This is a genomic window from Bacillus spizizenii TU-B-10 (assembly GCF_000227465.1).
GTDB lineage: Bacteria > Bacillota > Bacilli > Bacillales > Bacillaceae > Bacillus > Bacillus spizizenii.
On the sequence record NC_016047.1, the window covers coordinates 3,062,866 to 3,120,536 of the forward strand.

General features: G+C 45.6%; 49 protein-coding genes, 21 tRNA genes, 3 rRNA genes and 2 riboswitches (1 of these 75 running past the window's edge). Of the genes, 16 read left to right on the forward strand and 57 right to left on the reverse strand.

Translation table 11 applies throughout. The features are described 5' to 3' along the window. Positions 1-216: 216 nt before the first annotated feature. The 3 genes from alaP to metK all read right to left on the reverse strand — a co-directional run bounded on the left by alaP (position 217) and on the right by metK (position 4,994). Positions 217-1,608 carry an alanine permease AlaP gene (alaP, locus tag GYO_RS37300; RefSeq protein ID WP_014114870.1) on the reverse strand — a complete coding sequence of 464 codons (1,392 nt, stop codon included), beginning with the start codon at positions 1,606-1,608 and terminating at the stop codon, positions 217-219. Positions 1,609-1,744: 136 nt separating this feature from the next. Continuing rightward, positions 1,745-3,643: an asparagine synthase (glutamine-hydrolyzing) gene (gene asnB / locus GYO_RS37305; RefSeq protein ID WP_014114871.1), complete on the reverse strand. Its 1,899-nt coding sequence runs from the start codon at positions 3,641-3,643 to the stop codon at positions 1,745-1,747. A gap of 148 nt (positions 3,644-3,791) precedes the next feature. Further along, positions 3,792-4,994: a methionine adenosyltransferase gene (gene metK / locus GYO_RS37310; protein WP_003229102.1), complete on the reverse strand. Its 1,203-nt coding sequence runs from the start codon at positions 4,992-4,994 to the stop codon at positions 3,792-3,794. 167 nt (positions 4,995-5,161) lie between these two features. Further along, positions 5,162-5,300: riboswitch (SAM riboswitch) on the reverse strand. Positions 5,301-5,497: 197 nt separating this feature from the next. Here metK and pckA point away from each other — a divergent pair. Beyond that, positions 5,498-7,081 carry a phosphoenolpyruvate carboxykinase (ATP) gene (gene pckA / locus GYO_RS37315; RefSeq protein WP_014114872.1) on the forward strand — a complete coding sequence of 528 codons (1,584 nt, stop codon included), beginning with the start codon at positions 5,498-5,500 and terminating at the stop codon, positions 7,079-7,081. Between the two features lie 38 nt (positions 7,082-7,119). Here pckA and GYO_RS37320 read toward each other — a convergent pair whose 3' ends face one another. Then, positions 7,120-7,362 carry a DUF2584 domain-containing protein gene (locus GYO_RS37320; RefSeq protein ID WP_014114873.1) on the reverse strand — a complete coding sequence of 81 codons (243 nt, stop codon included), beginning with the start codon at positions 7,360-7,362 and terminating at the stop codon, positions 7,120-7,122. 51 nt (positions 7,363-7,413) lie between these two features. Then, complete coding sequence (locus tag GYO_RS37325) at positions 7,414-8,187, reverse strand: alpha/beta hydrolase family protein (RefSeq protein WP_014114874.1); 774 nt, start codon at positions 8,185-8,187, stop codon at positions 7,414-7,416. Between the two features lie 149 nt (positions 8,188-8,336). On the opposite strand from GYO_RS37325, the gene GYO_RS37330 reads away from it, so the two are divergent. Genes GYO_RS37330 through GYO_RS37340 form a run of 3 tightly spaced genes read left to right on the forward strand, consistent with a single transcriptional unit; the run spans position 8,337 to position 10,923 of the window. Further along, a complete protein-coding gene (locus tag GYO_RS37330) occupies positions 8,337-9,341 on the forward strand; it encodes an ABC transporter substrate-binding protein (RefSeq protein ID WP_014114875.1) in 1,005 nt (334 codons plus the stop codon). Between the two features lie 12 nt (positions 9,342-9,353). Continuing rightward, on the forward strand, positions 9,354-10,136 hold the full coding sequence (locus tag GYO_RS37335; protein ID WP_014114876.1) for an ABC transporter ATP-binding protein: 783 nt from the start codon (positions 9,354-9,356) through the stop codon (positions 10,134-10,136). Then, positions 10,111-10,923 carry an ABC transporter permease gene (locus GYO_RS37340; protein ID WP_014114877.1) on the forward strand — a complete coding sequence of 271 codons (813 nt, stop codon included), beginning with the start codon at positions 10,111-10,113 and terminating at the stop codon, positions 10,921-10,923. The genes GYO_RS37335 and GYO_RS37340 overlap by 26 nt, the downstream gene beginning before the upstream one ends. Positions 10,924-10,950: 27 nt before the next feature. Here GYO_RS37340 and ytkD read toward each other — a convergent pair whose 3' ends face one another. The 3 genes from ytkD to GYO_RS37355 all read right to left on the reverse strand — a co-directional run bounded on the left by ytkD (position 10,951) and on the right by GYO_RS37355 (position 12,651). Continuing rightward, a complete protein-coding gene (ytkD, locus tag GYO_RS37345) occupies positions 10,951-11,427 on the reverse strand; it encodes an RNA deprotection pyrophosphohydrolase (RefSeq protein ID WP_014114878.1) in 477 nt (158 codons plus the stop codon). A 211-nt stretch (positions 11,428-11,638) separates the two neighbouring features. After that, on the reverse strand, positions 11,639-12,043 hold the full coding sequence (locus GYO_RS37350) for a phage holin family protein (RefSeq protein WP_014114879.1): 405 nt from the start codon (positions 12,041-12,043) through the stop codon (positions 11,639-11,641). 170 nt (positions 12,044-12,213) lie between these two features. After that, positions 12,214-12,651: a Dps family protein gene (locus GYO_RS37355; RefSeq protein ID WP_003219364.1), complete on the reverse strand. Its 438-nt coding sequence runs from the start codon at positions 12,649-12,651 to the stop codon at positions 12,214-12,216. Between the two features lie 130 nt (positions 12,652-12,781). Here GYO_RS37355 and ytzI point away from each other — a divergent pair, with 130 nt between their 5' ends. After that, a complete protein-coding gene (gene ytzI, locus GYO_RS37360) occupies positions 12,782-12,922 on the forward strand; it encodes a YtzI protein (protein ID WP_003219363.1) in 141 nt (46 codons plus the stop codon). Here the strand turns inward: ytzI and GYO_RS37365 are convergent. Both GYO_RS37365 and GYO_RS37370 read right to left on the reverse strand, forming a co-directional pair. After that, complete coding sequence (locus GYO_RS37365; protein ID WP_014114881.1) at positions 12,916-13,356, reverse strand: FixH family protein; 441 nt, start codon at positions 13,354-13,356, stop codon at positions 12,916-12,918. The genes ytzI and GYO_RS37365 overlap by 7 nt on opposite strands. Before the next feature lie 120 nt (positions 13,357-13,476). Continuing rightward, positions 13,477-13,950: an S-ribosylhomocysteine lyase gene (locus GYO_RS37370; RefSeq protein WP_014114882.1), complete on the reverse strand. Its 474-nt coding sequence runs from the start codon at positions 13,948-13,950 to the stop codon at positions 13,477-13,479. Positions 13,951-14,077: 127 nt separating this feature from the next. Between GYO_RS37370 and yidD the strand changes: the two genes are divergently transcribed. Further along, positions 14,078-14,305: a membrane protein insertion efficiency factor YidD gene (gene yidD / locus GYO_RS37375; protein WP_014114883.1), complete on the forward strand. Its 228-nt coding sequence runs from the start codon at positions 14,078-14,080 to the stop codon at positions 14,303-14,305. Here the strand turns inward: yidD and GYO_RS37380 are convergent. Together GYO_RS37380 and GYO_RS37385 are read right to left on the reverse strand one after the other, a co-directional pair. After that, on the reverse strand, positions 14,302-14,865 hold the full coding sequence (locus GYO_RS37380) for a beta-class carbonic anhydrase (protein WP_014114884.1): 564 nt from the start codon (positions 14,863-14,865) through the stop codon (positions 14,302-14,304). The two genes, yidD and GYO_RS37380, sit on opposite strands and share 4 nt — an antisense overlap. A gap of 118 nt (positions 14,866-14,983) precedes the next feature. Continuing rightward, positions 14,984-15,232: a type B 50S ribosomal protein L31 gene (locus GYO_RS37385; protein ID WP_003219346.1), complete on the reverse strand. Its 249-nt coding sequence runs from the start codon at positions 15,230-15,232 to the stop codon at positions 14,984-14,986. 205 nt (positions 15,233-15,437) lie between these two features. Here GYO_RS37385 and GYO_RS37390 point away from each other — a divergent pair, with 205 nt between their 5' ends. Genes GYO_RS37390 through GYO_RS37400 form a run of 3 tightly spaced genes read left to right on the forward strand, consistent with a single transcriptional unit; the run spans position 15,438 to position 18,064 of the window. Then, the gene (locus tag GYO_RS37390; RefSeq protein ID WP_014114886.1) at positions 15,438-16,769 is read left to right on the forward strand and encodes a cytochrome ubiquinol oxidase subunit I; all 1,332 of its coding nucleotides are present in this window, start codon (positions 15,438-15,440) and stop codon (positions 16,767-16,769) included. Between the two features lie 42 nt (positions 16,770-16,811). Next, positions 16,812-17,852: a cytochrome d ubiquinol oxidase subunit II gene (locus GYO_RS37395; RefSeq protein ID WP_014114887.1), complete on the forward strand. Its 1,041-nt coding sequence runs from the start codon at positions 16,812-16,814 to the stop codon at positions 17,850-17,852. A gap of 53 nt (positions 17,853-17,905) precedes the next feature. Next, complete coding sequence (locus GYO_RS37400) at positions 17,906-18,064, forward strand: DUF1540 domain-containing protein (RefSeq protein ID WP_003219337.1); 159 nt, start codon at positions 17,906-17,908, stop codon at positions 18,062-18,064. A gap of 18 nt (positions 18,065-18,082) precedes the next feature. On the opposite strand, the gene mntD is transcribed toward GYO_RS37400, so the two are convergent. The 10 genes from mntD to GYO_RS37450 form a co-directional block, all read right to left on the reverse strand. Beyond that, positions 18,083-18,970, reverse strand: coding sequence for a manganese ABC transporter permease MntD (gene mntD, locus GYO_RS37405; RefSeq protein WP_014114888.1), 888 nt, complete (start codon positions 18,968-18,970; stop codon positions 18,083-18,085). Further along, positions 18,960-20,267, reverse strand: coding sequence for a metal ABC transporter permease (gene mntC / locus GYO_RS37410; RefSeq protein ID WP_014114889.1), 1,308 nt, complete (start codon positions 20,265-20,267; stop codon positions 18,960-18,962). The genes mntD and mntC overlap by 11 nt, the downstream gene beginning before the upstream one ends. 5 nt (positions 20,268-20,272) lie before the next feature. Next, on the reverse strand, positions 20,273-21,025 hold the full coding sequence (gene mntB / locus GYO_RS37415) for a manganese ABC transporter ATP-binding protein MntB (RefSeq protein WP_014114890.1): 753 nt from the start codon (positions 21,023-21,025) through the stop codon (positions 20,273-20,275). Between the two features lie 18 nt (positions 21,026-21,043). Then, positions 21,044-21,964 (reverse strand): manganese ABC transporter substrate-binding protein/adhesin MntA, encoded by a 921-nt coding sequence (gene mntA / locus GYO_RS37420; protein ID WP_014114891.1) that lies wholly within the window; start codon positions 21,962-21,964, stop codon positions 21,044-21,046. A 280-nt stretch (positions 21,965-22,244) separates the two neighbouring features. Then, entirely contained in the window at positions 22,245-23,360 is a 1,116-nt protein-coding gene (gene menC / locus GYO_RS37425) for an o-succinylbenzoate synthase (protein WP_014114892.1), read from the reverse strand. Next, entirely contained in the window at positions 23,357-24,817 is a 1,461-nt protein-coding gene (locus tag GYO_RS37430) for an o-succinylbenzoate--CoA ligase (RefSeq protein WP_014114893.1), read from the reverse strand. The genes menC and GYO_RS37430 overlap by 4 nt, the downstream gene beginning before the upstream one ends. A gap of 90 nt (positions 24,818-24,907) precedes the next feature. Next, positions 24,908-25,726 carry a 1,4-dihydroxy-2-naphthoyl-CoA synthase gene (menB, locus tag GYO_RS37435; protein ID WP_010329489.1) on the reverse strand — a complete coding sequence of 273 codons (819 nt, stop codon included), beginning with the start codon at positions 25,724-25,726 and terminating at the stop codon, positions 24,908-24,910. A gap of 31 nt (positions 25,727-25,757) precedes the next feature. Further along, complete coding sequence (menH, locus tag GYO_RS37440) at positions 25,758-26,582, reverse strand: 2-succinyl-6-hydroxy-2,4-cyclohexadiene-1-carboxylate synthase (RefSeq protein ID WP_014114894.1); 825 nt, start codon at positions 26,580-26,582, stop codon at positions 25,758-25,760. Beyond that, positions 26,570-28,312, reverse strand: coding sequence for a 2-succinyl-5-enolpyruvyl-6-hydroxy-3-cyclohexene-1-carboxylic-acid synthase (gene menD / locus GYO_RS37445; RefSeq protein ID WP_014114895.1), 1,743 nt, complete (start codon positions 28,310-28,312; stop codon positions 26,570-26,572). Before menD ends, menH begins: the two co-directional genes overlap by 13 nt. Continuing rightward, positions 28,309-29,724: an isochorismate synthase gene (locus tag GYO_RS37450; RefSeq protein WP_014114896.1), complete on the reverse strand. Its 1,416-nt coding sequence runs from the start codon at positions 29,722-29,724 to the stop codon at positions 28,309-28,311. Before GYO_RS37450 ends, menD begins: the two co-directional genes overlap by 4 nt. 291 nt (positions 29,725-30,015) lie before the next feature. On the opposite strand from GYO_RS37450, the gene GYO_RS37455 reads away from it, so the two are divergent. Beyond that, the gene (locus GYO_RS37455) at positions 30,016-30,735 is read left to right on the forward strand and encodes a yteA family sporulation protein (protein WP_014114898.1); all 720 of its coding nucleotides are present in this window, start codon (positions 30,016-30,018) and stop codon (positions 30,733-30,735) included. A gap of 8 nt (positions 30,736-30,743) precedes the next feature. On the opposite strand, the gene GYO_RS37460 is transcribed toward GYO_RS37455, so the two are convergent. Beyond that, positions 30,744-31,562 (reverse strand): UTP--glucose-1-phosphate uridylyltransferase, encoded by an 819-nt coding sequence (locus tag GYO_RS37460; RefSeq protein ID WP_014114899.1) that lies wholly within the window; start codon positions 31,560-31,562, stop codon positions 30,744-30,746. A 171-nt stretch (positions 31,563-31,733) separates the two neighbouring features. Here GYO_RS37460 and GYO_RS37465 point away from each other — a divergent pair, with 171 nt between their 5' ends. From GYO_RS37465 to GYO_RS37475, 3 genes are read left to right on the forward strand one after another with little or no spacing between them, the layout of a single operon-like run. After that, on the forward strand, positions 31,734-33,020 hold the full coding sequence (locus GYO_RS37465) for a UDP-glucose dehydrogenase family protein (RefSeq protein ID WP_014114900.1): 1,287 nt from the start codon (positions 31,734-31,736) through the stop codon (positions 33,018-33,020). After that, complete coding sequence (locus GYO_RS37470) at positions 33,017-33,967, forward strand: NAD-dependent epimerase/dehydratase family protein (RefSeq protein WP_014114901.1); 951 nt, start codon at positions 33,017-33,019, stop codon at positions 33,965-33,967. The genes GYO_RS37465 and GYO_RS37470 overlap by 4 nt, the downstream gene beginning before the upstream one ends. A gap of 2 nt (positions 33,968-33,969) precedes the next feature. Next, positions 33,970-35,193: a glycosyltransferase family 4 protein gene (locus tag GYO_RS37475; protein ID WP_014114902.1), complete on the forward strand. Its 1,224-nt coding sequence runs from the start codon at positions 33,970-33,972 to the stop codon at positions 35,191-35,193. A 73-nt stretch (positions 35,194-35,266) separates the two neighbouring features. On the opposite strand, the gene GYO_RS37480 is transcribed toward GYO_RS37475, so the two are convergent. The 3 genes from GYO_RS37480 to cotSA are packed head-to-tail and all read right to left on the reverse strand — an operon-like array spanning position 35,267 to position 37,894. Further along, positions 35,267-35,689 (reverse strand): hypothetical protein, encoded by a 423-nt coding sequence (locus GYO_RS37480; RefSeq protein ID WP_014114903.1) that lies wholly within the window; start codon positions 35,687-35,689, stop codon positions 35,267-35,269. A 1-nt stretch (position 35,690) separates the two neighbouring features. Further along, complete coding sequence (gene cotS, locus GYO_RS37485) at positions 35,691-36,746, reverse strand: spore coat putative kinase CotS (RefSeq protein WP_014114904.1); 1,056 nt, start codon at positions 36,744-36,746, stop codon at positions 35,691-35,693. A gap of 14 nt (positions 36,747-36,760) precedes the next feature. Then, positions 36,761-37,894 carry a spore coat protein CotSA gene (gene cotSA, locus GYO_RS37490; RefSeq protein ID WP_014114905.1) on the reverse strand — a complete coding sequence of 378 codons (1,134 nt, stop codon included), beginning with the start codon at positions 37,892-37,894 and terminating at the stop codon, positions 36,761-36,763. Positions 37,895-38,083: 189 nt separating this feature from the next. Here cotSA and cotI point away from each other — a divergent pair, with 189 nt between their 5' ends. Next, positions 38,084-39,157 (forward strand): spore coat kinase CotI, encoded by a 1,074-nt coding sequence (gene cotI, locus GYO_RS37495; protein WP_072181955.1) that lies wholly within the window; start codon positions 38,084-38,086, stop codon positions 39,155-39,157. 90 nt (positions 39,158-39,247) lie between these two features. Then, positions 39,248-39,715: a TspO/MBR family protein gene (locus GYO_RS37500; RefSeq protein ID WP_014114907.1), complete on the forward strand. Its 468-nt coding sequence runs from the start codon at positions 39,248-39,250 to the stop codon at positions 39,713-39,715. A 28-nt stretch (positions 39,716-39,743) separates the two neighbouring features. Here the strand turns inward: GYO_RS37500 and glgP are convergent, their stop codons facing one another. The 29 genes from glgP to GYO_RS37645 all read right to left on the reverse strand — a co-directional run bounded on the left by glgP (position 39,744) and on the right by GYO_RS37645 (position 54,709). Then, positions 39,744-42,140: a glycogen phosphorylase GlgP gene (gene glgP / locus GYO_RS37505; RefSeq protein WP_014114908.1), complete on the reverse strand. Its 2,397-nt coding sequence runs from the start codon at positions 42,138-42,140 to the stop codon at positions 39,744-39,746. Next, on the reverse strand, positions 42,127-43,581 hold the full coding sequence (glgA, locus tag GYO_RS37510; protein WP_014114909.1) for a glycogen synthase GlgA: 1,455 nt from the start codon (positions 43,579-43,581) through the stop codon (positions 42,127-42,129). The genes glgP and glgA overlap by 14 nt, the downstream gene beginning before the upstream one ends. After that, complete coding sequence (gene glgD / locus GYO_RS37515) at positions 43,578-44,609, reverse strand: glucose-1-phosphate adenylyltransferase subunit GlgD (RefSeq protein WP_014114910.1); 1,032 nt, start codon at positions 44,607-44,609, stop codon at positions 43,578-43,580. Before glgD ends, glgA begins: the two co-directional genes overlap by 4 nt. A 22-nt stretch (positions 44,610-44,631) precedes the next feature. After that, positions 44,632-45,774, reverse strand: a complete 1,143-nt coding sequence (locus GYO_RS37520; protein ID WP_014114911.1) for a glucose-1-phosphate adenylyltransferase — start codon at positions 45,772-45,774, stop codon at positions 44,632-44,634. Continuing rightward, positions 45,771-47,654, reverse strand: a complete 1,884-nt coding sequence (glgB, locus tag GYO_RS37525; protein ID WP_014114912.1) for a 1,4-alpha-glucan branching enzyme — start codon at positions 47,652-47,654, stop codon at positions 45,771-45,773. Before glgB ends, GYO_RS37520 begins: the two co-directional genes overlap by 4 nt. 232 nt (positions 47,655-47,886) lie before the next feature. After that, positions 47,887-47,958: transfer RNA gene (locus GYO_RS37530), tRNA-Glu, on the reverse strand. Between the two features lie 30 nt (positions 47,959-47,988). Beyond that, a tRNA-Ser gene (locus tag GYO_RS37535) sits at positions 47,989-48,079 on the reverse strand. 3 nt (positions 48,080-48,082) lie between these two features. Continuing rightward, positions 48,083-48,157 (reverse strand) — tRNA-Asn (locus GYO_RS37540). Positions 48,158-48,169: 12 nt separating this feature from the next. Further along, positions 48,170-48,246, reverse strand: a tRNA-Ile gene (locus GYO_RS37545). 15 nt (positions 48,247-48,261) lie between these two features. After that, positions 48,262-48,335, reverse strand: a tRNA-Gly gene (locus tag GYO_RS37550). 9 nt (positions 48,336-48,344) lie between these two features. Further along, positions 48,345-48,420: transfer RNA gene (locus GYO_RS37555), tRNA-His, on the reverse strand. A gap of 19 nt (positions 48,421-48,439) precedes the next feature. Further along, positions 48,440-48,515, reverse strand: a tRNA-Phe gene (locus GYO_RS37560). A 12-nt stretch (positions 48,516-48,527) separates the two neighbouring features. Beyond that, positions 48,528-48,604, reverse strand: a tRNA-Asp gene (locus GYO_RS37565). Between the two features lie 69 nt (positions 48,605-48,673). After that, positions 48,674-48,750 (reverse strand) — tRNA-Met (locus GYO_RS37570). A 17-nt stretch (positions 48,751-48,767) separates the two neighbouring features. Next, positions 48,768-48,860 (reverse strand) — tRNA-Ser (locus GYO_RS37575). Positions 48,861-48,866: 6 nt separating this feature from the next. Further along, positions 48,867-48,943: transfer RNA gene (locus GYO_RS37580), tRNA-Ile, on the reverse strand. A gap of 2 nt (positions 48,944-48,945) precedes the next feature. After that, positions 48,946-49,022: transfer RNA gene (locus GYO_RS37585), tRNA-Met, on the reverse strand. Between the two features lie 20 nt (positions 49,023-49,042). Then, positions 49,043-49,115, reverse strand: a tRNA-Ala gene (locus tag GYO_RS37590). 5 nt (positions 49,116-49,120) lie between these two features. Next, positions 49,121-49,197: transfer RNA gene (locus GYO_RS37595), tRNA-Pro, on the reverse strand. Between the two features lie 15 nt (positions 49,198-49,212). Then, positions 49,213-49,289, reverse strand: a tRNA-Arg gene (locus tag GYO_RS37600). A 9-nt stretch (positions 49,290-49,298) separates the two neighbouring features. After that, positions 49,299-49,384: transfer RNA gene (locus tag GYO_RS37605), tRNA-Leu, on the reverse strand. 14 nt (positions 49,385-49,398) lie between these two features. Next, a tRNA-Gly gene (locus GYO_RS37610) sits at positions 49,399-49,473 on the reverse strand. A 5-nt stretch (positions 49,474-49,478) separates the two neighbouring features. Continuing rightward, a tRNA-Leu gene (locus GYO_RS37615) sits at positions 49,479-49,565 on the reverse strand. A 10-nt stretch (positions 49,566-49,575) separates the two neighbouring features. Continuing rightward, a tRNA-Lys gene (locus tag GYO_RS37620) sits at positions 49,576-49,651 on the reverse strand. A gap of 35 nt (positions 49,652-49,686) precedes the next feature. Beyond that, positions 49,687-49,762: transfer RNA gene (locus GYO_RS37625), tRNA-Thr, on the reverse strand. A gap of 32 nt (positions 49,763-49,794) precedes the next feature. Continuing rightward, positions 49,795-49,870: transfer RNA gene (locus GYO_RS37630), tRNA-Val, on the reverse strand. A 22-nt stretch (positions 49,871-49,892) separates the two neighbouring features. Then, a 5S ribosomal RNA gene (gene rrf, locus GYO_RS37635) occupies positions 49,893-50,008 on the reverse strand. Between the two features lie 54 nt (positions 50,009-50,062). Continuing rightward, a 23S ribosomal RNA gene (locus tag GYO_RS37640) occupies positions 50,063-52,990 on the reverse strand. A 169-nt stretch (positions 52,991-53,159) separates the two neighbouring features. Next, positions 53,160-54,709 (reverse strand): 16S ribosomal RNA (locus GYO_RS37645). Together the 16S, 23S and 5S rRNA genes with 21 tRNA genes alongside form the textbook arrangement of a ribosomal RNA operon. A 469-nt stretch (positions 54,710-55,178) precedes the next feature. Then, a riboswitch (TPP riboswitch) is annotated at positions 55,179-55,280 on the forward strand. A 100-nt stretch (positions 55,281-55,380) separates the two neighbouring features. Between GYO_RS37645 and thiT the strand changes: the two genes are divergently transcribed. Next, a complete protein-coding gene (gene thiT, locus GYO_RS37655; protein ID WP_014114913.1) occupies positions 55,381-55,959 on the forward strand; it encodes an energy-coupled thiamine transporter ThiT in 579 nt (192 codons plus the stop codon). Positions 55,960-56,000: 41 nt separating this feature from the next. Here thiT and GYO_RS37660 read toward each other — a convergent pair whose 3' ends face one another. Both GYO_RS37660 and floT read right to left on the reverse strand, forming a co-directional pair. Beyond that, positions 56,001-56,522, reverse strand: coding sequence for a GNAT family N-acetyltransferase (locus GYO_RS37660; protein WP_014114914.1), 522 nt, complete (start codon positions 56,520-56,522; stop codon positions 56,001-56,003). A 24-nt stretch (positions 56,523-56,546) separates the two neighbouring features. Next, a protein-coding gene (floT, locus tag GYO_RS37665) for a flotillin lipid rafts scaffold protein FloT (protein WP_014114915.1) crosses the window boundary here: on the reverse strand, positions 56,547-57,671 show its 3' portion. Its footprint extends 405 nt past the window's final position; only the last 1,125 of its 1,530 coding nucleotides appear in the window; the start codon falls outside the window, past its right edge — the gene reads right to left on this strand; its stop codon occupies positions 56,547-56,549.

The following is a 57,671-nucleotide window of genomic DNA, read 5'->3' on the forward strand; positions in this document are numbered from 1 at the left end:
AAGCAATAACCATTGTTTACCCGGACGTCATGACAGTTCGGGTTTTGATTTCTCCATAAAACGTTCACATACGGCATCAAACGTATGGCTTTTATCTTATCATAAAACTTGTTCCGCAACTGTAAGCTACTTCTGCAAAAAAACATATTCCTATTCTTTCCTGTTCTCTATTTTCTATGAGCACACACAAAAAGAGCCCGCTGGGAGCTCTTTTGGTCAGCTGATATTTCGTTCGTTGGCAGCAGCCGCATTTTTCTTATGAAAACCTTTTCCATAATACACGGCAAGTAAGATAAGAAACCAAATCGGCCCGACAATCACGGCTACCCTTGTATCGGGACTGTAAGCCATAAGAATAACGACAAATGCTAAAAATGCCAAAGATACATAAGACGTAAACGGAAAGAAAGGCATTTTGTATTTTAAGTGTTTCTTTTCTTCCGGCCGCAAGCTTTTCCGGTATCTAATTTGAGAAAGCAAAATAATCGCCCACGTCCAAATCGCTCCGAATGTTGCAATGCTTGTGACCCAAGTAAACACCTTTGCAGGTACAACATAGTTTAACAGCACTCCGACTAATAAAGCGCCCGCTGAAGCCAGAACAGCTTTACCCGGGATGCCGCCTTTCGTCAGCTGCCCGTATGCTTGTGGTGCCTCACCCTGCTCCGCTAAGTTAAACAGCATCCGCCCTGTGCTGAAAATGCCGCTGTTGCATGAAGACAGCGCAGCCGTCAAGACGACAAAGTTAATGATGCCTGCTGCCGATGGAATGCCCACTTTTTCAAATGTGAGGACAAACGGGCTTCCTTGTGAGCCAATTTCCTGCCATGGGTAAATAGACATAATGACAAATAAAGCGCCTACATAAAAAATCAAAATACGCCAAAATACCGTATCAATTGCTTTGGCCAACGATTTTTGCGGGTTTTTCACTTCACCAGCCGTCACCCCGATCATTTCAATCCCTAAATAGGCGAACATCACCATTTGAAGTGACAATAAAACCCCTTTTATTCCATGTGGGAAAAATCCTCCGTTGTTCCACAAGTTGCTGATTCCGGTTGCAATGCCTCCATTGCCGACCCCTGCGATGATCATCAATAAACCGACAGCAATCATTGATAAGATTGCAACAATTTTAATCAAAGCGAACCAAAATTCCAGCTCTCCGTAAGCTTTGACAGCCAAGAAATTAACACCCGTCATAATGACCAGCGCCGATAATGCCCAAATCCAGTTTGGCACGTCCGGAAACCAGTACCCCATATAAATCCCGACAGCAGTGATTTCAGCCATACAGGTGACAACCCATAAAAACCAGTAGTTCCACCCTGTTAAATAACCTGCAAGCGGTCCCAAATAATCACGGGCATAGCGGCTGAAGGAGCCAGCGACCGGTTTTTGAATGGCCATTTCTCCAAGCGCTCTCATAATAAAAAACATGACCAGGCCGCTTATGGCATACGCTCCCAAAATACCCGGCCCTGCTAATTGAATAGCTGATGCGGAGCCGAGGAACAATCCCACTCCTATAGCAGCCCCTAAAGACATTAAAGAAATATGCCTTTCTTCGAGTCCGCGGTGCAGCTCTTGTTTTTGTTTTTGCATGCTTTCTTCTCCCCTAGAAAAAAATATCAATAAATTATTTTTCTGAATTTTTCGTGTAGATTGGGTAAATCAATGATGATGGAGAAATAAAAGGATAATAACAAGGCTTTCGACGAATCGAAAGCCTTGTTGTCTGTTACACAAAGATGACTTCTTTAGGCTGATGGCTCAGCTCTTCAGGCATATACCGTTTTTCGATATTGATGCTGTGCCAAATCATAAAGATCAGTACAGTCCAGATTTTACGGCTGTTATCAGCCTTGTCCGCACAATGGTCTTCAAGAAGCTGAAGAACATAATCCTTGTGGATATAAGCATCCGTTTGGCTTTCCTGAATCATGTTCCGCACCCATTCGTTCATTTCGTTTTTCAGCCAATGACGAATCGGTACAGGGAAACCAAGCTTTTTGCGGTTTAATACGTGCTCAGGCACAATTCCTTCAGCGGCTTTGCGAAGAAGATACTTCGTCGTGCCGTTCTTCGTTTTCAGCTCATCAGGAATTTTTGAAGCGACGTCAAATACGACTTTATCCAAGAACGGCACACGCAGTTCCAAAGAATTCGCCATCGTCATTTTATCCGCTTTTAACAAAATATCGCCGCGCATCCAAGTGTGGATATCGACATACTGCATTTTGTTGATATCGCTGTATGAGCTGCTTTCTGTAAAGTAAGTTTTTGTCACATCACGATATGAAAGATTCGGATTATAATGCTTCAGCAGCTGTTTTTTAACAGATTCCTCGAAAATTTTCGCGTTACCGATATAACGATCCTGAAGCGGAGTACAACCGCGCTCAAGCAGGCTCTTTCCTCTCATACCTTCAGGCATAACAGCCGCAACGTGCAGAAGCATCTTTTTCAGGCCTGACGGAATGCGTTCAAACGGTTTAAGCGAAAGCGGCTCACGGTAAATGTTATATCCGCCGAAGAGCTCATCCGCACCTTCACCTGATAAAGCAACCGTTACATGTTTTTTCGCTTCTTTTGCAACAAAGTACAACGGAATCGCTGCAGGATCAGCAAGCGGATCATCAAAATGCCATACGATCTTCGGAAGCTCGTTCATGTATTCCTCAGGCGAAATGACTTTACTGATATTTTCAATGCCAAGTGCCGCTGCAGTTTCTTTCGCTACATCGACTTCACTAAAGCCCTGCTGTTCAAATCCGACAGAGAATGTTTTTAAGCTTGGATGAAATTCCTTCGCAACGGATACAATAAAGGAAGAATCAATTCCGCCAGACAGGAATGAACCGACAGGAACGTCACTTCTCATATGAACGTTTACAGAGTCATAGATCGCGTCTCTGACTTCTTTCACAAGCTTGTCTTCTTCAGTCTGAACTGGCTTAAAGTTCGCTTTGAAATACGTTTTGAATGTGATATCGCCGTCCGGGCGGATTGTGAACTGTGAACCCGGCTCTACTTTTTTCACATTGGCATCAAGCGTGTTTGGTTCAGGAACGAATTGGAAAGACATGTACTGCTGCAATGCCTCTTTATCTATTTCAATATCATTCTGAGCAACCATTAAACTTTTTCTCTCTGAGGCAAAATAAACCTGATCATTGATCGTTGTGTAATACAACGGTTTAATGCCGAATGGATCTCTTGCTCCATAAAGCACATGATCGTTTTTATTCCAAATCAGAAAGGCAAACATACCGCGGAGTTTGGACGCCGCTTCTTCTTTGTAGTGACGGTAAGTCGCAAGAAGAACCTCTGTGTCCGAATCCGTGTTGAATGTATACCCCTTTGCTTCAAGTTCTTCTCTCAGTTCAATATAGTTATAGATTTCTCCGTTAAAGATAATCCAATATGTTTCATCTTCATATGATAAAGGCTGTCCGCCATTTTCTACATCAATAATGCTGAGCCGTCTGAATCCGAATCCAACGTGCTCATCATGGAAATATCCATCACTGTCAGGACCGCGGTGAACGATCATTTGGTTCATTTGTTTGATTAGTTCTTCTTGATCAGCGGTTTGAGCTAACGGATGCTTGTTAAAAACCCCGACAAATCCACACATAGTATTGCCTCCATAATTAAAATTGTCATCATTGAACCCCTATTTATAGACGCTGTGAATAGTATTTGGTTTCACGGTTATGTAAAAAAATAAACATGAATACAACGTGAAAAAGGGAAAGCCGCTTAACCAGTAAGCGGCTATAAAGTTATTCTCCTAACGCTTCTTTACGCAGCTGCTCCGCTTTGTCTGTACGTTCCCACGGAAGATCAACATCGTGGCGTCCAAAGTGGCCGTACGCAGCAGTTTGTTTGTAGATCGGACGGCGTAAATCAAGCATTTTGATAATGCCGGCAGGTCGTAAATCAAAGTTATTGCGAACAACTTCAATCAGTTTTTCCTCAGAAGCTTTACCGGAACCGAATGTGTTGATTGAGATTGATACAGGCTGTGCAACACCAATCGCGTAAGCAAGCTGTACTTCGCAAGAATCAGCAAGCTCAGCCGCAACGATGTTTTTCGCAACGTATCTTGCTGCATAAGCCGCAGAACGGTCTACCTTCGTTGCATCCTTACCTGAGAACGCTCCTCCGCCGTGGCGTGCATAGCCGCCGTAAGTATCAACGATGATTTTGCGTCCTGTAAGTCCCGCATCCCCTTGAGGGCCTCCGATAACGAAACGTCCTGTAGGGTTGATGAAATATTTTGTTTCTTCATCAATCAGCTCTTCAGGAACAACCGGATTGATAACATGTTCTTTAATGTTGCGCTGGATTTGCTCAAGCGTAATTTCAGGGTGGTGCTGAGTTGAAATAACAATCGCGTCAATGCGGACAGGTTTGTTATTTTCATCGTACTCAACCGTTACCTGTGTTTTGCCGTCAGGGCGAAGGTATGGAAGAATATCTTCTTTACGGACTTCACTCAGGCGGCGGGCTAATTTATGAGCAAGTGAAATTGGAAGAGGCATAAGCTCTTTCGTTTCGTTGCACGCGTAACCGAACATTAAACCTTGGTCACCCGCACCGATCGCTTCAATTTCTTCGTCGCTCATTGTGCCTTCACGGGCTTCAAGCGCTTGGTCTACACCCATTGCAATATCAGCAGACTGCTCGTCAATGGATGTTAAAACCGCACAAGTTTCCGCATCAAATCCGTATTTCGCACGTGTGTATCCGATTTCTTTAATGGTTTGGCGAACCGTTTTCGGAATGTCAACATACGTAGATGTTGTGATCTCTCCGCTGACAAGCACCAAACCAGTTGTCACAGACGTCTCACAAGCAACACGCGCGTTAGGGTCTTTCTTTAAAATTTCATCTAAAATGCTGTCAGAAATCTGGTCACAGATTTTATCCGGATGCCCCTCCGTAACAGATTCTGATGTAAATAAACGACGATTTTTACTCATGATTTGCTTCCTCCTGCACAAGGCCTCCCGAAAGACCTTGTATATATGATACGGAACTCGCTCCCTCTTATACAATGTAACGTTATATTAGAGAATGTTAATTGGCATATTTATGAAATAAAAAAACCTTTTCCATCGAGGAAAGGGTTTGGTCTTTGTGCCTTTCACTCTTATCGCTCAAGGAATCATACAACCTTGCAACAGGTTAGCACCTTGGTTGTCTCACACAGTTGAACATAATAAATAACAGAGAAACCGGTTGCTGGGCTTCATAGGGCCTGTCCCTCCGCCAGCTCGGGATAAGAGTATCCGCTCAATGAAATATCTTATCGTAAAAGGGTTTGCAATGTCAATATGATTCAGAAGAAATAGGCACCTATATTGAGGGAAAACATTGGAAAACGCACACACAAAAAACAATAAATAGTATAGACTATTTGAAAATATATGTTATACTAATTCACAATTAGCAAAACACAAAAAACGATAAAGGAAGGTTTCATATGAACTCAGTTGATTTAACCGCTGATTTACAAGCCTTATTAACAAGCCCAAATGTGCGTCATAATTTATCAGCAGCACAGCTTACAGAAAAAGTACTCTCCCGGAACGAAGGCATTTTAACTTCCACGGGTGCTGTTCGGGCGACAACAGGCGCTTATACAGGACGCTCACCTAAAGACAAATTTATCGTGGAGGAAGAAAGCACGAAAAATAAGATCGATTGGGGGACGGTGAATCAGCCGATTTCAGAAGAAGCGTTTGAGCGGCTGTACACGAAGGTTGTCAGCTATCTGAAACAGCGAGATGAGCTGTTTGTTTTCGAAGGATTTGCCGGCGCAGATGAAAAATACAGACTGCCGATCACCGTCGTAAATGAGTTCGCATGGCACAATTTATTCGCAAGACAGCTGTTTATCCGCCCGGAAGGCAATGATAAGAAAACAGTTGAACAGCCGTTTACCATTCTTTCTGCTCCGCATTTCAAAGCGGATCCAAAAACAGACGGCACACATTCCGAAACCTTTATTATTGTCTCTTTCGAAAAGCGGACGATTTTAATCGGCGGAACAGAGTATGCCGGAGAAATGAAGAAGTCCATCTTCTCCATTATGAATTTCCTGCTCCCTGAAAGAGATATTTTATCCATGCATTGCTCTGCCAATGTCGGTGAAAAAGGCGATGTTGCCCTTTTCTTCGGACTGTCTGGAACAGGCAAGACCACCCTTTCAGCCGATGCTGACCGCAAACTGATCGGCGATGATGAACACGGCTGGTCTGACACAGGCGTCTTTAATATTGAAGGCGGATGCTACGCCAAGTGTATTCATTTAAGCGAAGAAAAGGAGCCTCAGATCTTTAACGCGATCCGCTTCGGGTCTGTTCTCGAAAATGTTGTTGTGGATGAAGATACACGTGAAGCCAATTATGATGATTCATTCTATACCGAAAACACGCGTGCGGCTTACCCAATTCATATGATTGACAACATCGTGACACCAAGCATGGCAGGCCACCCTTCAGCAATTGTATTTTTGACGGCTGATGCATTCGGAGTCCTTCCTCCGATCAGCAAACTGACGAAGGAGCAGGCGATGTATCATTTCTTGAGCGGTTATACGAGCAAGCTTGCCGGAACCGAACGCGGTGTGACATCTCCTGAGACGACGTTTTCCACATGCTTCGGCTCACCGTTCCTGCCGCTTCCTGCTCACGTCTATGCTGAAATGCTCGGCAAAAAGATCGATGAACACGGCGCAGACGTTTTCTTGGTCAATACCGGCTGGACCGGCGGCGGCTACGGTACAGGCGAGCGCATGAAGCTTTCTTACACGAGAGCGATGGTCAAAGCAGCGATTGAAGGCAAATTAGAGGATGCAGAAATGATGACTGACGATATTTTTGGCCTGCATATACCGGTCCATGTTCCTGGCGTTCCTGATCATATCCTTCAGCCTGAAAACACGTGGAGCAACAAGGAAGAATACAGAAATAAGGCTGTCTACCTCGCAAATGAATTCAAAGAGAATTTTAAAAAGTTCGCACATACAGATGCCATTGCACAGGCAGGCGGCCCTCTCGTTTAAAAAGCAAAAGCCAAGAGCAATTACGCTCTTGGCTTGTTTTAATTGACAGAATGCAAAGAAGTCAGCTTGTACGTAATGATGGTCCGGCCGTCTTCCCATTGAAGTTTCTGCACTTCAGCTGTGCCTGACTTTTCGCCGAACTTTGTTTTGCGCACATCCATCGGAATCTCCATCGGATACACACGGTATCCGTCTTTCTCTAACGTGAATATATTTTCATCTATTCGAACTTCTTGTCCTTTTGTCACAATCAGTGTATTAAATTCAACAGGCATTCCCAAAGTGAAATCCCCTTTCGTTCTCTTTTTTCTTTATCATAACATATTTCACCGTCAGCGGTTTTTCATCCATTGCGTGAGCTGTCGCACGATACGCCGGTTTTCTTTTGGCGGGAAATAATGTGTGAATGTACTGTAATACCATGTCTCCACTGGCTTATGCAGCTGTTTTAGCTTCTCTTCAAATAAATAGGAATGCTGAATCGAAACATTTTGGTCTTTTTCTCCATGGATTAATAGCACGGGTGCCTGAATTTTGTTTACTTGGTCAAACGGTGTTCTCCATTTGTATTCCTCAGGCACCTTTTTCGGTGTTCCACCGATGACTCTTTTCATCATTCGCCGCAAATCCTGCCGCTCCTCATATGTAAGGATCATATCACTGACGCCTCCCCAGGAAACGAATGAAGCTGCATGCCGGCCCATTTCAATCGCAGTGAGCATTCCCATAATTCCGCCGCGGGAAAAACCGAAGATATGGATTCTGTCCTTCTTAACATTTGGATGCTGCTGAAGCAGGCGAAAAGCGGAAAAAGCATCCTCTCTGTCTTCTCCGGCAAAATCCTCGTTGCCCTCTCCTCCTTGATTTCCTCTGTAAAAAGGAGCAAACACAACAAACCCTTGGGATGCAAACTGGATAATCCGGCCCGGCCGAACCATGCCCACGCTTTTAATCCCGCCGCGCAAATATAAAAATCCGTCATATTGTCCCGGTGCCGCCGGCTCAGCCAAAAGCCCCTTTACCCGTAAGCCATTTGAAAGATAGCAGATCGTATACAGACACACATGCTGGCTTGGCGACGGAAATCTTCTTTTCTCAACAATCAAAGCAGCCGCCTCCTTTTTCTATATGCTTTCCTTACTCCAAAATTACATCCTGAGAACCTGACTAGGCATTCACACATTTTTATACCCATCATACGATATGTAAAGCAAAAAAGGATATAAACTTGATGCTAAATAAGGAGGTTGTCTATGTGAACAAATGGTTAAGGCTGGGCTGCGCCTGTGTCGGCAGTATATTTCTGATGATCGCCCTAGCGGCTTGCAAGCAGGAAGAAACGCTCACCAAAGTCAAAGTAGCTGAAGTGACCCATTCGATTTTTTACGCGCCTTTATATGTTGCTGAGTCTAAAGGATTTTTCAAGGAAGAAGGGCTTGATGTCGATGTAAATACGACCTGGGGCGGCGACAAAACGATGACATCGCTTCTTTCAAACGGCTCAGACATCGCACTTGTCGGGTCAGAAACATCTATTTATGTCGAAGCGCAAGGAGCTAAAGACCCTGTCATTAATTTCGCCCAGCTGACTCAGACAGACGGAACGTTTCTTGTCGCGAGAGAAGATGTTAAACAGTTCGACTGGGATCAGCTGAAAGGAAAAACGTTTCTCGGCCAAAGAAAAGGCGGCATGCCGCAAATGGTCGGTGAGTATGTCCTGAACAACCATAAGATTGACCCGCATAAGGATATTGACCTTATCCAGAACATAGACTTTGCCAATATCGCCAATGCATTTGCTTCTGGAACCGGCGAGTATGTGCAGCTCTTTGAACCGCAAGCTTCTCTCTTTGAGAAAAAAGGCATCGGCCATATCGTGGCTTCGTTCGGAGAAGAATCAGGCCAGGTTCCTTACACGACTTTCATGGCAAAACAAAGCTATCTGAAAAAACATGAAGACACAGCCGTCAAGTTTACAAGAGCTATTTATAAGGCGCAGCAGTGGGTGGAAAATCACTCAGCGAAAGAAATCACAGACGCCATTAAAGATGAATTTGATGATACCGATCCAGAAGTCATCGAAACATCCATTGAACGCTATAAAAAGCAGCATTCGTATTCGCCAGACCCTCTTCTCAACGAAAAAGAATGGGAGCTGCTCCAAACCATTATGGATCAATCGGGAGAACTGCCGAAGCATATTCCATACAATCAGCTTGTAAATAAACAAATTGCCGAAAAAGTCACCTCGGAAAAATAGGAGGCGCCATCTATGTCTTTCTTACATGTCGACCATGTAACCCATACTTATTTTTCTGTTAAAGAAAAAACGACGGCCGTACGGGATATTCATTTCGATGCCGAAAAAGGTGATTTCATCTCATTTCTCGGCCCAAGCGGCTGCGGAAAAACAACACTGCTTTCCATTATTGCCGGCCTGATTGAGCCCTCGGAAGGCAGAGTTCTGATTGAAGGCCGTGAGCCGAATCAAAAAGAACATAACATTGGCTACATGCTTCAGCAGGATTACTTATTTCCATGGAAATCTATCGAGGAAAATGTGCTTCTCGGTTTAAAAATCGCCGACACGTTGACGGAAGAAAGCAAGGCTGCTGCGCTCGGTCTATTGCCGGAGTTCGGCCTCATAGATGTGGAGAAAAAATATCCGAAGGAGCTGTCGGGCGGAATGCGCCAGCGGGCCGCGCTTGCAAGAACTCTTGCGCCAAATCCAAGTCTGCTTTTGCTGGATGAGCCATTTTCCGCGCTTGATTTTCAGACAAAGCTGTCACTTGAAAACCTGGTTTTCCGTACATTAAAGGAGTATCAAAAAACTGCAGTGCTTGTCACACATGATATTGGGGAAGCGATAGCGATGAGCGATACGATCTTTTTATTTTCAAACCAGCCGGGCACCATCCATCAGATTTTTACCATTCCTAAGGAATTGGCCGCGATGATGCCTTTTGACGCCCGCCAGGAGCCATCCTTCCAGACGCTGTTTCAAACGATATGGAAGGAGCTGAATTCTCTTGAGAAACAGCAAAGAAACGATTGATCTGCTTCACGAGCAATATCAATTCAAACAGAAAAAGGAAAAATGGAATGTCCATTCCTTTCAGCTTGCCATATTTATTCTCTTTTTCTCGGGTTGGGAAATCTCCAGCAGGCTCGGCTGGATCGATCCGCTGATCTTCAGCTCTCCGTCAGCTGTTTGGCATTTATTGCTGGAGAAGATCGGTGACGGGTCTTTACTGTCACACATCGGCGTCACTTTATTTGAAACGGTGCTTGGCTTTTTGCTTGGAACGTTTATGGGCACGTGCCTCGCTGCCTTGTTATGGTGGTCCAACCGGCTTGCCAGGATTTTAGATCCGTATCTTGTGATTTTGAATGCAATGCCGAAAGTGGCTCTGGGCCCGATCCTGATTGTCGCGCTCGGTCCCAGTTTTATCAGCATTATTGCGATGGGGGCCATCATCAGCGTTATTATCACAACCATCGTTGTGTACACCGCTTTCCAGGAGGTTGACGAAAACTATATAAAAGTCATGAAAACATTCGGCGCAAAAAAATGGGTCATTTTTAAAGAAGTGATTCTGCCCGCATCCTCCCCCGCTATTATTTCAACACTAAAAGTAAATGTCGGTTTATCATGGGTTGGCGTCATTGTAGGAGAATTCCTTGTTTCTAAGGTCGGATTGGGATATATGATTATTTATGGTTTCCAAGTCTTCAATTTTACACTCGTCTTCTTAAGCCTGCTGATCATCGCCATATTCGCCACTTTGATGTATCAGGGCGTAGAGCTGCTGGAAAAGAAATGGACGAAGGGCAGGACATAAAAAAAACCGGCAAATGTGCCGGTTTTTTTATTCGATCCATCCAGCTTCTTTCAGTTTTTTCAAACTGATTGGAAGAACGGAATCCTTCATAATAAAGCTGAATTTTTTATTGCGGGAAAGGTTCTCCGGAAGCTCATGAAACAAAACCGGGCCTTTCGTTTCAAAGTAATCAGCTTGCTTTTCAAGCTTTTCTATAACTGCAAAATATATATTCTTCACAATCACTTTTTCTTTACCGAGAACTTTATACTGTCCGAGGTACTTGAGGCTTTTCACTCTCGCACCCGTCTCTTCCTTTACTTCCCGGAGCGCCGCCTCTTCTGCGCACTCCATCGGCTCTACTTTCCCGCCCGGAAACTCATAGCCTCTGTCCTCATGTTCTGTTAAAAGCCATTTGCCGCCAAAACGGCAAATCACCCAGACATGCTTCGGGCTATCCGAGAAAGGCTGATCGTCAAAGGAAAGCTGAACAGTATTCTGATAATAATCTTTAAACTCGTACATGTTTATCCCTCAAATCCGTTCCTAGCTATCTTCCATACATCATACCACAGTTATATTTCTTCGGAAGCCTTTAATCAAAAAATAAGGGAAACCCAGCACGCCATCAAGGGCTAAAGCATGCAGACCAGCTCGTACAGTTTTTTGCCGTGCCTTTTGCCAGAATGTGCGACTGACGCTCTGGGCTTTATTATGACCCGTGAACAGGTAAAAGTTACGGTTTGCGTTTGAATTTATTTTTTAACGTTTCTAAAAGATCGACAAGCATCTGAGGAACCGGTATGCCGAGAGAGCTGGCTGTCACTACAATTTGCACAGATTCATAAAGAATATAAAACATAATAGCCAAGTCACGTATTGACCCCTGTGTATTCAGCAGCTGATCAAAAAAGTGGCATACAGAGATCAGAGCCAGCGTGACTAATTTTTTGACAAGCCGGGCAAATACCTTTTTAAACGCCAATTTGTGAATAATCGTTTCCTTCAAGGTCGTACTGATAAATTCAATTGCCATAAGAGAGAGCAAAATCAGAAATGAATACTGAAAACCTCCGAAGAAAAACCCCGCTGCTGAAACGCTGACTGCTAAAAACGAAAAGATGCCAAAGTCTCTATCCATTTATCCCAACATCCTTTCACAGAAACGGCCTTACGATATTCTATGGAAAACAAGCCGAACGGATTGGATTTTTCAGAAAAATGGACTGGTTGTCGCCTATTTTTTTGGGGCGTAAAATCAAAAGCCGGACGTCTTTTATAAGACATCCGGCCTTTCTTTTTTTTTTGGATCTAACCCAAGTAAGCTTTCAGCATCCAGTTGTGTTTTTCAATATTTTGATGGATCGCAAGAAGCATGTCCCCTGTTGTTTCGTCACCGACTTCATCAGCTAAATCCATGCCGTTTTTCAGCTCTTCCGCAATGATTGTGAAATCATCATATACGCTTTGAACCATTTGTTCAGCCGTTTCATTTCCTGCCGCTTCTTTTACAGAAGCCGTTTCCAAGGATTCCTTCATTGTCGCAATCGGTTTTCCGTCCAGCGCCAAAAGGCGCTCTGCTAAGTCATCAATATAAGTTGCCGTTTCGTTATACAGCTCCTCAAACTTTTCATGAAGAGTGAAGAAATCTTTCCCTTTCACATACCAGTGATAATTATGTAGTTTCACATACATGACTGTCCAGTTGGCTACTTGTTTGTTCACTGCTTGAATCAATTGTTCTGACATGATTATCTTCCTCCTTGTTATATGACTATGTATACCCTTTATATCGTACGTTAAAACCTCTTTTTTACCCTTATCTGTCACGATTTCTTTTACTATGCTACAATTGTTAAAAAACGGGAGGTGGAATGTCATGACGCTTCTCATTACGATAAGTATTTTGATTGTGTTGGCTGTTTTACTTGTCACCATTTGGACGACTGTCAAAGCCTATAATGTAAAGCACACCATTGATCCTCCGCAAGAAACTCGTTCTGATTCAAAAAATCAATGATTGTGTGAATGCTCGTCTTCAGACTGATTGCTGGCAGCATCGGCGTCACCGACTTGGACTTTTAAGGTCGGCATGCTATGCTGTTTTTTTGCTGTGACATGGGATTGGACAGTGTAGACACCATCTTCCTTAAACGTTGTTTCCAATCGGTATACGCCCTTTTCTTGTTTCGCTTTAAACATTTGGCTGGCGCCTTTTTCTCCTTCTTTCCACACTTCAAACTCCACTTCATCGGCATCCGTCACCGCTTCGTCACCATATGATACCGCTGCTTCATATGCGGCGCTTTCTCCGGGATTTACTTTTTCAGGGCCGGTCAGCTTGACATCCAATACCTCAGGCGTCTCAGCTGCAGTATTTGCTTTGTTTTCATCAGATCCGCATCCATTAAGCAAAAAAGCAGAAAAAAGCAGAACAGCTAACATCTTTTTCATGCCATCACCCTTTCATCGTTTACCTAAATAGTAGCAAACGCTTACAGCAAATGGTACATAAAAAATGATACGTCACAAAAAAGACCTTTTTTGCATAAGCGCAAAAAGGTCCCTTTCTGTTTAGCCAAATACTTTTAGCAATTCTTCTTTATCCTGTGACAGCCAGAAACGCATTAAACGTTTAGCGCCTTCCAGATCATGAAGTTTCGCTTGGCCGCACTGCTTTTCATTCGCAGCCGGAATTTCGGTAATTTCAACCGCTTCCTTCATTGTGTCTTCAAGCAGATCAACGATTTCCGCTGGTGTCGGCTCTCCGCTCACAACAAGATAATAGCCTGTTTGGCAGCCCATTGGAGAAATATCAATGATATCAAAATGATCGTATTTCTCAGCGTGAGAACGAATCGTAAACGCGAGCAAATGCTCAAGTGTGTGAATGGTGTCAGGCTTCATCGCCTGTTTATTTGGCTGGCAAAAACGGATATCAAATTTATTTACAACGCCGTCTGTTCCTACTTTATGCACGCCGCAATGTCTTACATATGGAGCAACAACCGCATTATGATCAAGCTCAAAACTTTCTACTGAAGGCATAATGGCACTCTCCCTTTTTTAAAAATGTACATTCATTATAACACACCTTTCCGATAAGAATTATCGAATAACTTTTCAATCTGTGTTTTTTTTCTTATACTTGCATCAGAAAGGTTGCTGAAGACATATGAAAACCCTATTTATCGCTCTGATCAGAGGATATCAAAAATTCATCTCGCCCTTGACGCCCCCAACATGCCGCTTTTATCCGACTTGTTCACAATACGGAATCGAAGCGATTAAAACGCATGGCGCTTTAAAAGGCGGCTGGCTGACAATCATACGGATTTTGAAATGCCATCCGTTCCACCCGGGTGGAGTCGACCCTGTTCCTGAAAAGAAACAAAAACATTAATCGTTATAGCCGTTTACGACAAGATCCAGTTTCCCGGTTTTAGGATCAATGACTAAACCATGGACAGGAACATTTTCCGGGAACAGCGGGTGATACTTAATAACGTCTACGCTGTCTTTTACACTTGCTTCAACTGAATCAAAGCTTTTAAACCATTGATCAAAGTCTACACCGGAGTACTTTAATGTTTCGATGCGTTCTTCCGGAATTCCTCTTTCTTTCATTTTATCAAGCATGCTTTCGCTGCTGATTTTGCTCATGCCGCAATCGTGATGCCCGATCACACATACCTCATCTGCGTTCAGCTCGTACACTGCGACGAGCAAACTTCTCATGATGCTTCCGAATGGGTGTGTCACAAGTGCACCGGCACTTTTAATGATTTTCACGTCACCGTTTCGCATATTCATTGCATGCGGCAGCAATTCAACCAAACGAGTGTCCATGCAAGAAAGAATCGCCATTTTTTTATCTGGGAATTTTGATGTTTGATACTTTTCGTACTCCCTTTGTTCAGTAAATGTCTTGTTAAAATCAAGAATATCATTTAATAGGCTCATAGCTAGCTGTATTCCTTTCTTGGTCTTTTTACTCTCCAATATATCACAGCATTTGACTTTTCGTCATCTTATCAAAAATCAAACTGGGCAAAAAAAAGACAAACCCTCAGGGTCTGCCTCATTTCCCCATATTATAACGTTTTTTGAACTGCTCCACTCTTCCGCCTTTTTCATTGAATTTCTGGCGGCCTGTATAAAACGGATGCGTGTCAGAGCTGACCTCTACTTTAATGACCGGATATGTGTTGCCGTCTTCCCACTCTGCTGTTTCATTAGATGTTTTAGTAGAGGTGCTGAGAAAACGGTAGCCGCTGTTGACATCCTGAAATATGACTTTGTGGTTCTTTGGATGAATACCTTCTTTCATGTATATCTCCCTTCCTTAAATCGTAATAATTACGCTTTATTTTATATCCTCACAAACGTTTTGTCAATCTTCTTACATCCTTCCCTGCGTTTTCGCATTGTAAACCTCATCGCATTTAAGAATAGGAAGAATAATCTAACCGAGGAAGCAAATAATAAACCCAAAATACATACAGGACGTCTTTTTAGAAAGGTGGTTTACGATTGTGGATGATTTAGTTTTGGCCAGAAGCCTTTTTGGCACGACAATGGGCTTTCATATCATTTTCGCAACGCTTGGAGTCGGTCTGCCGCTCATGATTTTAGTGGCAGAATTGATCTATCAAAAAACGAAAGATGACCATTATGCGATCATGGCGAAAAGATGGACGAAAGCACAAGCCGTTTTGCTGGGGGTCGCCATACCGACCGGGACGATTGCGGGCACTCAGCTCGCGCTTTTATGGCCGGGATTTATGGAAGTCATCGGCCGGGTCATGTCCCTGCCGTTTCAAATTGAAATCTATGCTTTTTTTGTTGAAGCCCTTTTCATGTCCATTTATGTATACGCCGCAGACCGCTTGTCACCGGCAATGAGGATTGTTGCCGTTTTCTTTGTGTTAGTCGGGGCAGCAGCGTCAGCTGTTCTGATCACGAATGTCCATGCCTTTGAAGGAACGCCGGCCGGTTTTAAAATTTCAAACGGGAAAATTACAGATGTTGATCCGTGGGCTGCATTCTTCAACCCAAGCTTTTTTATCACCGCAGGCCATGTCGTTTTATCTGCATTTATGACGGGCGCGTTTATCGTTGCTTCTGTTGCTGCATATAAAATGATCCGGTCGAGAAAAAAAGAAAAGGTCTATCGCTTTCACCGGAAAGCCCTTTTGCTCGCACTGACGATCGGCGGTATTTTTTCACTGCTGACCGCTTTGAACGGACACGAATCCGCACAGATGCTGTACGAATATCAGCCCGAAAAATTAGCAGGCGCTGAAGGCTTGTTTGAAACAAGATCTCACGCCCCTCTTGCTATCGGCGGTTTTACCGACCCGAATGAAGAAAAAGTAAAGTGGGCCATCGAGATTCCATGGGCGTTAAGCTTTCTGGCAGCGAACCGCTTTGACACTGTTGTAAAAGGATTAAATGCATTTCCGAGAGACGAATGGCCGCCGCTGTTCATTCACACGCTGTTTAATGCGATGGTGGGGGTAGGCATGCTGCTTATTCTTTATTCCATTATCGGTGTGGTCTGGAGAAAGGTGCTCAAGAAAGACCGTTTCCCAACGTGGCTTTTGGTCATTTTCATGACAGCAGGCCCTTTTAGTCTCATCGGCATTGAATTCGGCTGGATTTTCGCCTGTACGGGGAGGCAGCCTTGGGTCATCTATCATCTCCTCAAAACGTCAGATGTCGTGACAACGACTGGCTCGATCGGGGTGCTCTTCTTATTTTTCACATTTGTTTACGCTGTATTAGGCGCAGCTGTCGTCTACGTGCTGCTGTACTATTTCCGCAAGCACCCGGTTGACGAAGATTTAAATACAGCGGAGTCGTAATGGCTCCGCAAACAGGAAACCAAATGGAAGGAAGATCGACAAATGGACATTTCAACTGACGCTCTGATCGCCATCTCAATTATCTGGGGCTTTGTGTTTATTTACGCCGTCATGGCGACAATGGATTTTGGAGCGGGATTTTGGTCTATGATCTATTTAAACAAGGAGCACATGAAGGCCACCGATATTGCGAACCGCTTTCTGTCCCCGACTTGGGAGGTCACAAACGTCTTTATTGTGGCCATCGTCGTGGCGCTTTTCAGCTTTTTTCCTGGCGCGACATTTGTGCTCGGAACCGTTTTATTAATTCCCGGCAGCATGATTTTACTGTTTTTAGCGATTCGAAGCGGATTTCTCGTTTTTTCAAACACAGCAAAGGAGCGGAAAATGCTAAGATATATTTCCGGCATCTCCGGCTTTATCATCCCTGCTATTTTAATATTGGTGCTTCCTGTGACACACGGAGGTTTTATAGAAAAAACGGACGGAATCTATAACTTGAACATGTCCAAAATCTTTTCAAGCCCCAATGCCTACTCATTTATCGGGTTTGCGATTTTAAGCACTTTGTTTTTGTCTTCGCTGCTGCTTGCTGATTTTTCAAATGTGGCGGAGGAACAGGATGCGTACCGCGCCTACAGAAAAAGCGCCTTGATTACTGGCCCGATTTCACTCCTGTTTGCTGTTTGCATTATGCTGACAATGCGGAATGAAGCAAACTGGCTGTACAGCGGAATGATGAATGATTTCTCTTGGATTATTGCATCGTTCATTACATTTGTCATCGCGGGAATCGCTCTTTTTCTGCCTAACAAGAGCTTTGGCCAAAACATCGGAAAGCCGCGGCTTGCACTTGTCGCGATTGCGATCCAGTATTTTCTGGCAAGCTACGCGTACGGGCGGGCGCATCTCCCGTATATGATTTATCCCGATGTGACAGTCATGTCGGGCTTCACAGAGCCAGCAACGTTCAGAGCGCTGTTTGCTACGTATATCGTTGCATTTATTATTCTCTTTCCGGGCTTCTATTTTTTCTGGAAAATGTTTATGCGAGACAAACGGTATATCCGCCAGGAGGAATAGAGGACAATCCCGACGGCTATACTAAGCCAGAACCTTTATAAGGAGGGGATGGCATGGAGCAGAAAATTCTATGCGAAGTCAACAACTGTTCTTATTGGGGCAAAGGAAACAAATGCACCGCTGATGCCATTTATGTTGTCAGCCATACTGGTGAAACGGCTGAAAACAGCCAGGAAACGGACTGCAAAACGTTTAAGCCGCATGATTTGTAATCAAAAGAAAGAGCTGCATCAGCCAGCTCTTTCTTTTTGCATGTTCAATGTTCTCAGCTTTTTTGTCATGACCCCGTTTGCAGGCGAAAACAAAAAGGCGCCAGCATAACATACACCTGTCATGGCCGCCATCGCTCCGGAAATTGAAACATTAAGCCATGTTGCGAAGAAATAGCCCATAACCGCCGACAGCCCGCCAATCAACGCGCTGAGAATCAACATATAAAGCAGCCGGTCTGTCAGCAAATGGGCCGCAGCAGGCGGGACAATCAGCATGGCTACAACCAATACAGCACCAACCGAATCAAAGGAAGCGACGGTCGTCAGCGACAGCATGCCCATTTGCACATAATGAATCAGCAAAACCGGTATTCCCAGAGCTAAAGCCATTTGCGGATCAAACGAAGCAATTTTGAACTCCTTATAGCTCACACTGATCAACAATATATTTAAAACCAGAACAGATGCCAGCATCCAAAACGCTTTCGGCCCGATGTCAACTCCGAATACCGAGATCGTATTCCACGGCACAAAAGCGATTTCTCCCATTAACGAGTGCTCAATATCGAGATGAACATTCGCTCCGTACACAGAAAGCAAAATGACGCCCACCGCAAATAAGGATGTAAAAACCACCCCTATGGCGGCATCAGATTGAACCCCCTTGCTGTGGAGAAGCTGAACCAAAAATGCCGTTAACAGTCCAGATACGGCCGCGCCGATAAACATAGGAATCCCGTCAAGACTTCCTGTCACAAGAAAAGCACCGACAATGCCAAGCAACACTGTATGGCTGATCGCGTCGGCCAGCATCGCCATTTTTCTCAACACGAGAAATGTGCCGATCAATGCGCAGCTTACACCGACTAATACACCGGTAGCTATAATCCATGCTTCAAAACTCATTTGCGATCTGTCCTTTCTCGGCATCAGGAGCCGACTTCTGAAGCTCAGGCATCCGGCCATACAGCTTTAAGAGTGAAAGAAGCCGCTCTCTTGTTTCCCCAGGCAAACGATCCGGGTCAAAATGATCCTGATCAATTTCTAGATTCGCAAGCTCCATTTCGTGCATGAGGTACATTTCATACATCCGATGCTTTAAAGCCATGTGATAGCCTTTTTCTATCCCAGTACGTGTCATTTGCCAAATCCCATTTTCAACATGCACGATGCACCTCTCTTTTTCCAATCCATTCAATACCTTATGGCATAATGAAGGGGATAGCCGCCTTTTCTTTCTTACACTTTCAGCCGTTACATAAAGATCGTTCTTTTCATACTGCTCATAAATCGTCAGCAACACCTGCTCCCTGCTTGTTTTGCGCCGCAGCTTGATCAGCCTTATTGCTTTTGCAGCCAATCCCCGCTTAGGCGCGCAAATCATTGAAAATAGAAAAATCACTGTTGCTGATAAGATCATCAATGGCCCTGTCGCCATCCCCTTCATCGTCGTGCTCAGCAAGGTTCCGGCCACGCCGCTAACCCCGCCTGTGACCCCGGCAATGACCATCATTCCGGTTAATCGTTCGGTCCAATACCTTGCAGCTATGGCAGGCGTAATCAGCATAGCTGCCATTAATATCACACCAACTGTTTGAAGCCCGATGACGACAGCACAGACGATAAGGCAAGCCAAAAGCCCGTTTAAAAAACGCACCGGCAGTCCCAATCCCTTTGCAAACGCGAGATCGAAAGTAATCACCGTAAACTCCTTAAAGAAAACAATACAAAGGAGCAATAGAACAGCGGATATTCCTGCAATCAAAATGATATCCTGTCTGACCAATGAAGCGGCCTGGCCGAATAAAAAAGAATCAAGCCCGCTTTGGCTTCCCGCCCCCTGCTGCTGAATATATGTCAGCAGTATGATCCCGACGCCAAAAAACACTGAGAGAACAATCCCAATCGCTGAGTCCTCTTTTGTTTTTGAAAGCCGCGGAATCAGCTGAATACACCACGTTCCGAGCAGCCCGGCAAGCGCTGCCCCCAGCAAAAAGAAAGGCAGTGATTTTTGCCCGGTGAACAGAAAAGCGAGACACACTCCCGGCAGAGCTGAATGGGCCATTGCATCGCCGATTAAACTTTGCTTTCTCAGCAGCACAAAGCTGCCCAAAACACCGCTTGCCGCTCCCAGCAAAAGCGTACCCGCAAGCACCCACTGTGTATTCGGGTGCTGGAGCTGCAGCCACAAACTTTCAAACAACGCGCTCACCCCTTATGTCCTTCTGCCAGCACTTTATCTTTTAGAAATGTCAGCCTTCCTCCATACGTTTTTTGCAGGTTTTCGATCGTAAAAACGTTTTTCGCAGGTCCGAAAGCGATTTTTCTTAGATGAAGCAGTAGAATCCAATCGAAATAATCCTCGGCAGTCTGCAGATCATGGTGGACGACAAGCACTGTTTTTCCTTTTTCTTTGAGTTCGGCCAAAAGCGTCATAATTGCCCGCTCCGTCGCTGCATCAACGCCGGCAAACGGTTCATCCATAAAATAAATGTCAGCGTCCTGGCATAGTGCCCGGGCAAGAAACACCCGCTGCTGCTGGCCTCCTGACAGCTGGCTGATCTGCCTTTTCGCATAATCAAGCATCCCGACTTTTTCTAAAGCAGCCTTCGCCATATCCACGTCGGCTTTTTTTGGCCTTTTCAATAAGCCAATCCGGCCGTATCTTCCCATTAGCACGACATCGAGCGCGTTTGTGGGAAAATCCCAGTCAACCGAGCCTCGCTGCGGAACGTATCCGATTCTTGTCCGCTGATCCTTATAGTCTTTGCCGTAAATAGAGATGTCTCCTGAAGCTCTGGGCACAAGACCGAGAATGGTTTTGATCAAGGTTGATTTTCCCGCGCCGTTTGGACCGATAATGCCAATCAGTTTTCCTTCAGGCACCTGCAGCGTAATTTCCTGCAGAACAGGCTTTTTATGATAAGCGACCGTTACATTATTGAGCTCAACAGGGAACATTTCCTTCACCTCTTTTCTTTATTTAAGCGCTTTAGTAATTGTGTTAATATTGTGGCGGAACATTCCTTCGTATGTGCCTTCTTTTGTGCCCTTTTCACCCATGGCATCCGAATAGAGCTGACCGCCGATTGTGACTGTATGGCCTTTTTCTTTAGCCCCTTCCACCACTGCATTTATTGATTTTTCAGACACGCTGCTTTCTACAAAAACAGCTTTTATTTGTTTTTCTGTTAGGAGATCGACAAGCTCCTGAACATCCTTCAATCCGTAATCCGAATCTGTGCTGAGTCCCTGCAGGCCTTTCACCTGAAAACCATACTCTTTCCCAAAATACGCAAAGGCATCGTGAGCCGTAACAAGCACACGGCTTTTCTCCGGAATGTGTGCGATCTCCTGCCGCGACCACTTATCTAAATATTGCAAATCTTCTTTGTATTGTTTGGCGTTTTTCTTGAAATCATCTGCGTGCTCAGGCATCGCTTTACTGAATTGCGCTTCGATTTCATCCACCGCATAGATCCATAGCGGAATGCTAAACCAAACGTGGGGATCAAACGTCTTGCCTTCTCCGGCAGAAATAAGCTTGCTTTTCGGTATGGCCTCAGCAATTGCCGCTGCTTGTTTTTGTTCGCCTATTTTTTGGAGAACATCCTCCATTTTCCCTTCCAAATGTAATCCGCTGTACAGCACAACATCGGCTGACATTAATTTTTTCGTATCACCTTGTGAGGCTTTGTAAAGATGCGGATCGACCCCCGGTCCCATTAAAGAGGTGACTTTTACATGCTTTCCTCCAATGTTTTCGGCTGCATCGGCAATTTGGGATGTTGTTGCCGTTACCTGTAACCGCTGATCGGCGCTTTTTCCGGCTGAACCGGTACCGCATCCTGTTAAAGCAAAACAGGCAAAAAGCACTGCTGCCATCAGTCCCTGTTTCATATTTTCCCTCCTCTTTGCCATCAATGTCCGATTGTATTATCTTATGTTTTTATTTCTTAGACATGTGACATTAAATTAGCCAAAAGCATATTTTATTTATATAGGACAAAAAGTTTCCTTGGTGCAAAAATATCGCGTTTGTCCACTTTTGTCAAGCAACAATTGCATAAAAAAACCGGCTGGGTTAGCAGCCGGTCCAAACGAGAAGGGATGTATTCAACGAACGCTTTTACTATAACAGCACACTGACATTCTCTCAAAATGGCAAAATGCTTTTTTCTTATCCATGCTGTGTGAAAACATCCATTTTGGTCACATATTTTCGCATAATGTCCTGATTCACTTCAACCCCTAAACCAGGCTGTTTTGACACAGAAATAAATCCATTATCAATATGGATATCAGGGGTCACAATATCCTCATCCCAATAGCGTGAAGATGATGAAATATCACCGGGTATTGTGAATTGCGGCAGTGAAGCTAGCGCCACGTTTTGCGCTCTGGATATGCCTGTTTCCAGCATACCGCCGCACCAAACCTGCATATGGTGCTCTCTGCACAAATCATGAATTTTTAAGGCTTCTGTTAAACCGCCGACACGGGAAGGCTTAATATTAATGATTTTGCAGCTTCCGAGCTCAATCGCCCGTCTCGCATCATCGGCTGAACAAATGCTTTCATCAAGGCAAATGGCCGTTTTCAAATGTTTCTGCAAGTGGCGGTGGTCAACGATATCGTCAGCTTGGAGCGGCTGCTCAATCATCATTAAATGATAGTCATCAAGCTCCTTTAAACGGCTGATATCCTTCAGCTCATAGGATGAATTGGCATCAGCCATGAGCGGGATGTTCGGAAATCGGCTGCGGATGGCCTTGACCAATTCCACATCCTGCCCAGGCTGAATTTTTATTTTTATTCTTTGATACCCTTCTTTTTGATAACTCTCAATTTCCTTCAGCATATCGTCAAGGGGCGCCAGGCCGACAACCACCCCGGCAGGCACTTTATCTCTTGTCCCGCCCAATGCCTCGGCGAGGGATATGCCCTTCTTTTTCGCATAGATATCCCAGACAGCCGATTCAAGTCCCGCTTTTGCCATCCGATTTCCTTTATAGCGCGCCAGACTGTCCGGCACGTCGGAAGGGTGATTGAATTCACGTCCCACAACATTGGGAATAAAAAAATCCTTTAACATGTGCAAACATGTTCCAATGGTTTCCTCGGTGTACCAAGGCGAAGAGAACGCAGACACTTCTCCCCAGCCTGTGACACCGGATGTATCAATAGCTTCCACGATCAGAAATTTACGCTCTTGAAGCGTTTCAATACTGTTTTTGAACGGTTTCTTTAAATTCATGCTCAAATGGTAAAGCGTAATTTTCTCTATTTCGATCATAGCAGTTCTCCTTTACGCGCATCCTTCAGCTGATTTCGCATGAGCTTATTAGACGCATTGCGCGGCAGGCTGTCCAGTACAAAGAATTTTGCAGGAATTTTATACTTCGCCAAGCGTTCTTTGCAGTAGGCGGTCAATTCTTCTGCACTCACAGGCTTGTGAAGGACAAGATAGGCGTGGGGTACTTTCCCCCATTTTTTGTCCTCTGCCCCTGAAACACCGGCTTCGGCTACAGCGGGGTGTGAAAGCAGCACTGACTCCACTTCAGCCGGATAAATGTTTTCTCCGCCTGATATGATCAGATCTGAACGTCTGTCTAATACATATAAAAAGCCTTCGCTGTCCAAATACCCAAGATCACCTGTTTTCAGCCAGCCATTTTGAAAGGATGATTCGTTTGCGCTCTCCCGGTTAAAATAGCTTTTCATCACATTCGGGCCTTTGACCAAGATTTCACCGTGTTCAAACGGTTCACACGCCTGTCCGTCCCGCTCTATTTTGATTTCGCATGAAAACAGCGGTTTACCCGCAGATCCGAGTTTTTCCATACTGAATTCCGGCGACAGGGTAACAATTTGTGAGCATGTCTCTGTCATTCCGTATGACTGAAAGACAGGGAATCCTTTCTCGCGGCACTCCTCAAGCAATGGCAGCGGTGCAGGGCCTCCGCCGAGCAGAATGCATCTGATGGATTCAGGGCAGCGGCTTGTTTCTTCTAAAAGACTGGCCAGCATTGTCTGCACCGCAGATATCATTGTCACTTGATGCCTGCTGATAGAATCCAGCACATCGCTTACAGAAAAACGCTGGTGAAGCACGACAGTCATTCCATAGATCACAGATTTAAATAACGCGGACAATCCGCTGATGTGAAAGAGTGGCAATGCGATAAGCCAGCGGTCTTGTTCTGTTATACCCAAATTAAGCGCGGACGACACCGCACTGAAATAATGGTTTCCGAACGTTTGCTGAACTCCCTTGGGCTTGCCTGTCGTACCCGAGGTATACATCAGCGTTGCCGTTTCATCCAATTGCATATAAGCCTGGATCTCAATTTCCTTTGCGGCTTCTTTCATCAGTTCGTCCACATCAATCGTTTGAACGGTATGCTCATAATCTTGCTGGTCAAAGTTTGAATCTGTCAGTAAAAAGCGTGCACCGGAATCCTTCAGCTGAAACAGCCTTTCATGTGTTGACAGCTTCGTATTCAGAAGCACCGCCTTCACACCAAGCAAAAAACAAGCGTGAACGGCGTATACCATTTCTGCACGGTTTTGGAGCAAAATAGCCGCAGTATCTCCTTTCCGAACCGAATGAGCACCAAGCTGCGCCGCCATACGCTTAGACGCTGCAAACAATTCTGCAAATGTCACGGTTTGGTCTCCATAGATGAGAGCGATTCTCTCAGGTGTCAGCTGTGCCCGCTGCATGAGCCAATTGGGCTGTTCTGTCAGCATGTCATCATCTCCGAGGTAAAATGTCTGTATTGAAAAGAAAACAGCTTGGACCGCAAAGTCTCAAGCTGTTGGTTTACTAAGTATTGCTGATCACGGGAAACGAGGGAACTGTCCGAAATCAGGTTTGCGTTTTTCCTTAAAGGAATCACGGCCTTCTTTTGCTTCATCTGTTGTGTAGTAAAGAAGGGTAGCATCCCCTGCAAACTGCTGAATTCCAGCAAGTCCGTCTGTGTCCGCGTTAAACGCAGCTTTAAGAAAACGAAGTGCGGTCGGGCTTTTTTCAAGCATTTCTTCACACCATTTAATCGTTTCTTCTTCAAGTTGTTCCAAAGGAACGACTGTGTTGACAAGACCCATGTCAAGCGCTTCCTGTGCGTTGTACTGGCGGCAGAGGTACCAGATTTCACGGGCTTTTTTATGCCCTACAATTCGAGCCAGGTAGCCAGAACCGTAACCAGCGTCAAAGCTTCCCACTTTAGGGCCTGTTTGTCCGAAAATCGCGTTGTCGGCAGCGATTGTCAGATCACATACGATGTGAAGCACATGGCCTCCGCCGATCGCATATCCGGACACCATCGCAACAACCGGTTTCGGGATAACGCGGATTAAACGCTGAAGATCCAGTACGTTTAATCGCGGAATTTGATCGTCTCCTACATAACCGCCGTGACCGCGCACTTTCTGGTCTCCTCCAGAACAAAAGGCTTTGTCTCCGGCACCAGCAAGCACGATAACGCCGACATTTTGATCGTCTCTCGCGCGAGCAAACGCATCAATCATTTCAGCAACCGTTTTAGGGGTAAACGCGTTATGTACCTCAGGGCGGTTGATTGTTATTTTTGCAATACCATTATACGTTTCATACAATATTTCATCGTATGTCCGTTCAGTTTTCCATTCTACAGCCATGATATGACCTCCTCTATTTTTCTATGTGCAGTTATAAGCTTGTCAAAAACTCACTCACTATTTTACCAAAAAAACGCGGCTGTTCCACATGCACCGTATGGCCGGCTTTTGGAACAATCTCTATTCTACTAGATGGAAGCTTCTTATGCACCTCTTGATTGATGGCGCAAAACTTTTTGTCCCACTCCCCGCAGATTAGAAGCACAGGCACGGCTATTTCTTGTACACGGCTCCACAAGGAAGGCTGTGAACCGGTGCCCATGCCCGTTAAACTATTTGCAAGCCCAATCTTATTGTTTCGCAGACGGCCGGACCGTATCCTGTGCCGAATATCTTCAGCCAGCCGCTGCTGGGATGAAAACAAAGGAATGTTCTCCCAATACTCTACAAATGCTTTGATCCCGTCACGCAAAATAAAATCGGCAAGCTTCCGGTCCCGCATGATCCGGTCCCGCCGTTCCTCAAGCGTTTTGAGCCCCGGCGTTGTGCTTTCAAGCACCAGTGCCGATACCCGTTCGGGATATGCCACCGCAAAAGAATAAGCAAGCCTTCCTCCCATAGAATACCCAATCAATTTCACTTTGTGAAGTTTTAATTGATCAAAAATCTCGGCAAGGTCAGAAACTTGCCGGTTCGTGCTGTATCTTCTCCCATTCGGCGGGGCATCGGTTTCACCATGCCCTAGACAATCAATTAAGACCAAACGGGAATCAGGCAGCATCTCATCAAGGAAAGTCCATGATTGTTTGCTGCCGGTAAACCCGTGCAGACAGACGACGGCTTCGGAAGCATTCGGCCGCTCGTCTGTCACAGCATATCGGACACCGTCTGAAACAGTTATGTTTACAGTTGCCATTGTTCTTTCACTTCCCGCACAGCCTCATTCAGCATATCGCGATGGAGCTGAACTCTCGATTGGCGATCCGTTTTGATTTCTATCAAATGGAGTCCGGGCTTGTCTGCCTGCGGCGCGTAAGCTGTTTTGAATTCATCCCACGAGGCAGGACATGAATACGTTCCGCCGTATAGTGCAGCCGCATGCTTGAAATCGAGCCCTGTCGGCGTGCCGAACAAATCTTCAAAGTGTGTCTTTTCAGAAGCCTGCGGCAAAAAGGAGAAAATCCCGCCGCCGTCATTATTCACGAGAATCACAGTAAGAGGAATGCCAAGCTTTTTGGCCGCCAGCAGTCCGTTTAAATCGTGATAAAAAGATAAATCTCCAATCACGAGTGTAACAGGCGCTTTTGTCCCTTCACATACCCCCATCGCAGAGGAGACGACACCGTCTATCCCATTTGCGCCCCGGTTTGAATAAATCCGGAAAGCACGTTCCTGTTTTTCAAAAAACGTATCAACATCCCTGATCGGCATACTGTTACCGACAAACAGCGAGCTGTTTTCAGGCACAAGATGCTGAAGAATTCGATAGAGATTGCCTTCAAACGAAACCTCTTCACTGCTGATTGTTTGCAAATGCGCACGGAACCGTTCATTGACAAACTGCCACTTATTCAGCCATTCTGATGACTTGGTCATATCAGCATGTTCCATTATGATTGCTTCAGCAAAAGCAGATGCGTTGCAGTGAATCATATGCGCGCTTGCCTGTGTCGGGTCTCTCCACCCTCCATCTTCGTCAATCACAATTTGCTGAATTGCCGGATCATCCTTGAGCCATAAGAAAACCGGTTTTGAGACAGGCATCGGCCCAAAACGGATGACGACATCAGGACGCAATTTTGCCTTCAGCTCATCATCTTTTAAAAATGAATCATACGCATCAATGACAGTGCTTTTATCATGAGCGCCGTTCCTCAGATTAGACAGCGGGTCCGCTAAAATCGGATACTGAAGCGCTTTTGACAGTGCAATAATGTGTTCCTTTTCCGTATCACTGTGGAGCTCTCCGCAGACGATCATTCCTTTTTCAGCCTCTGCCAGCATTGCAGCCACATCAGACAGAGATTCGCGGTCAACAGACTGCGTACCCGTTTTCACAGACACGTGACGGCCTGTTCTCATTCTTCCAAACGGCTCATCCGAAAGATCCGGCATCAGCGGTTCACGCAGCGGCACATTCACATGCACAGGTCCCATTGGGCGCTTTTGTGCTTCCCCGGCGGCGCGGCCGGCCAGCGTTCGAATATATCTCAGCATTTGCGGAGACTCTTCTGGAAGAGCAGAGTCTGTGAAAAACTTAACAAAGTTACCGAATAAGAAGTGCTGATTAATAGCCTGCGGTGCGCCTACCTCGCGCAGCTCATGAGGCCGATCAGCAGTTAACACAATAATTGGCACTCTTGAATAATGGGCTTCAATCACAGCCGGATAAAAGTTGGCCGCGGCTGTTCCTGATGTACAGATCAAAAGCACGGGACGCTGCTTCGCTTTTGCCAGCCCTAAAGCAAAAAAACCGGCAGATCTTTCATCAATTTGGACATGGATGCTGATATCGGGATGCGCGGCTGCAAGAATAGCCAGCGGTGTGGATCTTGAGCCCGGACAAACGACGGCATCCGTAATCCCGGAAAGGGCGAATTCATCAATAAAACTTCCGATGTAATGCGTAATTGGGTTGGCTGTCACCGCCTCTCACCTCCTAATGCAGAGATCATCGGCTTCAATTTAATCTGTGTTTCTTCATATTCAGATTGCGGGTCCGAGTCTTCCACAATGCCGCACCCGGCAAACAGCCTTGCTGTGCTGCCTTCGATCAGTCCTGAACGAATGGCCACTGCGAATTCCCCGTTATCCTGGCTGTCAATCCAGCCGATAGGGGCCGCATACCAGCCGCGGGACATCGGTTCGATCTCTCTGATCACTTCAACAGCTTTTTTCTGAGGTGCTCCCCCAAGCGCCGGCGTAGGATGCAGTTTCTCAATTAAATCAAAAAGTGAAGCAGACTCACGAAGCTGCCCGACAATCGGCGTAAATAAGTGCTGAACGCTTTTCGTTTTGTACAATACAGGTCCGTCAGGCTTTTCAACCTCCGAACAGCTTGATGCAAAAGCGTTATGAATCATGCCTACAACAATATCATGCTCCAGCAGATTTTTCTCATCGTTTAATAATTCAAGGCCTATCCGGCGATCTTCTTCTTCGTTCGCGCCGCGTTTAATGGAGCCTGCCAGACAAGAAGACATGACAGTGCTGCCGTCTCTTTTGATCAGTCTCTCTGGAGACGCGCCGACAAAGGTTTTTCCTTCCTGTTCGATTGCAAAAACATAGCTTGTCTGCTGATCGTTCAGAAGCGTTTTAAGCACCGGTTCAATTTGGACCGGACCTTCAAACGTGAGCAGCAGCTCTCGGGCAAGAACCACCTTATCATATTGTTTTTCTTTAATTTGGCTTGTTGCCGTTTCGATTGCTTTCAGCCAATCGTCCTTATCCAGCTCTTGAGATGCTGCAATCACAGCCTGATCTACTTGGTTTAAATCAGGAACCTTACATTCGGCTGCAAAAGACTTTAAGCCTTCCAAAACTGTCTCTGCGTCTTCCTCTCCGCTTACCCATCTGTTGACTGTTAGAAACGGGCCTTCGGCAGTCATCGTCAGCATAAGCGCAGGCACAAAGAAATCCCCTTCCGAGAAATGGTCCCATTGTGTACCTCTTTCTTCGCAAGGGTCAAAAGAAAATCCTCCGAATAACACAGGTCCCACTGCAGAATGCTGCAGCATTTCTTCTTCATAAATATGAAAAGCCGTCTTTTTAAAGCGCTCCCATTGTTCAACAACCTCGCGATACCGCTCGCTGTTTTTCTGATTTGTTTGGAAAACCGCTTCTTTGCCAAGACCGACTATTGTCAATTCACTTTCAGGATCTGACCAAAAAAATCGATTGCCTGTATATTTTTTTGCTCCGTAATTGAAAAATGATAGAGGGTCAAGAGACTCGATTTGTCTCGAATAGCTTATTAAGACAGCATGGTTGACTTCTTTGGCTTTATGTAATGCATGTAGAACTTCCTTTCGGAACGTACGCTGCACCGTTGTCACCATGAGACATTCCTCCATAATCCTTAAAATGCTTTTAATACCATACACCTGTGTCTCCTTTGTGTCAAACACACAGATCATGCAGTCCAAATGGCCTGCCTTACCTATTATAAACCTAATTTCAGAAATGAAAAAGAAACAAACCTTAAATTTCTTTCTCCACTGATAGCAAAGGTTGTATCCGCTTACCATATAAGGAAAATCTCCTATATTCCTCCACTCGTCATTTATGAAAGTTCTCAGGCGATCTGTTCATACTAAAGGTATGCACCACAGAGAAACGAGGGGATCACATTGCTTACAAAAGACCAGCTTCAACACTTGAAACATGAACTGGAACAAACAAAAGAAGATATCTTAAACCGTTTCAAAGACAATGACCATTTCCAGCTTAACTCTGCCTTTCCTTATGATTCATGGGGTGAGCTTTCAGCTTACGACAACCATCCCGGCGATCAGGCGACAGAGCTTTACGAGCGTGAAAAAGACATCGCTCTCGACTTGCATGAGAGAGAGCATCTCCGGGACATTGAGCATTCATTGAAGGCGATAGAAAACGGTACGTACGGTATTTGTGAAGTCAGCGGAAAGGAAATCCCTTACGAACGTCTTGAAGCGCTTCCGACTGCCACAACGCTCGCAGAGTATTCGTCACAGGATGTCGTTTCCAAAGACCGTCCGATCGAAGAAGAAACACCTTTCGGGCAATTTGAATTTGACGACGATGAAGAAATCAGAGCGCCTTATGACAGTGAAGATTCTTACCAGGACGTCGAAAAATACGGAAACTCGCAAACACCGCAGGATATGGAAAACCCTCCGCTCAGCTATGATGATATGACGATGAATGCCGAAGAAAACATCGGTAATACGGAATCGTACGAAAATTTCATCGCTACAGATATCACAGGCAAAGAAATTACAGTTTATCAAAGCAGAGCTCATGAGCGTTATGAGGAAGAACTCGATGAAGAGGGAATCATGACAACATTCGGCGATCTCCACGCTGATTGAACCCCCGGTTATTGGGGGTTCTTTTCCGTTTTCAGCATATCGGTGATCAGCTTCAGATAATCCTTTTGCAGGCCGATGTCATACCGATCGCCCTCCAGCAATTTCCCGTAAACATCGCATGCCCTAAGTGAAGCTTTAATCGCATCCGTTAGCTGCACTTCTCCTCCGGCATCAGCTTCTAATGTCTCCAGCTTCTCAAAAATGCCCGGTGTAAAAATATAACGTCCTGCTGCGGCAAAATGAGAAGGCGGGTTTTGTTTAGGCTTTTCCACAATATCCTGAATGCGATAAAGCCCTTTTTCTACAGGCTTCCCTTTTATCACACCGTAATGGTGCAATTCTTCCGTTTTCGTTTCTTTTAAGCCGATCACACTGCACTGATATTTCGTGTACGCTTCAATCAGCTGCCCCAAAGCCGGCTGTTTAGCGGAAAAGATCAGATCATCAGGCAAAACGACGGCAAAAGGCTCTCCGCCTGAAAATTGCTTTCCAAAAGAAATCGCGTCGCCAAGACCTTTTGCATAAGGCTGCCGCACATAATGAATCCGTATATCCGGAATCGGATGTTCACTGAGTAAATGCAGTTTATGCCGGGAGGCCAGAAAAGCTTCAAGCGCCAAAGAGGAATCAAAATAGTCGACAATCAGATTTTTATGGCTCGATACAACCATCAAAATATCTTCAATGCCTGACTCCTTCAGCTCTTCAACAATATAATGAATCACAGGCTTAGATCCTACCGGAAACATTTCTTTTGGAATCACCTTCGTCACCGGAAGATTCCTCGTTCCGTATCCCCCGGCAGGAATGATCGCTTTTTTTATCATGTTATTTTCCCCTCAGCTCATGTTTATTACATGATATTCCAAGAGCGCACCCCGATGTTTGTACATCTGAAATTAGGCGAAAGAAACTGGGCAGAAAGCGGAATCACGAACCAGCCCTTTTTTAATAGGATATTGATATATGACCAGTAATCTTGTAAAGGAGCTCAGGTGATGAAAATTTGTGTGGTTGGCGCCGGATATGTCGGTTTGACCCTATCAGCGGCACTGGCATCCTTCGGGCATGACATGATATGCACAGACAAAGACCTCAAAAAAATCGAACAGCTGAAAAATGGAGACATTCCCTTTTACGAGCCTGGGCTTTCAGATGCACTAAATCATTGCGGCAATCTCTCGTTTTCTTCTGAAGTGAAATCGAGCATGGAGGAATGTCCCGTCATTTTTATCGCAGTCGGAACCCCTCCGCGTTCGGACGGATCAGCAGATACGAAAGCACTGCAGTCCGTCATCAGCGATTTGAGCGAGGCAATCCGATCGTATAAAACCATTATTACGAAAAGCACTGTTCCGCCCGGGACAAATGAAAACATAGCAAAACAGCTGATTGCCTCCGGAGTGTCTGAAAACTTATTTAACATCGTATCCAATCCGGAGTTCCTGCGGGAAGGCAACGCCTTGTATGACATGCTGCATCCTGATAAAACGGTCATCGGTGTTCAGGAAGGAGATCACGTATCAGCAGCAATCGTCAAATCCATTTATAAACACATTGACACCCCTTATATCATTACAAGCTTAGCAGGAGCAGAGCTGATTAAGTATGCCAATAACTTCTTCTTAGCAGCCAAAATTTCGTTCATTAACGAAATGGCCCGCATATGTGAAACCTATCAATCAGATATCTCAGATATTTCCCGTGCCATCGGACTAGACCCGAGAATCGGTGGACACTTTTTGCAGGCCGGCATCGGATACGGCGGCTCTTGTTTTCCAAAGGATCTGCAGGCGCTGCAATTTGCTGCCCAGGAAAAAAACACGGAGACCTACCTGCTACAAGCCGTGCAGCACATCAATGATACCCAGCTCGGCCTGTATATCCAAAAAATAAAGTCATTCTTTGATACACTTCACGGCAAAAAAGCTGCTGTACTCGGCATTTCCTTCAAACCGCATACCGATGACACCAGGAATTCTCAAGCCGTCAGGTTGATAGAAAGGCTGACAGAGCTGGGATGCCATGTTGATGCATATGATCCTGAGGCTGTTCTTCCAGAACATTTGCGGAAACATGTGACTCAGCAATCTCAAGCTTTTGATGCGATAGCAGAGAGTGATTTTTTATTTTTGGCAACAGAATGGCCTGAATTTTTAGCATTAGATTGGAAAAAGACTGCAAGCATCATGAAAGGGCGACTTGTGATCGACGGGCGCAACACACTGAAAAAAGAACTGCTCGAGGACTTCGGACTAATCTGCACAGGAGTTGGCCGCCCATGAAAATACTCGTCACAGGAGCAGCGGGATTTATCGGCTCCCACCTCTGCGAAGAATTGCTGAAGGATAAGACACATGAAGTTATCGGAATCGACGACTTTATAGGACCCACTTCATTTTCCTTAAAATTCAAAAATCTTGAAGCCCTGCTGCCAGAAAAACGATTTACGTTCATAAAGGAAAATCTGCTGACTGCAGATCTTTCTCCCTTACTGGAGGGAGTGGATATCATCTTTCATTTGGCGGCCATACCGGGTGTCCGTTCAAGCTGGGGCGATCATTTTCATCCATATGCCGCACATAATATACAAGCGCTCCAAAGGCTCCTTGAGGCCTGCCGGGAACATCCGCTTCAAACGTTCGTCTTTGCTTCCACCTCTTCCGTCTATGGCGAAAAACAAGGGAAAGTCAGTGAAAACGCGGCGCTTTCCCCATTATCTCCGTACGGCGTAACAAAGCTTACGGGAGAAAAGCTTTGCCATGTGTATCAACAAAGCTTTGGCATTCCGATTGTGATTCTCCGTTTCTTTACCGTATACGGACCGAGACAGCGGCCGGACATGGCTTTTCACCGGCTCATCAAACAGCACCTTCAGCAAAAGCCACTCACCATCTTCGGTAACGGGCAGCAGTCAAGAGATTTTACCTATATCGGCGACTGTGTCAAAGCCATCTACGCTGTTCTTGGGAAACCCCATCTTATTGGTGAAACGGTGAATATCGGCGGCGCAGAGCGTGCCTCAGTCTTAAAGGTTGTCTCCCTCATTGAAGACATTTCCGGTAAAAAAGCAACACTGCACTTTTCGGACAAAATAGCAGGGGAACCAAGCAAAACGTGGGCGGATATTTCAAAAGCAAAACAGCTCTTACATTACGATCCCGCGACATCCTTAAAGGATGGTTTGGCCAACGAATTCGCATATTTATCGTCGCTGTATCAGGGGGAATGAAAATGAAGCTTGCTTTTATCTGTACAGAAAAGCTGCCGGCGCCCGCGGTACGCGGCGGCGCAATTCAAATGATGATTGACGGTGTCACGCCCTATTTCAGCAGCCGGTACGATCTGACCATTTTTTCAATAGAAGATCCATCACTTCCAAAAAGAGAAACAAAAGACGGCGTACAGTATATCCATCTGCCAAAAGAGCATTACCGCGAGGCGGTAGCCGAGGAGCTGCGAGCCTCTTCCTTTGACCTTATTCATGTGTTCAATAGGCCTTTAAATGTCTCTCTATATAAAAAAGCCTCACCAAACAGCAAGATTGTTCTGAGCCTGCATAACGAAATGTTTTCTGAAAAAAAGATGACCTTCGCGCAAGGAAAAGAAGTACTCGACAATGTCTCCATGATCACAACCGTCAGCGAATTTATTAAACAAACCGTCATTGAACGGTTCCCTGAAGCAGAGGACATCACACAAGTCGTATACTCCGGTGTTGACATCCGCTCTTATCCGCCTGTCTGGACGATGAAAGGTTCGGCTATCAGAGAAACATACCGAAAAAAATATGGCATTGGGGATAAGAAAGTCATTTTATTTGCCGGCCGTTTAAGCCCCACAAAAGGGCCTCACCTTCTCATTCACAGCATGAAACGGATTTTGCAGCAGCATCCCGACACTGTGCTCGTCATAGCAGGCGGGAAGTGGTTCAGCGATGACGGTGAAAACCAATATGTAACCTATCTGCGCAAGCTGGCGCTGCCATACAGGGACCATGTGATCTTCACGAAATTCATCCCCGCAGACGACATTCCAAACCTCTTTCTGATGGCAGATGTATTTGTGTGCAGCTCTCAGTGGAATGAACCCCTCGCCCGTGTGAATTATGAAGCAATGGCGGCCGGAACGCCCTTAATTACCACAAACCGGGGCGGAAACGGAGAAGTTGTAAAACACGAAGTCAACGGTCTTGTCATCGACAGCTACAACAAACCTTCTTCATTTGCGAAAGCAATTGACAGAGCCTTTACAGACCAAGAATTAATGAACAAAATCACAAAAAACGGCCGGCACAATGTAGAATCTTCGTTTACCTTTACCCATGCTGCCAAAAGGCTCAATGCTGTTTACCAATCCGTTCTGACACCGGAAAACAAACAATTTCCGCCGCCTCTTCTATCGCAGAATCTTGATTTATCATCTATCAATCAGCTTTTTGTGAAAGCAAAATCATAAAACCTACAGCTCGTGTTGCAATACGGGCTGTTTTTTTGCTGCATAGAACATAAAAAAAGGCATAAATGTGATTTTATGCCTTGCGCTTTACAGTTTGAGAAAACCATGGAGCTGGTGCGGATTCACTCGGAAGAACGATAATTTCCACTCTAGCTTCCTCCACTAATTCTGGTTCTTCATCCTCCTCTTCAATTGGCGGCTCTGAACGTTTGGAATCATGCTCCTCCTCAGGCTCTCGAATGGTTTCGAATTTCGTTTCTTCGTCATCCATAACTTTGTGATCTGTTTCCTTTTCCTTCGTTTCTTCTTGAAATTCTTTCGGTGCATTGATGTTAGGGAGCTCTCGAATGCTGCCCACAGCCAAGTGTTTCTCCTCTTCTTCCTTCTCAGCTGAGCTTGTGTCATGAGCCTGCCACCCCATCGATCCAGGCGGTGTAAATACGAATTGGTCGAGATCGAGTTTAGAAATGGAGGCTTTTTGTCTCGATGACCTCATGTCAATTCGCCTCCCGATACGCTTTTATTTTTTTATACAGTTCCGGCATTTTATCCAAAAACGCATCTTTAGATTCTTCAACAGAAATCATATTTTGCAGCGCCCAGTTGTACTTCTCATCTGACCATGTTTTCTTTTGCTTCAAATAATATTTATGGCCGATTGCACAGAACAAATGCGGAAACGCGAGATCAATCCATAGCACCTCGTACTGTTTTTCTGTGAGCGGATACACTGCATCATAGGCTGCAAGCAGTGCAACCATGAAATCGGTATCCCATACAGAAAGCTTAACCATAACTTTATTCAGCAGAATGCGCAGATCTCTTGATGGCAAATCGTAGGTAATCGAGTGAAGCTCTTTTAAAAAAGGCTCCCCGTCGATCTCAGTCAAACGCGCCAATGTAAAATCCTGAAAACAGAATCCTCCATGTTCAAGCGTTTCTTTTGTCCAATTTTCATACTCTGACTCATCAAGCGCTTGCAGAGCTTCTTTTCCTCTTGCCAGCATTTTATCAGCGTGTTTTAAGAAAGTTTGCGAAAATAAGTCATCAGGATAAGATGCCGCGATCTGCATATTCCCTTCTAATTCCTGCAGCTTCCACCGGTATAATTTATGCCATTTGCCGAGCCTGCTTCTTTTCTTGCTTTCATCTCTGCAAACATATCCTTTTGACGCATGATGAAAATGGCCGGCAAATGACATGACTTTTTTCATCTGCTCTGCATCATAGTAAATCATTTCTTTTCCTGTCACTTTGTCATATAAACTGTAGGAGACCCGATCAGTACCTAAGCAGCTCCCGCCATTTTTTGTTTGATGTATCGGCGCTACCGGCAGCCCTTTCTCTTGTAAATGGGCATGTGCCTGAGTGATAAAAAGCATTCGCTCCGGTTTCATCTGCGCTTCTTTTAATAGCTTTAGGCCTTGATCAGTTTGTATTTCCCAGATTTTGCGCCCGCTTTTGTTTGATTTCAACGCCACATGTTCGACATGGAACGGATAATAGCTGAGAATATCGGACACAATCTGTTCTTCATGCTCTTTTTGGTACACTCTGTTCACCCCTTCTATCTGTTCTTCTCATACACGCTGAGCAGATTTTCCGCCACCCTCTGCCAGCCGAATTGGCTTTCTGCCTCACGACGGCTGTATTTCCCAAGCCGTTCCCGTTTTTCAGAGCTGCTGAGCAAATCATTGATATATCCAGCATATTGTTTAGGATTTTCAAAGTCATGAATGATGTAGCCGTTTTTCCCTTCCTCTATGACCTCTGGATTGCCTCCCCGATTGCTTGTAATAATAGGCAGTCCCGCAGCCATCGCTTCATAATGCACCCTCGCTAAAGGCTCCTGCCACTGCGAAGAGCATACAAATACATCTGACATGGTATAAAGGCGAGGAATGTCCTTTGGCTTCACAAATTGAATAAATGTGACATGATCCTTTTGCATCGCACCGAGGGTATGAAGATGTTTGACATAGTTATTTAATTCATTATCTCCGAACCATTTTGACCCGATAAACACCATCATGACATCAGGATGCTCCTCGATTATGTCCGGCAACGCCTGCAATAAAATGTGCGGGCCTTTTACTTTGCTGAGCCGGCCAACAAAAAGGACAATTTTTTTACCGTGAAGTTCCAGCTCGCTTCGCATATCTTCGCGAGCCCGCTGCCCTTCTTTTGTCCAGCGTGGGTGGTACGCTTTCAAATCCACACCGGAATACACCGTTTTTGTTTTTGATCGTGCTGACGGAAAACGGCTTGTGATCGTCTGGCCAATATAATCGCTGACCGTAACAATCTGCGCTACAGAATCGATGCATATCTCACCTTCTGCCTGGCTGATCTTATCGTAAGCGAACATTTCATTGTGAACGCTTAAAATAAAAACTGCATCTGGCGCCTGTTTCTTCAGTTTCGACACCCAGCTTGGGCGATTACAGACATGCACAAGATCAAAACGGCTCTTTTTCAGCTCTTCTCCAACAGCATCTTCATAACGGTCTTCATCCAAATGCACATAATGGACTCCGTCTGCTGTCTCTCGATCAGCGAGATTTGGATCTTTAATAGAAAATACAGTCACCTCATGTTTTTTGGCAATCAAAGGGGCAACTGCTTCGAGGTAGATTTGAATGGCGCCTCCTCGAACCGAGGGGACAGGAAGCTTCTCTGTGGCGATCAGTGCTATTTTCATACATAGCCTCCATTCCTGCATGATTTTTAACTAGTTAGAATCATGATACGGCTGAACAACCAACTTGTGCGGAATGGGACTGCCCCAAAAACAAAACGGGTAAACAACCAGATTCTTCTATCAAATATAGTCAAATATCTCAATCATTTTTTTCTTTCGATTCATAAGGTAGGAGTAAAACAGGTAAGGATGTGTCCTTTAATGGCAGAAAACCAAGAAGTCATTGAGGAGGGGAATTCATCAGAGCTTCCTTTATCAGCAGAAGATGAAAGAAAATTAACCGAGCTGGCTGAAAATGTGCTTCAAGGATGGGATGTGCAGACTGAAAAAATAGACGTCATTCAAGGAAACCAGATGGCGCTTGTGTGGAAGGTTCACACAGGCTCCGGTGCGGTTTGTCTGAAACGAATACACAGGCCCGAAAAGAAAGCCTTGTTTTCCATTTTCGCACAGGATTATTTAGCAAAAAAAGGAATGAACGTTCCCGGCATAATCCCAAATAAAAAAGGCAGCCTATATTCCAAGCACGGCTCCTTTCTATTTGTCGTATATGACTGGATCGAAGGAAGGCCGTTTGAGCTGACTGTAAAGCAGGATTTGGAGTTTATCATGAAAGGCCTTGCTGATTTCCATACAGCTTCCGTCGGATATCAGCCGCCTAATGGCGTTCCCGTATTTACGAAATTAGGGCGCTGGCCGAATCACTATACGAAACGATGCAAACAGATGGAAACGTGGAAGCTGATGGCGCAGATGGAAAAAGAAGATCCTTTCTCACAGCTTTATCTTCAAGAGATAGACAGCTTTATTGAAGACGGACTGCGCATCAAAGACCGGCTTTTGCAGTCGTCCTATGTGCCATGGACTGAACAGCTGAAAAAAAGCCCTAATCTTTGCCACCAGGATTATGGAACCGGAAATACCCTCTTGGGGGAAAACGAACAGATTTGGGTCATCGACCTAGATACCGTATCATTTGATCTTCCTATTCGAGATTTGCGCAAAATGATTATTCCGCTTTTAGATACGACGGGCGTTTGGGATGAAGAAACATTTCATGTGATGCTGAACGCATATGAATCCAGTGCCCCATTAACTGACGAACAAAAACAAGTAATGTTTATTGATATGCTGTTTCCTTATGAGCTTTACGATGTCATTCGCGAAAAATACGTCCGCAAGTCTGCTTTACCGAAGGAAGAATTAGAGTCAGCTTTTGAATATGAACGCATTAAAGCAAACGCATTAAAGCAGCTGATTTAAGACATCATCTCCCCCGTATATCGGGGGGATGATCTTTATAAGATAAGGGTAAGAATAAATGTAACATTAATACATACGGGGGTTACAAACATGAAGAAGATGGTCGGTGCCATAGCGGTTTTTGTGATTACATATGCGCTGTTTTCAGCCGCAGACTACCTGTTTCCAATTGACCAAGAATGGTACAATTCACTGAAAAAACCGGACTGGACGCCACCCGGATCTGCGATCGGCATCATTTGGGCCATCCTATTTGCCCTGATCTCCCTTTCAGCTGCCATTGTGTATGCCGCGTTTTCATTTAAAGATGCGAAAAGCTTTTGGCTTACGCTTTTGATTAATTATGTGCTCAATCAGGCATTCAGCTATTTTCAATTTACCCAAAAGAATCTGCTGGCTGCATCGATTGACAGCCTGCTTGTCGCCATCACTGCAATCGTTTTAATGATCATAGCGAAAAAATACAGCAGGACCGCAAGCTATCTTCTTTTGCCTTATTTTTTATGGAGTGCATTTGCGACATTCTTATCCTTTACAATCTATTCCATGAATCTGTGAACAAAAAAGCCGCTTATACAGCGGCTTTTCACATCATCGGCTGGATTCCCCAAATGTTTTTCGCATATTCCCGGATCGTGCGGTCGCTTGAGAAATATCCAGAATGGGCAATATTCACAATCGAACGCTCAGACCATTTCCTCCGATCGAGATAATCAGCTTGAATACGCCCCTGCGCATCTGCATATGAGCTGAAATCCTTCAGCACAAAATACTCATCATTATGCGGAAGCAGCGAGTCATAGATCGATTCAAATTCATCTGCTTCCCCTTCAAAAAAACCGTTGATCAGCTGATCCGCTACCTGTCTGATTCTGCGGTCATGCTGATAATATTCCCTCGATCTATAGCCGCCGTTTTCCTGATACGATAGAACTTCATCCGCCTTTAAACCGAATGTGTAAATACAATCAGGCCCCACCCGCTCAAGTATCTCAATATTTGCGCCGTCATGTGTGCCAATCGTCAAAGCGCCGTTCATCATGAACTTCATATTTCCTGTACCAGACGCTTCCTTGCTTGCGGTTGAAATTTGTTCACTTACATCTGACGCTGGAAAAATCCGCTCAGCCATAGAAACTCTGTAATTTTCCAAAAAAACAATCTTGAGCAGTTGTTTGACTGCCGGATCATAGTTGACCTTTTCCGCGACAGAATGGATCAGCTTAATGATTTTCTTGGCATAATAATAACTTGGTGAAGCCTTTGCCCCAAAAATAAAGGTTTGCGGGTAGATAGAAAAGCCCGAGTCCTCTTTGAGCCGATTATACAAATACATAATATGAAGAACATTCAGCAGCTGCCGTTTGTATGCATGAAGACGTTTCACCTGAACATCAAATATGCTGTCAGGGTTCACAACTACCCCGGCCGTGCAAAAAATCAAATCAGTGAGCTCTTGTTTTTTCCTGCTTTTGTTGTTTTGAAACTGTTCGATAAAAGCAGGATCAGAGGCGTACGGTTCTAAGCGAATCAGTGATTCCGGCTGTTTCACCCATTCATTGCCGATCGCCTCCGTGATGATAGCAGACAAGCCGGGATTCGCTTTCAGCAGCCAGCGCCTGTGGGCAATTCCATTCGTCTTATTGTTAAAACGATTCGGAAACAGCAAATGAAAATCGCGCATCTCCCTTTCCTTTAAAATATCGGAATGAATTTTGGCAACGCCGTTTACACTGTAGCTGCCCACTATAGCCAGATGAGCCATTTTGACAACACCATGCGCCGTAATCGCCATGTCCTCTATCCTTTTCCAGTCTCCGGGATACTTTTCCCACACCGCCCGGCAAAACCTTTCATTGATCTCTTCAATAATCATGTACATTCGCGGGAGCAGCGGCTTAAACAAATGAATCGGCCATTTCTCAAGCGCTTCTGACAATGTCGTATGATTTGTATAAGAAATCGTATGTACGGTAATATGCCAGGCCTCTTCCCAGCTCATGTTCTCTTCATCGAGCAAAATCCGCATCAGCTCAGGCACTGCCAGTGCAGGATGGGTATCATTAATATGAATGCTTACTTTTTTATGCAAGCCGGATAAAGATTTATTTGTTTTTCGGTAATTGTTCACAATGCTTTTTAAGCTTGCGCATACTAAAAAATACTGCTGCTTCAGCCGTAAAATTTTCCCCTCGTCATGAGTGTCATCAGGATATAAAAATTCAGAAACTGCTTCGGTTTCCCGCTTATAAGACAAAATATTGCCGCCATGATAATGCGCATAAGGCTCAGCGTTCCAAAGCCTTAACGTATTGACGGTACCCGTTTCATAGCCGATGATTGGGATGTCATAAGGAACGGCTGTAACAATTGTAGCTTGCTCGTGGCGAAAATGCAGACGTCCGTTCTTTTCTGTCATATGCACCTCGCCCCAAAACGGCACGTCAACTGCCTGATCGGCATTTCTTACTTCCCATACATTCCCGTTTTTCAGCCATTGCTCAGGCAGCTCCACCTGATGCCCGTTTACAATTTTTTGCTCAAACAAGCCATGCTTATAACGAATGCCCATCCCGTGCCCCGGCAAATTCAATGAAGCCAGAGAATCTAAAAAGCAAGCTGCCAAGCGCCCAAGCCCGCCGTTGCCGAGACCTGCATCGCTTTCCATTTGAAGGATCTCCTCTAAATTGATGCCGATTTCCTTTAAGCCTGCTTCTACAACATCACGAACGCCAAGATTCATTAAATTTTGTTCAAGGAGCTGACCGAGCAGAAATTCGATTGACAAATAATATGTCTGCTTCCCGGAATTGGACCTGCTTTTTTCATTCGTCTGGATCCAATCAGCGCTGATATATTCTCTGACCATATTGCCCAACGTTTTATATTGATCCAGCTTGGCAGAGTCTTTGAAGCTTTTTCCGCACGTCATTTCCAGACGCTTTAAAAATAAGGCTGCAAAGCGTTCTTTACTCGAGAACATCCCGTCCACTCCTTGTCACATGCTCGAAAATGCGCTGATACTCTTTTGCTGACTGCTCCCAGCTGTAATCTGCATTCATTGCGGTCTTCATGATGCTCTTCCATACATCCTTTTGGCGATAAAACGACAGCGCCCTCTCGATCGTAAATTTCAGATCATGCGCATTGAAAGCGGAAAACGTAAAGCCATTGCCGGTTCCCTCTTCCTCCTGATAGGAACGGACAGTGTCGTAAAGACCGCCCGTCTCCCTGACAATCGGAATGGCGCCATATTGGAGAGCAATAAGCTGACCCAAGCCGCACGGCTCAAATTTCGACGGCATTAAAAACATATCGGAGCCCGCATAAATTTGATGGGCAAGCGGCTCATCAAACCCAATATACGCTCGGCACTTCTCATGAAAAGCAAATTCTGCATACCGGAAATAATCTTCAAATTCACGTTCCCCTGTACCCAGCACAATTAGCTGTATGTCTTGCTCTTCAAGAAGTTCGTGCATAATTCTGCGGACAAGATCAAGTCCCTTTTGTTTAGTGAGCCTTGTCACCATACTGATCAGCGGAATATCATTTCGCTCTGGAAGCCCCATCCGCCGCTGAAGCTTCGTTTTATTTACTTCCTTGCATGCAAGATGCTCCGAATCGTAATGCGCCTCTATATAGGGATCGCATTTCGGCTGATAGAAAGTATCATCAATGCCATTTAATATGCCGGTTATATCATTTTCCCTATATTGCAAAACCTGCTCAAGCTGTTCACCATAATAAGGCGTCAATATTTCATTTCTGTAAGTGGGGCTCACAGTTGTCACATGATCAGCCGCAATGATGCCTGCCTTCATAAAATTAACAAATCCGTTGCATTCTAACCTTTCATAATGAAAATGATCCATCTCAAGCCCTAGCAAGTCATGTGTGACATCAGGCGGAAATATGCCTTGAAACTGTAGATTGTGGATTGTGAGCACGCTTCTCATCTGCTTATAAAAAGGATGTTTTCTGTATTCCTCTTTCAGCAAATAATTGACCATCGCTGTATGCCAGTCGTGAGTATGAACAATATCGGCTTGAATATTCACAGCTTCGGCGGCCTCCAGCACAGCTCTTGAAAAAAAGGCAAACCGTTCACCGTCATCATAATGCCCATACAACGAATCCCTGTTAAAATAATATTTATTGTCGATGAAATAATAATTCACATCATCTTCAGCAATATGTTCAATTCCGCAATATTGCTGACGCCAGCCGACGGCTACCGTACACTCAGCCGTTTTTTCCATGCGCTTTTTCCATCGCTCAGGTATTTGGCTGTACTTCGGAAGCATTACAGCTACTTCATTGCCTAATCGCGCAAGTGCCTTTGGCAGAGCACCAGCTACATCGGCAAGACCTCCTGATTTAACAAACGGGGTACATTCAGATACAGCAAATAATACCTTCAAGAATTCATCAGCTCTCCTTGTACCAAACCTTTTCTTAATACAAGCGGCTGCTCAGCTGTTCCCGCAGCCTCAGTCGCATTGCCGATTTTAACGTCCTTATCAGAAATGACCTGCTCAATCTGGCAATTCTCGCCAATCTGCGTTTTTTGCATAATAATGCAGTTTTTCAGCTTCGTCCCCTTTCCGACATGAACCGCCCTGAACAAAATGCAGTTTTCAACCTCTCCTTCAAGCACACATCCGTTTGCGACTAAGGAATTTTTAACAGTGCTGTGTTTTCCGTATTTCGTCGGCGGCTCATCCTTCACTTTTGTATAGATCGGCTGCTGCGGCAAAAACACCTGCTGCCAAAAACGAGGCTGAATGAGCTCCATACTGTGGGTATAATACTTTTCCACCGAATCAATGACAGCGGCATAACCTGAATATTCATAAGGGCAAATGGTCAAGGAGGAGGATTCTTTTTCAACAGCCTCCTGAATGGTTTTATAGCCTTTTTCACTATGTCCGTAGATCAAATCCTTTAAAAGCGCTGTAGACATGATATAGATTTGCAGCGACTGGCCATCCTGAAATACCTCGGTGACGTCGCAGCCAACCTCCTGATGGCGTTTCAGCACATATTGAAATTGAATGTTGCATACAGTATGGCTGTTGGAGATGACAGCATACTGCTGTGTGCTTCTGTGAAAATAATCAAGATGGTCGGAAAACTGCCGAAAGGAACCGAACTCATCGTATTCTTGGTGAAGGTGGGGCGACGGGAAAAAAAAGAGGCCATCCTTTTTTCGATGCAAATCCCATTCCTTACCTGCTCCAAGATGATCCATAAGCGAACGATAGCGATACTTCGGAAAAATCGCGACACTCCTAATATCCGCATTCACCATGTTGGAAAGCATAAAATCGATCAGACGGTACCTGCCGGCGAAAGGGATTGCTCCCAGCGACCGCTGTGCCGTTAAATCCTGAAGAGAATGCTTATATGTGGTTTCATCTATAACACCTAACATTTGATTATTGAACACTGACTCAGCCCCCTCTTCAGTATTAGATCAATTCTTTTTCTACAAATTCCTCTGAAACGAGCAGCGCCTCCTGAATGTCTTTTTCGGATCGAATCACTGCGCCATCCGGCAGCACCAGGCCCTTAGGAACGATGGCATTTTCAATCACTACATGCTCGCCGATCGTCACATCCGGCATAATGACCGATGATTTGACAGTCGCATGCTTACCGACAGTAACACCTTGAAAAAGAACGGAATGAGACACATTACCATACACAACACAGCCTTCGTTCACAAGCGAATCATGAACCTGTGCGTCAGATGAAATAAATTGCGGAGGCTGATTCGGATTGACAGAGTAAATTTTCCATTTCCGTTCAAACAGCTTGAGCTCCGAGTCCTCTTTTAACAGATCCATATTGGCTTCCCACAAGCTCTGAACAGTACCGACATCCTTCCAATATCCTTTGAACGGATAAGCGGAAAGATTTTTTTTCTCCTCCAAAAGCAGAGGAATAATGTCTTTGCCAAAGTCGTGGCTTGAATAAGGATTCCGGTCGTCCATCTCAAGATACTGTTTCAAAAGCGGCCAATTGAATATATAAATTCCCATTGAGGCAAGATTGCTCTTAGGGAATTTGGGCTTTTCATCAAAATGTGTAATCGTCCCATCTGCATCGGTCTTCATGATACCGAACCGGCTTGCTTCCTCCCAGCCCACCTCGATGACAGAGATTGTTACATCCGCTTTCTTTTCAATATGAAAATCAAGCATTTTACCGTAGTCCATTTTGTATATGTGATCTCCTGATAATATCAGCACATACTCAGGATCATACTGATTCAAATAATTAAGGTTTTCATAAATAGCGCTTGCCGTCCCTTTATACCATTTGACTTCTGATGACTCGGCATAAGGGGGTAATACCGTCACGCCGCCATTATATCTGTCAAGGTCCCATGCACTGCCGATTCCAATATAGGAATTCAGCTCAAGCGGCTGATATTGTGTTAAAATCCCGACTGTGTCTATGCCTGAATTGGAACAGTTGCTGAGGGTAAAATCAATAATCCTGTATTTTCCCCCGAAAGATACAGCCGGTTTCGCCATATTTTTTGTCAATCCGCTGAGACGGCTGCCCTTCCCGCCGGCAAGGAGCATGGCTACACATTGTTTTTTCATCTTTTTATCTCTCCTCTTTTTTTAACCGCCCGTAAAATCGAAATGCCGTAAGGGGGGATGGTCATCGTGATATAACATGGTTTATGATGAAGAGCTCCCTTTTTGGCCGCTAACGGCTTTTTGTTGATTTGTCCTGAGCCTCCATATGCTTCACTGTCGCTGTTCAGCACTTCGATGTATTGAGTAAGAAAAGGAACCCCAACATCATATTGATGATAGACCGCGGGTGTAAAATTACAAATGATGACAAGCGCCTCACCGTGCCTTTTGCCATAACGAATAAAAGAAAAGATTGATTGTTCGTCATTATGGACATCAATCCATTCAAACGATTGTGCACGATGGTCATGTTCATAAAGGATTTTGCTTTTTTGATAAAAGCGGAGAAGATCTTGCGTAAAAACGCTGGCTTTCTGATGCATGGGGAAGGAGTCCAAAAACCAATCAAGCTGTTCTGTATCTTTCCATTCATCAAATTGGGCAAATTCTGATCCCATAAAGATCAATTTCTTTCCGGGATGAGCCGTCATATAGCCGAGCAAAAGCCGATACTGGGCAAATTTCTGCCAATAGTCGCCAGGCATTTTATTAAGAAGGGATTTTTTTCCGTATACGACTTCATCATGAGAAAACGGCAATACAAAATGTTCACTAAACGCATACAGTAATGAAAACGAAATAAGCTGATGACAATACCGCCTTTCTTCTGGCGGCGTCTCCATGTATTTCAGTACGTCATTCATCCAGCCCATATTCCATTTAAAATGAAAACCAAGCCCTCCTTCCTCAACAGCACCTGTCACTTGAGGCCATTCCGTAGAGTCTTCCGCAATCATCATGACATGAGGATATGCCTCTCTCATGGTTTGATTGAGTTTTTTTAAAAATTCAACAGCATATGGATTCGTATGGCGTTCATCCTGATTTGGCCAATACAGGAGATTAGCCACTGCATCAACCCTAAATCCATCTATATGATAGAGTTCCGCCCAGTACAACGCATTAGAAATTAAAAAACTATGAACTTCCGGTTTTCCCAGGTCAAAGTTTGCCGTGCCCCATAGCCAGTTCTCCCGATCACGTTCTTCTTGATATTCATAAAGTGGCTCTCCATCAAACATATAAAGACCATGTGCGTCTTTACAAAAATGTCCGGGGACCCAATCCAGAATGACTCCGATGTTTTCTTGATGGCATTCATCCACAAACTTCATCAAATCATGCGGCGTGCCAAACCTGCTTGTCGGGCTGTAATAACCCGTTCCTTGGTATCCCCAGGAACGATCATAAGGGTGCTCATGCACCGGAAGCAGTTCGATATGGGTAAACCCATGCTCTTTGATATAAGGAATAAGCGACTGGCTTAATTCTTTATAAGAGTAATGCCTGCCATCAGAATGTTTCTTCCAGGAACCGAGATGAAGTTCATAAATAAAAACAGGTTTCTCATACAGCGTATTAGCCTTCTGTTTCTTTTGCCATTTTTGATCTTTCCAGTTATATCCTGCAAAATCGTAAGTAAGTGACGCTGTATTGGGCCTGATTTCTGAATAAATAGCATATGGATCTGCCTTCAGCCTGATCTCGCCGCTTTTCGTCACGATTTCATACTTATATCTTTCCTTTTCTCCTAAATCTGGAATAAACAACGTCCAAATGCCACCATCGTTCGCTCTGTGCATCACATGCTGTTCTCCTGACCAGCTGTTAAAATCCCCAGCCACTCGTACTTCTGACGCATGAGGCGCCCACACACAGAATTCATATCCTCTTTGGCCATTCAGCTCGCGATAATGCGAGCCAAACAGCTGATAGCTTTTAAACAGACTGCCTTCGTGAAAAAGATAAACATCATGTGCTGTAGGGCTGGCAGCGGCCATGTAATCATCCTTTCTGACATCATAGTTTTCATTTATAGTATTTATTCGAAGAAATAAAAAAAAGCCCTTTCATGAAAGCGCTTATACTTATTGACAATTAACTTCATTTTCCGAAGAAAAACGAAATATATGGAGATTTTTGTTGCCTGTTTATAGAATATAGAATGATTCTAAGGCATGTCAGGATTTATAAAAAATAAAAAAACCTTGCAGGATATGCAAGGTTTCTGAATGACCCGTACGGGATTCGAACCCGTGTTACCGCCGTGAAAGGGCGGTGTCTTAACCGCTTGACCAACGGGCCGATGATTGAGAATTTATATGTGTAATCATATGGCGGAGAAGGAGGGATTTGAACCCTCGCGCCGCTTACACGACCTACACCCTTAGCAGGGGCGCCTCTTCAGCCACTTGAGTACTTCTCCATTTGGCTCCACAGGCAGGATTCGAACCTGCGACCGATCGGTTAACAGCCGATAGCTCTACCACTGAGCTACTGTGGAATATAAAGGTCATGGTGGGCCTGAATGGACTCGAACCATCGACCTCACGCTTATCAGGCGTGCGCTCTAACCAGCTGAGCTACAGGCCCATGACAATATAGAAATGGAGCGGGTGATGGGAATCGAACCCACGACATCAGCTTGGAAGGCTGAGGTTTTACCACTAAACTACACCCGCAATTTTATTTGGGGCGATTGATGGGAATCGAACCCACGAATGCCAGAGCCACAATCTGGTGCGTTAACCACTTCGCCACAACCGCCAAAATATATATTGATAAATGGTGGCTCGGGACGGAATCGAACCGCCGACACACGGATTTTCAGTCCGTTGCTCTACCAACTGAGCTACCGAGCCTAAGTATTTAAATGGCGGTCCGGACGGGACTCGAACCCGCGACCTCCTGCGTGACAGGCAGGCATTCTAACCAACTGAACTACCGGACCATTTTGATATTTACATGTGAATTTTTTAGGTTGTACCCTTTAGGTACCCCTTATTTCATTCATGTATTTTGGTTGCGGGGGCAGGATTTGAACCTGCGACCTTCGGGTTATGAGCCCGACGAGCTACCGAACTGCTCCACCCCGCGATGATTAAGAATATATATGGCGGAGGAAGAGGGATTCGAACCCCCGCGGGCTTTGACACCCCTGTCGGTTTTCAAGACCGATCCCTTCAGCCAGACTTGGGTATTCCTCCGTATAGTGGTGGACCTTGTAGGACTCGAACCTACGACCGGACGGTTATGAGCCGTCTGCTCTAACCAACTGAGCTAAAGGTCCATTGGTAGCGGCGGAGGGGATCGAACCCCCGACCTCACGGGTATGAACCGTACGCTCTAGCCAGCTGAGCTACACCGCCAAATATTTATTGAAACCAAGTGGAGCCTAGCGGGATCGAACCGCTGACCTCCTGCGTGCAAAGCAGGCGCTCTCCCAGCTGAGCTAAGGCCCCAAGAATGGTCGGGAAGACAGGATTCGAACCTGCGACCCCATGGTCCCAAACCATGTGCTCTACCAAGCTGAGCTACTTCCCGATTTCATGTAGATCATGGCGCGCCCGAGAGGAGTCGAACCCCTAACCTTTTGATCCGTAGTCAAACGCTCTATCCAATTGAGCTACGGGCGCAAAACTTAATGCCGAGGGCCGGACTTGAACCGGCACGGTAGTCACCTACCGCAGGATTTTAAGTCCTGTGTGTCTGCCAATTCCACCACCCCGGCGTGGATGGTATAGTTGGAGCGGAAGACGGGATTCGAACCCGCGACCCCCACCTTGGCAAGGTGGTGTTCTACCACTGAACTACTTCCGCAGAAATGGTGCGGATGAAGGGACTTGAACCCCCACGTCTGTAAAGACACTAGAGCCTGATTCTAGCGCGTCTGCCAATTCCGCCACATCCGCAACATGTAAATGGTGAGCCATGAAGGACTCGAACCTTCGACCCTCTGATTAAAAGTCAGATGCTCTACCAACTGAGCTAATGGCTCTTCTTACGAGACTTGAATATTATATCATATAAAAGTGGTGCCGGCAAGAGGACTTGAACCCCCAACCTACTGATTACAAGTCAGTTGCTCTACCAATTGAGCTACACCGGCATATATGTAAAACCGATATGTATAATGAAGAATGGTGGAGGATGACGGGCTCGAACCGCCGACCCTCTGCTTGTAAGGCAGATGCTCTCCCAGCTGAGCTAATCCTCCATAACTGCACTAGCGTGCAATTGCTTGGCGGCGTCCTACTCTCACAGGGGGAAACCCCCGACTACCATCGGCGCTGAAGAGCTTAACTTCCGTGTTCGGTATGGGAACGGGTGTGACCTCTTCGCTATCGCCACCAAACAAATTGAGAGTGTTCTCTCAAAACTAGATAACAGGTGTGACATCATTCAAAATGTGGTTAAGTCCTCGATCGATTAGTATCTGTCAGCTCCATGTGTCGCCACACTTCCACCTCAGACCTATCAACCTGATCATCTTTCAGGGATCTTACTTCCTTGCGGAATGGGAAATCTCATCTTGAGGGGGGCTTCATGCTTAGATGCTTTCAGCACTTATCCCGTCCGCACATAGCTACCCAGCGATGCCCTTGGCAGAACAACTGGTACACCAGCGGTGCGTCCATCCCGGTCCTCTCGTACTAAGGACAGCTCCTCTCAAATTTCCTGCGCCCGCGACGGATAGGGACCGAACTGTCTCACGACGTTCTGAACCCAGCTCGCGTACCGCTTTAATGGGCGAACAGCCCAACCCTTGGGACCGACTACAGCCCCAGGATGCGATGAGCCGACATCGAGGTGCCAAACCTCCCCGTCGATGTGGACTCTTGGGGGAGATAAGCCTGTTATCCCCGGGGTAGCTTTTATCCGTTGAGCGATGGCCCTTCCATGCGGAACCACCGGATCACTAAGCCCGACTTTCGTCCCTGCTCGACTTGTAGGTCTCGCAGTCAAGCTCCCTTGTGCCTTTACACTCTGCGAATGATTTCCAACCATTCTGAGGGAACCTTTGGGCGCCTCCGTTACCTTTTAGGAGGCGACCGCCCCAGTCAAACTGCCCACCTGACACTGTCTCCCCGCCCGATAAGGGCGGCGGGTTAGAAGGTCAATACAGCCAGGGTAGTATCCCACCGATGCCTCCACCGAAGCTAGCGCTCCGGTTTCCAAGGCTCCTACCTATCCTGTACAAGCTGTACCAACATTCAATATCAGGCTGCAGTAAAGCTCCACGGGGTCTTTCCGTCCTGTCGCGGGTAACCTGCATCTTCACAGGTACTATAATTTCACCGAGTCTCTCGTTGAGACAGTGCCCAGATCGTTGCGCCTTTCGTGCGGGTCGGAACTTACCCGACAAGGAATTTCGCTACCTTAGGACCGTTATAGTTACGGCCGCCGTTTACTGGGGCTTCAATTCGCACCTTCGCTTATGCTAAGCGCTCCTCTTAACCTTCCAGCACCGGGCAGGCGTCAGCCCCTATACTTCGCCTTACGGCTTCGCAGAGACCTGTGTTTTTGCTAAACAGTCGCCTGGGCCTATTCACTGCGGCTCTCTCGGGCTTGCACCCTAACAGAGCACCCCTTCTCCCGAAGTTACGGGGTCATTTTGCCGAGTTCCTTAACGAGAGTTCTCTCGATCACCTTAGGATTCTCTCCTCGCCTACCTGTGTCGGTTTGCGGTACGGGCACCTCTCACCTCGCTAGAGGCTTTTCTTGGCAGTGTGGAATCAGGAACTTCGCTACTAAATTTCGCTCGCCATCACAGCTCAGCCTTATGGGAAACGGATTTGCCTATTTCCCAGCCTAACTGCTTGGACGCGGATATCCAATACCGCGCTTACCCTATCCTCCTGCGTCCCCCCATTGCTCAAATGGTGAGGAGGTGGTACAGGAATATCAACCTGTTGTCCATCGCCTACGCCTTTCGGCCTCGGCTTAGGTCCCGACTAACCCTGAGCGGACGAGCCTTCCTCAGGAAACCTTAGGCATTCGGTGGAGGGGATTCTCACCCCTCTTTCGCTACTCATACCGGCATTCTCACTTCTAAGCGCTCCACCAGTCCTTCCGGTCTGGCTTCACAGCCCTTAGAACGCTCTCCTACCACTGTTCGAAGAACAGTCCGCAGCTTCGGTGATACGTTTAGCCCCGGTACATTTTCGGCGCAGAGTCACTCGACCAGTGAGCTATTACGCACTCTTTAAATGGTGGCTGCTTCTAAGCCAACATCCTGGTTGTCTAAGCAACTCCACATCCTTTTCCACTTAACGTATACTTTGGGACCTTAGCTGGCGGTCTGGGCTGTTTCCCTTTCGACTACGGATCTTATCACTCGCAGTCTGACTCCCAAGGATAAGTCATTGGCATTCGGAGTTTGACTGAATTCGGTAACCCGGTAGGGGCCCCTAGTCCAATCAGTGCTCTACCTCCAAGACTCTTACCTTGAGGCTAGCCCTAAAGCTATTTCGGAGAGAACCAGCTATCTCCAGGTTCGATTGGCATTTCACCCCTACCCACACCTCATCCCCGCACTTTTCAACGTGCGTGGGTTCGGGCCTCCATTCAGTGTTACCTGAACTTCACCCTGGACATGGGTAGATCACCTGGTTTCGGGTCTACGACCACGTACTCATGCGCCCTATTCAGACTCGCTTTCGCTGCGGCTCCGCATCTTCTGCTTAACCTTGCACGGGATCGTAACTCGCCGGTTCATTCTACAAAAGGCACGCCATCACCCGTTAACGGGCTCTGACTACTTGTAGGCACACGGTTTCAGGATCTCTTTCACTCCCCTTCCGGGGTGCTTTTCACCTTTCCCTCACGGTACTGGTTCACTATCGGTCACTAGGGAGTATTTAGCCTTGGGAGATGGTCCTCCCGGATTCCGACGGAATTTCACGTGTTCCGCCGTACTCAGGATCCACTCAGGAGAGAACGAAGTTTTGACTACAGGGCTGTTACCTTCTATGGCGGGCCTTTCCAGACCTCTTCATCTACCTCGTTCCTTTGTAACTCCGTACAGAGTGTCCTACAACCCCAAGAGGCAAGCCTCTTGGTTTGGGCTAATCCCGTTTCGCTCGCCGCTACTCAGGGAATCGCATTTGCTTTCTCTTCCTCCGGGTACTTAGATGTTTCAGTTCCCCGGGTCTGCCTTCTCATATCCTATGAATTCAGATATGGATACCACTCCATTACGAGTGGTGGGTTTCCCCATTCGGAAATCTCCGGATCAAAGCTTGCTTACAGCTCCCCGAAGCATATCGGTGTTCGTCCCGTCCTTCATCGGCTCCTAGTGCCAAGGCATCCACCGTGCGCCCTTTCTAACTTAACCGTTAAAAAGAATCACTATGTGATATCTTGTCTTACTAATTGAATGTGATGTCTACTGTTATCTAGTTTTCAAAGAACACGTTTCGAAGGAATGATCCTTCAAAACTAAACAAGACAGGGAACGTTCTGTTTATAAGACCCAAGGTCTTATATTCCGTAAATATCCTTAGAAAGGAGGTGATCCAGCCGCACCTTCCGATACGGCTACCTTGTTACGACTTCACCCCAATCATCTGTCCCACCTTCGGCGGCTGGCTCCTAAAAGGTTACCTCACCGACTTCGGGTGTTACAAACTCTCGTGGTGTGACGGGCGGTGTGTACAAGGCCCGGGAACGTATTCACCGCGGCATGCTGATCCGCGATTACTAGCGATTCCAGCTTCACGCAGTCGAGTTGCAGACTGCGATCCGAACTGAGAACAGATTTGTGGGATTGGCTTAACCTCGCGGTTTCGCTGCCCTTTGTTCTGTCCATTGTAGCACGTGTGTAGCCCAGGTCATAAGGGGCATGATGATTTGACGTCATCCCCACCTTCCTCCGGTTTGTCACCGGCAGTCACCTTAGAGTGCCCAACTGAATGCTGGCAACTAAGATCAAGGGTTGCGCTCGTTGCGGGACTTAACCCAACATCTCACGACACGAGCTGACGACAACCATGCACCACCTGTCACTCTGCCCCCGAAGGGGAAGTCCTATCTCTAGGATTGTCAGAGGATGTCAAGACCTGGTAAGGTTCTTCGCGTTGCTTCGAATTAAACCACATGCTCCACCGCTTGTGCGGGCCCCCGTCAATTCCTTTGAGTTTCAGTCTTGCGACCGTACTCCCCAGGCGGAGTGCTTAATGCGTTAGCTGCAGCACTAAGGGGCGGAAACCCCCTAACACTTAGCACTCATCGTTTACGGCGTGGACTACCAGGGTATCTAATCCTGTTCGCTCCCCACGCTTTCGCTCCTCAGCGTCAGTTACAGACCAGAGAGTCGCCTTCGCCACTGGTGTTCCTCCACATCTCTACGCATTTCACCGCTACACGTGGAATTCCACTCTCCTCTTCTGCACTCAAGTTCCCCAGTTTCCAATGACCCTCCCCGGTTGAGCCGGGGGCTTTCACATCAGACTTAAGAAACCGCCTGCGAGCCCTTTACGCCCAATAATTCCGGACAACGCTTGCCACCTACGTATTACCGCGGCTGCTGGCACGTAGTTAGCCGTGGCTTTCTGGTTAGGTACCGTCAAGGTACCGCCCTATTCGAACGGTACTTGTTCTTCCCTAACAACAGAGCTTTACGATCCGAAAACCTTCATCACTCACGCGGCGTTGCTCCGTCAGACTTTCGTCCATTGCGGAAGATTCCCTACTGCTGCCTCCCGTAGGAGTCTGGGCCGTGTCTCAGTCCCAGTGTGGCCGATCACCCTCTCAGGTCGGCTACGCATCGTTGCCTTGGTGAGCCATTACCTCACCAACTAGCTAATGCGCCGCGGGTCCATCTGTAAGTGGTAGCCGAAGCCACCTTTTATGTTTGAACCATGCGGTTCAAACAAGCATCCGGTATTAGCCCCGGTTTCCCGGAGTTATCCCAGTCTTACAGGCAGGTTACCCACGTGTTACTCACCCGTCCGCCGCTAACATCAGGGAGCAAGCTCCCATCTGTCCGCTCGACTTGCATGTATTAGGCACGCCGCCAGCGTTCGTCCTGAGCCAGGATCAAACTCTCCGATAAAGTGGATCACAGGTTAAGTCCACCGCATCCTGCGGTGACACCTGTGTGACCTGCGTCGTGCAGGCCTTAGTTTGACTGACTACGCACATCGCTGTGCGATTTTATAAAAATGAATTAACAGGTACGTTTTGTCTTGTTTAGTTTTCAAAGATCATTTTGTTGCCTCTCAATGAAGCAGCTTTACTAATATAACATTTAGCTTCTTTTTTGTCAACAACTTTTTAAATTGTTTTATGAAGCTGCTTGTTTTGTCTGCTGTTCATCAGCGACGTTTAATAATATAACACCTTTATTTATTTATTGCAATAGTTTTTTTAAAAAAAAGTTCTATAAAACAAATAAACTATAAGCCTCGTCATGTCATCTAGCGCATATTTATCATATAACTATTTTAAAAGAACATATACATCAGTAATGTGATCTTGTTGTTTTTTTCGTTTTCTTGTATAGTAGAAACGAACTAAATACTGATGACCACAAGGGGAGCATTAAAGCTGAGAGTGAGCGGTTTCGTTCTGACCCTTTGAACCTGTTAGTTAACGCTGGCGTAGGGATGTGGCAAAGTCAAATGAATTGCAGATCGTAAAGCAGTGCGTGGAACTTTTCTCATCCTTCCGCGTGCTGCTTTTTTGTTGTCCTTTTGGATTGTCTATCAATGGAAGGGGATTTTTATGAATCAATCTAAGCAACTGGTTCGCCTTATTGAAATAGCAATTATGACTGCGGCTGCTGTTATTCTAGACATCGTCTCAGGAATGTTTCTTAGGATGCCTCAAGGGGGCTCGGTCTCCATCATGATGATTCCGATCTTTTTGATTTCGTTTCGGTGGGGTGTTAAAGCAGGCCTTACTACCGGCCTGCTGACAGGTCTGGTTCAAATCGCAATCGGAAACTTATTCGCACAACATCCTATACAGCTATTGTTAGATTACATTGTCGCGTTCGCAGCTATCGGAATAAGCGGCTGTTTCGCTTATTCTGTCCGTAAAGCCGCTGCATCCAAAACAAAAGGGAAATTGATTGTTTCAGTGGTCAGCGCAGTTTTTATCGGCAGTTTCCTGCGCTATGCCACGCATGTCATTTCAGGGGCAGTGTTTTTCGGCAGCTACGCCCCAAAAGGAACGCCGGTATGGATTTATTCTTTAACTTATAATGCTACTTACATGGTTCCTTCATTCATTATTTGTGCAATTGTCCTATGTTTATTATTTATGACAGCCCCCCGTTTGCTTAAAAGTGACAAAGCTTAAAAGTGACAATCCCCCAGCGAATTCCGCTGGGGGATTTTTTGTTATGTGTTAAGAAGTGTTTTCAAAGCAGAAAGATCCGGCCAGCCAAACCCTACTTCTTTCAGCCTTTCTCCTGCAATTTCAAAGCTGTCCTCCGCTACTCTTTCAGGTGTATAGGCCTGATAAAATGTAATCGAGGGGTTCTTCTGAATGACCCAAGCAAACATACTTGAAAAGCCATGTTGAAGCAAAAACTCTGCTCCTTTTGCTAAGAGCGCCCTGCCTGCACCTTGCCGCTGGCGCTCTTCCAGAAGATAAATAGCGTATAACTCGCCGTCATAACCTTCTTGTTCAGAGCGAATAGGTCCAAATGAAGCAAAGCCGAATATTGAACCTTTTTCATCGTGAACCACAAATACACCTTTTAACGAGCGGCTTTTCCATTTGTCTTCAAATTCCTTGTAGTTCAGACTGTTTAAGTATTCAGCCGGGACAATTCCTTGATATGTTGTCCTCCAGCTGTCTACATGCACTTTTGCAATGTCCTTTATATCCTCTAACTTTGCTTCTCGTACAGTTGCCATCCGCTGGGATCCTTTCCTTAGTCATTATTCTGGTTTTTGGACCGTTTTCGCTTCTTTTATTTCATTTGTTAATTCGGTAATGCTTTGTTTTACATTTCCTTTTCCTGAAAAGTTCTCAATCATTTCTTTCACGTCAATTCCCGACGATGCTTTTAAGCTTTCTTGCAGGCTTGACATTAAGTTCGTCGCATAGCTGGTTACTTTGTTAGCGCCGCTTGATTCACCGCTTCCTCCTGTATCAACAACTGTGATTTTATCAATATTTGAAAGAGGTGCCGCTGCTTGTTTCGCGTATTCCGGTAGCATTTTTACGATCATATCGAAAATCGCCGCCTGCCCATACTGTTCAAAGGCAGCCGCAATTTTCTCTTTTGCTTCCGCTTCTGCCAGACCTTTTAGGCGGATAACCTCTGCTTCTGTTTCCCCTTTTGCTTTTTCAGCTTCTGCTTTTGCTAACCCGTCAATTCTGACTTTTTCCGCCTCAGCCTTCGCCATTGCTTCAATACTGTACTTCTTGGCATCGGCTTCCGCGAGCTGTTTGGCTTTCTCAGCTGCTGCGGACTGCTCGACTGAATAACGGTCTGCATCGGCTTTTTTCTTTACTTCTGAGTCATATTGACGTTCACGGCGAAGAATTTCTTTTTCTTCTAATTCTATTTGTTTTTGGCGTTCGATAATTTTAACCTGCATTTCCTGCTCTGTGACATGCTGGCGCGCCTTGGCAGTCTCTAAATCATATGCCTGGTCGGCATTCGCTTTTGCCGTATCTTGTTCTCTGCGATATTCAGCCATTTTGAGCTGATTGATTTTTTCAGCTTCAGCGATTTCCGTTGCCCGTTCAAGTTCTGATTTTTTTGCATCTTTATCGGCTTCTGCCCGCTTAATTCGGGTTTCTTTATCAGCCTCTGCTGTTGCGATATCAGCATCCCGTTTTACCTGGGCAATTCTCGGTTTCCCTAATGATTCAAGATAACCGTTTTTATCACGTACATCTTTAATGGTAAAGGAGACAATCACAAGCCCCATTTTTGCGAGATCCTGCGAAGCGACACGCTGTACCTCTTGAGAGAATTTTTCTCTGTTTTTATAGATTTCTTCGACTGTCATTGAGCCGAGAATGGAACGAAGGTGGCCTTCTAAAACCTCACG

Coding starts and splice junctions, on each gene's coding strand:
- GYO_RS37430 (WP_014114893.1), bottom strand. CDS start 24,817: ATGCTGACAGAACAGCCCAATTGGCTCATGCAGCGGGCACAGCTGACA.
- GYO_RS37370 (WP_014114882.1), bottom strand. CDS start 13,950: ATGCCTTCAGTAGAAAGTTTTGAGCTTGATCATAATGCGGTTGTTGCT.
- yidD (WP_014114883.1), top strand. CDS start 14,078: ATGAAAACCCTATTTATCGCTCTGATCAGAGGATATCAAAAATTCATC.
- GYO_RS37335 (WP_014114876.1), top strand. CDS start 9,354: ATGTCTTTCTTACATGTCGACCATGTAACCCATACTTATTTTTCTGTT.
- GYO_RS37660 (WP_014114914.1), bottom strand. CDS start 56,522: ATGGCAACTGTACGAGAAGCAAAGTTAGAGGATATAAAGGACATTGCA.
- glgP (WP_014114908.1), bottom strand. CDS start 42,140: ATGTTCTCGAGTAAAGAACGCTTTGCAGCCTTATTTTTAAAGCGTCTG.
- GYO_RS37395 (WP_014114887.1), top strand. CDS start 16,812: ATGGACATTTCAACTGACGCTCTGATCGCCATCTCAATTATCTGGGGC.
- alaP (WP_014114870.1), bottom strand. CDS start 1,608: ATGCAAAAACAAAAACAAGAGCTGCACCGCGGACTCGAAGAAAGGCAT.
- GYO_RS37355 (WP_003219364.1), bottom strand. CDS start 12,651: ATGTCAGAACAATTGATTCAAGCAGTGAACAAACAAGTAGCCAACTGG.
- mntD (WP_014114888.1), bottom strand. CDS start 18,970: ATGAGTTTTGAAGCATGGATTATAGCTACCGGTGTATTAGTCGGTGTA.
- GYO_RS37350 (WP_014114879.1), bottom strand. CDS start 12,043: ATGGATAGAGACTTTGGCATCTTTTCGTTTTTAGCAGTCAGCGTTTCA.
- pckA (WP_014114872.1), top strand. CDS start 5,498: ATGAACTCAGTTGATTTAACCGCTGATTTACAAGCCTTATTAACAAGC.
- GYO_RS37465 (WP_014114900.1), top strand. CDS start 31,734: ATGAAAATTTGTGTGGTTGGCGCCGGATATGTCGGTTTGACCCTATCA.
- ytkD (WP_014114878.1), bottom strand. CDS start 11,427: ATGTACGAGTTTAAAGATTATTATCAGAATACTGTTCAGCTTTCCTTT.
- GYO_RS37385 (WP_003219346.1), bottom strand. CDS start 15,232: ATGAAAGAAGGTATTCATCCAAAGAACCACAAAGTCATATTTCAGGAT.
- asnB (WP_014114871.1), bottom strand. CDS start 3,643: ATGTGTGGATTTGTCGGGGTTTTTAACAAGCATCCGTTAGCTCAAACC.
- GYO_RS37365 (WP_014114881.1), bottom strand. CDS start 13,356: ATGAAAAAGATGTTAGCTGTTCTGCTTTTTTCTGCTTTTTTGCTTAAT.
- GYO_RS37460 (WP_014114899.1), bottom strand. CDS start 31,562: ATGATAAAAAAAGCGATCATTCCTGCCGGGGGATACGGAACGAGGAAT.
- metK (WP_003229102.1), bottom strand. CDS start 4,994: ATGAGTAAAAATCGTCGTTTATTTACATCAGAATCTGTTACGGAGGGG.
- ytzI (WP_003219363.1), top strand. CDS start 12,782: ATGACGCTTCTCATTACGATAAGTATTTTGATTGTGTTGGCTGTTTTA.
- menC (WP_014114892.1), bottom strand. CDS start 23,360: ATGATCGAAATAGAGAAAATTACGCTTTACCATTTGAGCATGAATTTA.
- mntA (WP_014114891.1), bottom strand. CDS start 21,964: ATGAAACAGGGACTGATGGCAGCAGTGCTTTTTGCCTGTTTTGCTTTA.
- GYO_RS37380 (WP_014114884.1), bottom strand. CDS start 14,865: ATGAGCCTATTAAATGATATTCTTGATTTTAACAAGACATTTACTGAA.
- GYO_RS37500 (WP_014114907.1), top strand. CDS start 39,248: ATGAAGAAGATGGTCGGTGCCATAGCGGTTTTTGTGATTACATATGCG.
- thiT (WP_014114913.1), top strand. CDS start 55,381: ATGAATCAATCTAAGCAACTGGTTCGCCTTATTGAAATAGCAATTATG.
- menH (WP_014114894.1), bottom strand. CDS start 26,582: ATGGCAACTGTAAACATAACTGTTTCAGACGGTGTCCGATATGCTGTG.
- cotI (WP_072181955.1), top strand. CDS start 38,084: ATGTGTCCTTTAATGGCAGAAAACCAAGAAGTCATTGAGGAGGGGAAT.
- GYO_RS37400 (WP_003219337.1), top strand. CDS start 17,906: ATGGAGCAGAAAATTCTATGCGAAGTCAACAACTGTTCTTATTGGGGC.
- menB (WP_010329489.1), bottom strand. CDS start 25,726: ATGGCTGTAGAATGGAAAACTGAACGGACATACGATGAAATATTGTAT.
- GYO_RS37520 (WP_014114911.1), bottom strand. CDS start 45,774: ATGAAAAAACAATGTGTAGCCATGCTCCTTGCCGGCGGGAAGGGCAGC.
- mntB (WP_014114890.1), bottom strand. CDS start 21,025: ATGTTCCCTGTTGAGCTCAATAATGTAACGGTCGCTTATCATAAAAAG.
- GYO_RS37475 (WP_014114902.1), top strand. CDS start 33,970: ATGAAGCTTGCTTTTATCTGTACAGAAAAGCTGCCGGCGCCCGCGGTA.
- cotSA (WP_014114905.1), bottom strand. CDS start 37,894: ATGAAAATAGCACTGATCGCCACAGAGAAGCTTCCTGTCCCCTCGGTT.
- glgB (WP_014114912.1), bottom strand. CDS start 47,654: ATGGCCGCTGCCAGCCCTACAGCACATGATGTTTATCTTTTTCACGAA.
- GYO_RS37450 (WP_014114896.1), bottom strand. CDS start 29,724: ATGGTGACAACGGTGCAGCGTACGTTCCGAAAGGAAGTTCTACATGCA.
- GYO_RS37480 (WP_014114903.1), bottom strand. CDS start 35,689: ATGAGGTCATCGAGACAAAAAGCCTCCATTTCTAAACTCGATCTCGAC.
- GYO_RS37470 (WP_014114901.1), top strand. CDS start 33,017: ATGAAAATACTCGTCACAGGAGCAGCGGGATTTATCGGCTCCCACCTC.